Origin of the sequence: Ruminococcus sp. 1001136sp1 (assembly GCF_039841815.1) — a bacterium.
GTDB lineage: Bacteria > Bacillota > Clostridia > Lachnospirales > Lachnospiraceae > Blautia_A > Blautia_A faecis.
This window is the reverse complement of record NZ_JBDPGY010000003.1, coordinates 173,015-221,324: the sequence shown is the minus strand read 5'-3', so window position 1 is coordinate 221,324 and position 48,310 is coordinate 173,015. Positions and strand designations below refer to the sequence as shown.

The following is a 48,310-nucleotide window of genomic DNA, read 5'->3' as shown; positions in this document are numbered from 1 at the left end:
ACCGTCTGTCAGTTCCAGATTTTCCAGTTTCATACCATCGCCTGCACGTGTCAGTTCATAGGTTCCGGTGGTGGTAACATTACCTTTTTCGTAATCACGGCTGTTGGCTTTACAGCTTACGCGAACACCAATCTGCGTTCTTACTGGAAGGTCAAATTCTACAGGAAGATAAATGTTGGCTTCAGAAGGTGTAAATACAACTGTATAGTTTGCCTTTTCAGTTCCGTTATCTTCTCCGACTGGTTTTGCTTCTGGAGTTTTCCAGCTGAACGTACCTTCTATTATTTCTCCCTTCCAGATTGCCTTTCCGCCTGTAATTGTACAGTCACTTAAAGTCTTGCCATAACCCAGCAGTGCTGTCGTCGGAACTTCCTCGATTTTTGGAGTGACCATTCCAATAGAGGCTGTTGTCTCAGCTGTTTCATCCAGAAGCACATACAGGTTATCCGTGTTCTGGTCGTCCCGGATTTTATAACCGCTGAAGGTAACTTTAAGGTTTTCACCAGGTGTTTCCTGTTCAAACTTAAATATACCGTCTGTCAGTTCCAGATTTTCCAGTTTCATACCATCGCCTGCACGTGTCAGTTCATAGGTTCCGGTGGTGGTAACATTACCTTTTTCGTAATCACGGCTGTCAGCTTTACAGCTTACGCGGACACCGATCTGTGTTTTCACTGGTAATTCAAATTCTACAGGGGTATAAAGCTTTGCGCTGTCACCATCCGGTATAAATGTCGCTTTGTATTTTGCGGTTCCGTTATCTTCTCCTGTAGGCACAAGCTCCGGTTCATTCCAGCGGAAGCTTCCGGTCACCTTGTTTTCTTTGTAGGTCACTTCGCCTCCCGTAAACGGACTGAGCGCCAGTTTTTCCTGATATTTCAGGTTTCCAGCCAGTGGCAGTACCGAAACCTCAGGCTTCATTTTTTCCAGTACGAAACTGCCCTTGGCAGTACCTTCCCATTCTTTTCCAGCCAGACCTTTATAAAGGATATCTGCCCGGTAAGTATAGATATACTGGTTTTCTGTCTCTTCTACTTTGTCAAAGAGCACCACATGGAAAGAAATCCGGTTCCCATACAGCTGATACACATTTTCTTTTTTCAGGATTTCTGTCAGTTTTCCAGCGATTTCTTCCTGGAGCTTTTTGGGGGTATTTTCCAGTGGAAGATACTTTTCCAGGGAGTCCGTATAATGATTGGATAAAACTCCTGTTATAGATTCCAGTATCTGCTCCGGTGAAACTACAGGTTCCCACTGTGCATAAAGTGTACTGTCTTCTTTTAACTTACGGTCAAATTCATACGGTTCCCCGCTTCCATCTGCTGTCAGATACCAGCCTTTAAATACGTAACCAGGCACAGACGGATCCTCTGGTACTGTTACATCCTGCTTTTCTGTGGAGTAAATGGTCTTATAAACCCCGTAATCGTCTAAATTATAATCAAATGTGATCTTATGGCGTTTATAGGCCCGAAGGACCAGCGTGATATTTCTCTGTGGCATGGTAAAGGTGATTTTATTCTCACCAGTAACGCTGTATTTAAAGTTATCATATGTACTGACGACTTCCAGGTCACTGTAATCCGGGTCCAGCACAGTCCTTATTTCCACTTTCGTTCCGGAACGGATCTCCTCAGAACGGATCAGCACATTTCTAAAAAATGATTTCCGATATGCCTTAAAAGTCCTGATTCCGTCTCCAGCCTGTATGACAAGCTGTACCTGACGGAGATCAAGTTTCAGGTAGACGTCTTTCTGGCTCTCCCTGCCGGTTATGGACAGGCTGGTCTTCTGATCCGGTTCGTTATTTACGGACATCATCACCGCCTGCTGTTCCCCGTTAAAATCCCGTTTGTTTATGGTGAGGTCATAGCTGCCGTTCTTCTGCTTCTTAAATTCCTTCACGGTACCGTCCGCAGCAGTTACCCACAGCTTATAAGTGGTATCTGCTTCTTTCCCGTTCAGGCTTATGTGATAATTTACCTGGCTGCTTTCACCCGGGAATCTGTGCACATAAAGATAATAAGTTGTTTCATAATTTTGGTCATCCGCAAAAACTTTATATCTTAAGGTTCCATTTTGCGCATCCAGTGAACAGTCCTTCACGGAACCAATTCCGGATTGTAGGGAACCGCTTCCATTTATCCACTTACATTCCATACCTGCCAGTTCCGGATAAGCATCTTTTGCTTTCTGGATGATCTGGTTTAAATTCAGGCTGACGGTTTTCCACTCTGCTGTTTTCTGGCCTGTACTTAGATAACTGGTAAAAGTGTTCTGATAAACCAGGACATTGTCCCAGCCGGCAGGATCCAGTCCCCATTCGTCTGCGCACCAGTCCCTGAGCACGACTTTCATCGTGTGGTTTGTGGTTGCAACATAAATTTTTTTACTAAGATGGAACCTGCTGACCTGCTTTTTCACGATAGCAGATTTGCTGTTGTTGGTATAAGTTACAACAAGGTCCAGTTCTGCCTTTTTACAGTTATATTTTGCCGCTAGGCCCTGATCCAGATAAATAAATCCGGGGCTGGTGTTGTTCTTTCCGTTTCCTACATAAAAGAGTTTTGCCAGGGGATCTTTGTCCGATACTGCTTTCCCATCAACTTTCAGATTCTGGATCTGAAGGGAAATACCTGCATCCTTCTGGGTCGCCAGAACGAAGCTTTCTTTGCATGTGCCTTTCGCCATATCCCAGTTTTTCATCGGAATGGAAGAAAAACCGAAGGAATCTTTTTGGTCTGCATTTTTGGACACAACCTTCCACATGTCAGCCAACGTGGTCTGGTTCATATAGGAAAAACCGCTGGAATAGCTTTTCGACCACAACGGCCATCTGCCGCTGTATACGGTCCAGCTCTTTTTCTTGGTCTTAAAGATAAGCTTGACTTTCAGCTGAAGCTTGACAACCACATCAATACCGACCTCAAATTTCAATGCGCCCAGCTCTGTGCTTGCACCGCTTACCAGATTCGCGGTGTTATAATAGAAGCCAGACAATTCTGCGTAAGCGTAGACGCTGCCTTCTATGCTGGTGGAGATGAAGCCGCAGAAGGTAATGGAAATCGTAACACGGATTCCCACCCTTGCCCCTACTTTACCAATCAGGTAAACACTGCTGGTCACACTGCTTTCCAGCTTCTGTGTATAGGAGCTTCCTTCAAACTTCAGGAACTTATACTCAAATCCAATGCGTTCTCCGCTTTTTACCTCAATTTCCACGCCAAAGGTTGCCAGCACACCGACCTGGCCCACAAGGTCAATATCCACACCCAAGGTAATGATTCCGTAGAAAGAGAACCGCAGCTTCAAAAGAACGACGTTGAAAATATCATTGTAGACCAGGGAGGAATTTACAATGGAACCAACTGTCTTCATTAGTTCGGAAACATTTTTGTCATACTGGCTGTAGTCGTTGGAATCCTTTAACCCTTCTGGTTTTACGATCTCGGAAAGTGTTTTCTTCGCATCATTGAACAGCTTTACAGAGCCGCCGGAGGATGCGGTAACCGTAAGGGAAATCTTGGATGTGGAACGCAAAGTTACGGACATATCGATCCAGAATTTTCCACCTTTTACATTAGTCTGTACGGACAGGCTCTGGGTAAAGGACAGCTTAGGTGAAATGGTAAGAATCGTCTTCAAACCGTTCTTAATGGCTGCACTTGCCGAGATGCTGATCGTCGCAGTTACATTGCTGCCGGATGCAGAGATCTTTACGGATGGTTTGCCCGGCTTCAGGGTGGCATTCATTCCTGCCAGGGAATAAACTCCTTCCCCGTATTTTTCATTGATCATCTTCTGGGTTTCCTCAGAAGTCATAACCGCCATCAGCATCTGGGCTTTTAATTCCTCGTTTTCCTCTACCTGGCTGACGATTTTGGATTCCACTACCTGGAGTTCTTCTTCGGACAGCTGGCTCTCCAGATCTACATCATCTGTAGTGTTTACATCAAAATCTGCCAGGTAATCCTGTGGATCGGCATATCCGAACCAGATCCTTGTCTGATCCCCTTCGCTCTGGACATCCACAACCTGAGCAAAAAGCACATATCCGTCAAAAGAGCCTTCGGTATAGGAATCCATGCTCTTTTCATCCCGGCCGATTTCGCCGTCATAAAAGGCTACGATTTCCCCGGGCTCATAGTTAAGCGTCCCATTTACAAGAAGTTCCCCAGGCTCATATGCCGGAGTTTCGGTTTCCGGTACATCCTCTTCTGTTTCAATTTCCGGTTTTTCTTCGGAAGGAAGTTCTTCATTTTCTTCTGTTGTTGTGGAAGGCTCATCCGCTTCCTGCCGGGAAAGAATTTCCTTTTCTTCCTCCTGAAGGAGTTCAGTTGTTTCTTTTTCTGTTTGTCCTGCTGTTTCTTCTGAATTTTCTTTCTCAACAGCAGGGGTGTAGGATATTACCTGGTCCCAGAGAATATAATCGATATCTTCTGAAAAACCAACAATCTCCACCTTCTCTTTATAAACAGAAACTGTAACTGAGCGAACATCTTTGGAATAATCTGCAAAATTAATTTCTTTAGGAAGCCTTACTGTAAATGTGGCTCCCGGTTCAAATCCTTTTTTTCCATCTTTTTCGTAATATTCACCGAAAATGGAGAAACCGTTCGGTGTCTTTTTTACAGACAGGATCGGATCCAGCTCACCGGCTCCCGGCTCTAAGGAGACAGCGGACAGAACCTCGTCTTCTGTCATTTTGGTATCTGTAATCAGCGGGATCTCTCCCTGCCAGTCGAAATCATTTAACTCCGCACAGCTTCCATCCTTTTCCTGGCTTATGGCTTCATTGGAAGTAAAAAGCGCATACAGAGTCATATCTTCCTAAATCGGCTCTGTATATGCAAATAATTCGGTACACGCTTCATCACGGCACCATCCGCCGAAGGTATAGCCCTCCTTATTTGTAGAAATTCTGGATACTGGTTTGGAAAGAAGTGTTTCCCCTTTTGCAAAGGTAAGAGGTGCTGCTGGTGTACCATCAAATGTTTCAAAGGTAACGGTCACAGCTTCAGCAGCATCTGTAAAACCTGCATATAAGGTCAGAGGTCCGTTCACACAGTCAAACTGGGAATACGCTTCTGTACAGGCCGCATCCTGATACCAGGTGGTAAATATGTATCCTTCTTTTTCTGGCGTGATCCCGGTAACATCCACCGGAGTTCCGGGAACTGTCTGACGGACAGCCACTTCACTGCCATCAGCTACAAATGTAACGGAGTAAGTTTCCAGTTTCAGAGAGCTTGCTGCACCACTTGGAAGGGTTTCACTGCTTCCGTCTGGTTTTTCCAGTTCCAGTGCTTTTCCGGACTGGTTTGTTACTTTACAGGTGGCGTAAACCGCCAGGGAACTTACCGGTTCTTTTACTTCCACATCTCCGATGGTTCCGCTTCCTTCCAGTGTTACTGCCTGGCCGCCGTTTAATTCCAGTTTGGAAATATTCGTTTCAGAATCAATCTGCAGGGAAGACTCTTCTGTCTTTTCCCCGGCTATCAACAGCTGGTCTGCTTTCACACCAGTGAAGCTGATCGCAGTACCCTGGCTGATGTCCAGTGCTTTCGCAGTAACATTAGATAGCTGGATCTTTGTTGTATTGCGGATTGTGATGGTTCCTGCTGTGATGCCGGAAAGATAAACCGACCCACATGCAACCAAAATGGATTTAGAATCATCCGACACCCGTAGTTCATCGGCCTGTTCCTGGGATGTGATCACGTAATCGTAACCATCTGTATCAATTCCATCCAGAAACCTGCTATCCACGGTCGTTTCTGCTTGATCCGAAAATCCCTGATTTTCAGTTCCTGCAAGCACAGTACTTCCCATTGTGGTTGTCAGCATAACTACCACCAGAAAGAGTGCAATTGTTTTTCTGAAATGCTTCATACATTTCCTCCTCCCTTTTGGCAATGCTTTTGCCTTTTCTTGTAATTACAATGATATTTCAACTATTGATTATAGTCAATTATATATTATTTGACACCTTTAAGCAACTGTTATTTGACAATTTATGGCAAATTTCCAATAGAAAAAGGAATGCTCACTCTGAACAATCCCTTTTTATAAAACTTTATTCATTTTTCACACGATACAAAAGGATGATTCTTTTTATTATCAGAAACAGCAGCCCTACTGCTATTGCATATGTTTCTCTACCTGTTTTTTCTCCAATCTGTCACTGATTCCTATAGCAAAGTAAAGCGGCTCCCCGATATATTCCAAACAATCCGAAGCTCAATAGAACACCTCCGATGATGTCTGTACATCAGTGTACACCATATAATAATCTTCCACATATCATAAACAAGGAAAAAAGAACAGAAAAAATATTAGTTTCTTTTCGTAACCAATATTTCGAACTCCTATGATTTGCCTGATACATAAGCGAAAGCATGACACTTACCTGATTGATCTTAATCTGCATTTGCCAGTTTACTACTCGGTAAATCTTAAAAAGTTTTATGATGTCATGAAATTCTGTATTCTCTTCCCCTTTGTATTCTTTCGATATTACTCCTGCTCGTCCTCTTGACATTTTTCTGCCTCATCCTTTCGTAATTTCATCTTTTGTTGAAACGCCTTCTCCATTTCGTCGTCCACCACACTAGCTCTGATAAGGCAGCAATACATAAGCGTAATCACCACTGCCATCAGAACGAAGAACACAAGCCAAAATACCCACATTCTTTTATCCCTCCGTTTTCATAATATGGAGTGGTTCTTTACTCTCCTACTTATAAATAATAAAAATTTTCGACGAAAAGTGTAAAAATTTGAAAATAAATTGCGATTTTTTTAAGATTTTCTCGATTTATAAAAGAAATGGAATTGAAATGTGATTACCACTTTAGATTTGCAGGGTTTGATGATATAAAATGATTTCTGTATCGATATAGGGAAATAGTTGAATTTCTATAATAAAATTGCCATCCGATCAGATATTTATCCAACCAGATGGCGACAACTTCTTCATTTATGCTGGCAGCAAGTCCGCATTTTTAATAATTTCTTCAATCTGTTTTTCTTCCATTCCCGCTACATCAGCGATCTGAGCGATTGTATAACCCTTGCTGTGCATTTTTACAATCATTTCTTTTTTACCAATCTCAATTCCTGTCTCAATTCCAGTTTCTTTAATTTTCTGACTTAAATTACACATAACACTCACATCCTCTCTAAAGTCTTATTCCATTGGAATATCATATTCGTTTCCGATGATATTGCATTTTATCTGCCAGCCCTAATATAAAACAATGGAACCCATAATTTTGTTTTTATTTTCTTACCTTCCACACTATAGGCTGTCACATCACAAGTTTCAAATTTTTCTTGATTGCAATGGTGTTGTAGAGCATCTGCCTCTTGTTCCATAAGTGTATATGTGAAACTTTCAGAGGGCATAAGAACCTTGGCATTTTCTACTATGTGACAATCTACAAGCAATTTGTTTTTATAGCACAATTCAAAGCTCTCTAGTATAAATGGATTTTTACCTGTATTATAAATTTCAATTCCATGTTCTGATAAACTTGTTTTAGTACGGTATTCTTTATCTATCAGTTCCGTTTCTGGTGTAGAAACCATTTTAAAAGTAAGCTTTGGTCTTTCACGAAAAAACATCGTAATCTCATTGAAAATCCAGCCAACAATTACGCCTGCCAGAGTCGCTACTAATTCACGCATTTATAATCTCCTTTTGTTCAAGGAAAAGCTGTTCTCCTTTTATCTGGGAATTGATAAAAAGCCATTCAAATGAACATCCATTTGAATGACTTTTCCTTCACACAACATTATGCTGGTAGCAATTCCTCATTTTTAATAATTTCTTCAATCCGTTTTTCTTCCATTCCCGCTACATCGGCGATCTGAGCGATTGTATAACCCTTGCTGTGCATTTTTACAATCATTTCTTTTTTACCAATCTCAATTCCAGTTTCTTTAATTTTCTGACTTAAATTACACATAACACTCACATCCTCTCTGAAGTCTTCTTCCATTGGAATATCATATTCGTTTCCGATGATATTCAATTTTTCATTTACAGACAGATTCTGGGATAACAATGCTCCAAGTAATCTATGTAACTCATATTTTTCTTCATGTTCAGGAAGCTCTTCTGCCAGTCCGATCATGACAATATTAATCAGATCCAACTTTCCCTTCCAGGCATGCGAATTGACAAGACTATCCTTTACCAGGTGAATATGCTCCAAACTATTTTCCGGCATGTTCATACACACCCAGATGGAATAAACACGTTTGATATCATTATAATTTGAATTTGAAAAATCTTTTTCTTTCTGTGAAGAAATCATGCGACTCACATAAAAGATAGCTCGGTTTAAAATCTCATATTTCTCAGGCTCATCCTTTTGTGCTTCCACGTTCACAATAATCTGTGATAATCCATCTCTCATCCGTACATAAAAGATAATATCAAACCTTATAGTTCCTTCATGAATCTCCTGGTTTTCAGAATTAAAACCTACGACTCGCTGACCATCTTTTTCAACAACAGTATTCGTAAGTCCCGTTTCCACTGGAACAGTGTTGATAAAGGGCTCGCCCTCAATGTAAGATATTACATCTTTTGGATTCATTCCCATGAATTCATCTACTGTTTTTACCAGTATATGTGCCAGAATGCTTTTCTGACCAAGCAGTCTTTTCGCTCTCTCATCATACTGTGCATCTTTATCAGTTATGAGAATTGCATTCTTCGTTTCTGTATTCACTGGCATTACTCCTTTTCGGGTATATTCAAAAATCCTTTTCCGAATATAGTTATATTATACTCTAATTCGGCATTTGTAACAACTGCTAATTTATATACGTGATCTTGTATTATCACAGCCCAAATGAAACAGACCGAACCCTGCATAATCAATTATACTTGGTTCGGTCTTACTTTATAATAAAGCATATTGTACTTGAGATATGATCTATTAAAAAATTTTTTTCTGGTTGTTTTACTGCACAGCTTACTGCACGGTTTTTGCAATAATCCCATGCCATGAACCGCCATTCAATGCTACTCATAAAAATCTCCTAGCACCTTCGAAAAGCCTTAAAAGATCGCATTTAACGGACATTTTAATAGCGAAACAAATCACCGTTCCCATATGGGTGACATGTTTTTACTACTCATAAAACTCCTTATTTTATGCGGATTTCAACCGCTTTATCTTAAATTGACCACGTTTTTTTCACAGTAAAAGCATGGTCAGTAAATAGTTAATTTGTATTTTTCGAAACCTTTTCCAGTTTAACACAAATAATTGAAAGGTTCAAGGTTCTCTGATGTGAATTTTTTTACAGAAAACCTTTTAATTTAGCTTAATGCAAAACATTTCCTGCCACAATAAAATGAAAAGCTGCCAATACTATACCAATAACTATCAATGCAATTCCATATAATACTTTTTTCCACTTTATATTTAATTTCATCCAGGCACTCTTCTCCCATCTACCTCACTGATAAATTTTTCTATAAGTTTGTTTACTTCATCCGGTTGGTCAGTGTTGGAATTATGGCCAGCATTCTTTATCCACTTAAGGGGTAAACCTTCTCTCTGATGCCATTTTTATTGTAGTTTTTTGCTGAGCCCGCTTTATCCTTTTCTCCACAGATAAGTAATGCCGGACAACTGATATGATATGGCAAATCTGCTTTGATTGCCTCAGCAAGCATTCTATAACCAAAACCGGCAAGCCTTGCATATTCTTTACAAGGCTGGAGCGATTATACAGTGGACTATACGCAGATTGACAGTATCTCATATGAAGAAAATTCATCTCAGAACTGGAATGATTATAGAACCAACGGTTTAGGAAATCTTAGATATGCTATGGGAAATTTTAGAAATGATGTCTATGGAGATTATATCCGGTATACCCATTCATCCTGTCATTCATATGTAGTCATGAGTATAGATGGAAAAATATTGGTTGTAAATGGTGCAAATGATTCAGCGACAAAGGAAATCTATCATACTATTAGCGAAAAGGTGTCAAATGAATTAGAATAGCATCAGAAACGCTGGGAAGCTGTCGAATCGATTACTTTATTCGATCGGAAGCTCCCAGCCCCAAGTTACTCCATGGAAGAATATTCATTTTTCTTTTCCAACTGTAGTTTCGCCGCTCTTATATCCTTTAATAATCTGGAATGCTCCCCGAACGTCAATATCTCCTTGCCGACTTTTCTTATATATATTTGTAAATGGTCATCTTTACTTTCTCAATGTCGATCGGTTTTGCAATATGCCCATCCATACCTGCATCAAAAGCCTTTTTCCGGTCTTCCTCAAAAGCATTTGCTGTCATGGCAATAATCGGGAGCTCTGCCTTTCTTTTATCCTGTAAATTTCTGATACATTTGGTTGCCTTATAGCCGTCCATATTCGGCATCTGGATATCCATCAAAATCATATCATAAGTTCCGGCCGGCATCTGCTCTATTTGATTTACACACTGTATGCCATCTTCCACCCGGTCAATGACAAGCCCTGTTTCTTCAAGTATTGCAATTGCTATTTCTGCATTCAGGTCATTATCCTCTGCCAGTAAAATATGTTTTCCACGTAAACGGATTTTCATATCCGCGGCATCTGTTTTTTCTGATTTCTGCCCGTAATAGTTTTCGTCAGCCTTTTTTTGTGTCAGGATAAGGGTAAACACTGTTCCTTTTCCCAGTTCACTTTTCACGTCTATGCTGCCGCCCATCAGATCCACATATTTTTTTACAATTGCCATTCCAAGACCTGTACCTGCAACTTTACCAACGGTCGTATTCCGTTCCCTTGAGAAGGAATCAAACAGAGTTGGAAGAAATTCTTTGCTCATTCCGATTCCTGTATCACGAACCTCTATCTGAATTTTCACAGAATTCTCCTGTTCACATGGAAACTCCTGTACAGCGACCGTAACGGTTCCTCCTGCCGGTGTATATTTAACTGCATTACTGATCAGGTTTACCAGAATCTGTTTTGTTTTTGTAATGTCACACAGTACATGCTGATGCTCCACCTGTGTTTCAAATATAAGGTTCAATCCTTTTTGGTCAGCCTGCGGTTCAAATACACTTTTTATCTCATCCACAGTCTGATCAATCCGGGCATAGCTTTCATCCAGTTCCACTCTGCCACTTTCAATACGAGCCATATCAAGTACATTATTGATAATTGCCAGCAAAAGATTTCCAGACTGTTCGACCGCCCTCTGATAATGAAGCAGCTTCGGATCTGTCAGTTCTTTTTTCATCAGCTGGTTATACCCAAGTAATGCATTCATCGGTGTACGGATATCGTGGGACATATTGAAAAGAAACGCAGACTTCGCAGCATTTGCATTTTCTGCCTGTGTCTGGGATTCTCTTGCCTTCATCTCAGCAGCTTTTGCCTTTTTCAGCAAATAAATGAACATTCCCAGTATCAGTATAAATACCAGAGAAAACATAATGATAACCATCAGGAAATTATCCTTCACAAAATCAGTAAACGTAACTCTTTTTAAAGAATCTTCATACATGGCTACTGCTCCTGTCAGCTTTGAAGTCTGGATGGATTTCAAAGTCTTATTCAGGATTGACATAAGGATCGTATTTCCCTTGTCTACTGCAAATGATGTATTTGCTGTTTTGGTCAGAAACACACTGTGCATTTTTTTGTCATTGACATACTTCATTGCCTGTCCGGACCTGGCGATAAAACAGTCTGCTTTCCCCTTACGTACTGCCTGCTCCGCGTCTTTTATCGAATTATATTCTTTAATATTCCAGTCTGGATAATTATAAGTAACATACCATTTATATTTGGAATTTTCTTTTGCGATATCAACCGTATTTTCTGCACTTATCTGAATTTGCCAGATCTGCATACAGATAATATTTTTCTTCTCCCATAGGCAGGTCGGAAAAGAGCATTGTTTTTGCACGTTCATCCGTATAGGACAGAGAACTCATCAGGTCAATCTCACCATTCTGCAGCTTTTTCAACAATTCTTCCCAATTGCCAGTGACATAGTCATAATCCCATCCGGTATAGGCAGAAACCGCCTGCTCATACTCATATCCATAACCACTCCGACTTCCATTTTTGTCTGTGATATGATAAGAATCTTCATACCATGCCGCTTTCACCACCTCGGATTGTGGTTTCGCTGTTACATTTGTCTTAGTTGTCTCTGTCGCATCAATATCTTCATCTAAATCTGCCGCCCTGACCGGGGCTGCCAGAAACACAACACAAAGAATACTGCACAACAAAAGACTTCCATATTGCCGCATCCTGCTCTTATTTTTGTTACTCATCATTTTTCTTCCTTTTCTGGCAATCGAATTTGTCTTACTGTAGTTTCTACTTTAAAACCATTTGCAACGTATCCTCTATTTTTTTACTGTCAATAGGTTTTGCAATATGTGCATTCATTCCGGCATCTATGCAGTTCCTGATATCATCCTGAAATGCATTAGCTGTCATGGCAATGATTGGTATCTCTTTTGTATCCATACGGTTCAATGTCCTTATCTGTCTGGTTGCTTCTAATCCATCCATTACCGGCATCATAATGTCTATAAAAATAAAATCAAATCTGCCTGGAACGGATCGGGAAACAATATCCACAGCCTCCTTGCCATTTTCTGCCGTAGTCACAACCATCTTTTCATCCTCCAGCAGCATTTTTGCAATTTCCAGATTTAGCTCATTATCCTCAACTAATAATACACTCTTACCCGACAGATCAGGCTTTTCCACTTTTTTTTGCTGTTCCTTCTCAGCATTATGATCAATCTCAAGTGGTATCGTGACGGTAAACGTTGTACCTACATTTTCTTTACTTTCCAGTTTGATTGTTCCGTTCATCCTGTCCACAATATCTTTTACAATAGAAAGTCCAAGTCCGGCACCACTATATCCACTCGTTGTTTCTTTTCCTTCCCTGGCATAGGATTCAAATGCATGTTTCTGAAATTCTTCGCTCATACCAAGTCCCGTATCGGAACATACAAATTCAAAAACCGCTGTCTTTTCATCGCTTGAAATCTCATTGCAATACAGGATTACTTTACCACCTCTTCGGTTATATTTAACGGCATTTCCGGCAAGATTCATAAGAAGGCGGTTTAGATATTCCTCACTGCCAATAACATATCTGTGATGAAAAGTACTCATGGAAGCTCCGCCTTCAAAGCTGATACCATACTCCTTTGCATTTGTCTCAACAATCGAAATCTGTTTTACGAGCATCGCAACCAGATCAAATGGCTTGTGTTCCAGCTGCAATGTTCCAGCTTCTACTTTTCCGATGTCCAGAACATTATTCAGAAGGGACTGCAGATAGTCCATGGATTCCATTACCTTTTCTTTACATTCATACAATTTTTCTTTATCGCCACAATAACGCTCTGATATATTGATCATCCCAATAATTCCATTTAAAGGTGTCCGGATATCATGGCTCATATGTCTCAAAAAATCTGTCTTTGCACGATTCGCCTTTTCTGCCTGCTGCTGTGCCTCTTTTGCCTTTTTCTCTGCAACTCTGGCTTTTCGGAGGAATCCAAGTATCAGTACCAGCACGATCAAAAAAACAGATACACCAAGCACCGTAAAGCCCCAGAAATTGTCCCTTATAAACTCCTTTACCGTAACTTTCTTCAGATTACTGTCATACATATACACAGCATTGGAGAATTTTGAAACAGACATTGTTTTTATAGTCTTATTCAGGACAGACAGCAGCATGCTGTTTCCATGTCTGACTGCAAATGACACCATACCGTACTTTTCCAGAAAAACACTATGCAGTTTATTATCATCAGAATATTGTGTCAGCTTGCCTGAGTCCATAATCATGCAGTCTGCTTTTCCATTATATACAGCCTTTTTTGCATCCTTCCAGGTAGCATATTCCTTCACATGCCACTGTGGATAATTGTAGGAAACATAAGACTTCAAATCACTCTCTTCTCTTGGTATCGCAACCGTATTTTCAGCATTTTCATCAAAACTCTTTTTAACCGTTACAGCCGCCATATTATACTTCCAGACAGTATCTGTCAGATCATAGCCCAGGTCTTCGGCAACATTCGTATTTTGCATCACATGAAAAATCATATCAATTTCTCCATCATGCAACGCCTTTTGCATATTCTCTTGTGACTCATACCCCTTCAGATTAAACTTCAAAGTCTGTCCTTCCAGACAGTTTTGTGCAAGTAGAACGTAATCTATGATCAGACCGCTCACTTCTCTGGTTTCTGTATCAAGAGTACTGACCCCGCCATCGTTTATCAAATAACCGATTTTGATCGCTCCATGCTCTGACAGCCATTTTTGTTCTTCTCCCGTCAGGAAACAAACGCTGTCCACTGACAGAAACTGCTTATGCAGTTCATCTGCATAATAAGGATCATCATCCGTGATCCTTCTCATAGCATTATCCAGCTCTGTCTTTAAATCAGAATGACTCTGACCGATTGCAAAATATATTTTTGAACTTCCGATATTCGTTAAGGCCGCCATTCCGTAGTCACCCAGGCGGGAATCCTCTAACGATACGAAACCGTCAATTTCTCCGTCTGCAATTTTCTTCAAAGCATCTTCATTATTTGAAACATTGACATGCTGTGTATGCAGATCATATTTCGTTTCCCACTCGTTCAATACCATTTCCGGCAGGTAACCCATAAGCATCCCAATCTTTTTCCCATTGAAAGATGCAGTGTCAGAGGATGAGATATCTGTATGACCGGTTTTTGCGTAGACACAATATCTTTCGTCTCCCATTGGAATACCAGAAAAAAACATATTTTCTGCCCGTTCCTCCGTGTAAGAGATTCCTTCTATAATATCCAGCTCATCATTTTTTAATTTATCAAAACAGTTTTCCCATGTACAATCTACATATTCATATTTCCACCCTGTATAACCCGCGATTTTCTGCAGATATTCATAGCCGTATCCGCTTCTTTTTCCATTTCCATTTATCTTATCATATGTATCATCCGGTACACCAATCCTGACAATTTTCTCTTTCTGATTTTCTGCTGCAAAAGCATAAACCGGACAGATTGAAAAAAGGATGTAACTGCACAATATAATAATGATACCCCTTTGCAATACTGATTTATTCATTTTTATCCCTTTACATGGCATTGTAATTACACTAAATTTGCATTTTTCTATTTTACAGGATCAAAATACCCGATAATTCCAATATAGCCATCTTTCTTTAATGGAGTCCACAATGTATGCAGTTTCAGATTATACATTTGTCTTTTGTTTTCAATCCTTGCTTTTATCTGTAATGAAATTTCTTTATTCTTTATTGAGGTCTGTTCCAACAAATCTATGATATTTTGAATATCTTCTTCACTCACTTCAAACACTTTGGATACATCAATTCCCGGATCATCTATCTGGTATATTATCGTCTGTTTTTCATTTATTATCGTTAATTGGCCCGAACTTGCATTGTAATCAATCGAATTTATGCCACTGTTCGATTTAAAGAAATCAATTTTCTCCTGCATGACCTTGACAAGACTCTGTGAATAAATCTGGTTCGGTAGGGATTTATCACTGAGTATTTCATTCGAAAGTCTCTGTGCCTCATGATAATGTTTATTGTCATCCATCTCTTTACCAAGTATTTTTGAAAGCTGAGTACTCAGTTCTTTCAAACACTTAAGGAGAAGCGGATTAAACTGACCGCATTGCCCATCCAGGATCATTTGAATCGCTGTATCATGATCAAATGCTTTCTTGTAACACCTTTCACTGGTGAGTGCGTCATAAACATCGACAATTGATACCACCTGTGCAGAGATTGGTATTTCTTCACCTTTCAAGCCATCCGGATAACCCTTTCCGTCCCATCTTTCATGGTGCCATCTGCTGATTTCCCATGCAGTATGCACCAGTGGATGATCTTGCGGAAAGTCCATATCCTTAATTATAGCTGCGCCAAGCTCACTATGGGTTTTCATAATTTGAAATTCTTCATCTGTAAGTCTGCCTGGCTTATTCAATATTTCCTCCGGAATACGGATCTTACCAATATCATGAAGGGAAGAAGCAGTTGTAATCAAAGCAATATCTGCCTCTGTCAAAGGATAAGCATCTGTTACTTTTACCAGTTGTCTCAGCATCATCTCCGTTGCTGTTTTTATATGCAGGATGTGTTCTCTGCTCTCGCTGTTACGGGATCCCAATATATTACTCATAATCCGGATCATGATATTATTATTTTCTTCTTTTTCGTAAACCTGATTATAAACCACATTTATCAGATGCTTTTGGTTCATATAGAGGCCCAAGGTATTCTGAACTCTTTTCTTTACAATCACAGAATCAAACGGTCGTGTGATATAATCTGTGATTCCCAGCTCATATGCCTTACGCATAGTATCAACAGCATCTTCAGAAGATATCATGATTACAGGAGTTTCAGCAATACACTGGCTTCTTTTCATTATTTTCAAGACTTCAAAACCATTCATCTGTGGCATATTGATATCCAAAAGCATCAGATCAATTCCAATATTTTCTCCTATCATCTGGATTGCCTGATTACCATTTTCGGCTTCCAGATAGTTATAAGCATCTCCAAGAATCTCCTTCAATATATCCCTGTTAAATTTTGCATCATCTACAATCAGTATTTTTTGTTTTTTATCCACATTTTTCTTTCCTTTATCCACTCGTTTTTTATGATCTTCCAAGCACTTGATTCAAGGCAGAAAGTCATGTCGCATCACTTAATACTACAGCCCCTTCTTTATTTCTTCAATTGTCATCTCATATACTTCTGTTACTTTTTCCATTGCTTCCGGTATCCCCGGCTGCTCTCCGGTTCTATCTCTCAAAAGTTCTGTCAACTCATGACTAACCTCATACAGACGGTCAAAGGAAAGATTCTGACACACCCCTTTCAGTGTGTGTGCACCGCGGAAAGCATCTTCATAATTTTTATTTTCCAATGCCTGTTTTAACTGTATATAACTCTGATCTTCAAGGAACTTTAATGCAAATCTCCGAATCAGTGCTTCGCTGTGAAGGCGTTCCAAGACAGCTTCATAGTTTCCTCCAATAGCTTCATAACACTCTTGCATTGTCATATTTTAGTCCTCCTGTCTATATTTCACCGCTTATTTGACACTGCTCTATCAATCATTCACCAATTTATGAATTACTTTTATCAGTAATTCCACATCAACTGGCTTAGCAACATGTTCATCCATCCCTGCTGCTTTTGCTCTTATTCTGTCCTCCGTGAACGCATTTGCTGTCATTGCAATGATCGGTACCTCCTTTGCATCCTCTCTGTCTAGAGACCTGATCATCTTTGTAGCTTCATAACCATTCATTACCGGCATCATAATGTCCATAAGAATGACATCAAATTCACCAGGTTCACTATTTCTGAACAGTTCAACAGCTTCCTGACCATCCCAGGCTTTTGTCACGTCAGCACCTTCATTCTGAAGCACAAATTCGGCGATTTCCATATTCAGCTCATTATCTTCCGCCAGAAGAATATGCAGCCCCTTTATAAATTTTTCGGATACATCCTTCTGTTCTTCACGTTTATCCGCATCCGGATCTATTTTAAATGGAACCCGGATCACAAATGTCGTCCCTACGCCTTTTTCACTTTCAAAAGTAATGGTTCCACCCATTTTCTCGACCAGCTTCCTTGCAATGGCCATTCCCAGTCCGGTTCCGACAAACTTTGTGCGGCTTCCCGTATATTCCTGTGCAAATGGTTCAAAAATATGTTTCTGGAACTCCTCAGTCATTCCGATTCCTGTATCCCGGCAGATAAATTCCATTGTCGTCATTCCTGGCTGTTCGGATGGGATTTCCATGCAGCTAAGATAAATATGTCCATTTTCTCTGTTATATTTCACTGCATTGGACAGGATATTCATTATCACACGTTTTACATACCCCGGACTTCCAATAAGATCACGGTGTATGATTTCTTTTTTCTCCCATACAATCCGGATATTCTGTTCTGCAGCAATCTGTTCAATTACAACAAGCACTTCCTCAGAGATTTTGCTCAGATTAAATGGACTCTCTTCCAGAACAACTTCACCCGACTCCAGCTTACTCATGTCCAGAACATCATTTACCAGTTCCAGCAACAGATTGGATGCCGCTTTAACCTTTGTTCTGTATTCCTTCTGCTTCTCCATATCATCTGCATAATGGTCTGCCATATTGATCAAACCGTAGATTCCATTAATCGGAGTCCTGATATCGTGGCTCATACGATGAAGGAATTCTGTTTTTGCCTCATTGGCGGCTTCTGCCTTTTTTGCTGCTATCAGAAGTTCTGCTTTATATTTTTCATCTTTTTCAAATTCTTGTTTCCGGTGCGCCAGATTGGTTCTGTATGTCCAGAACCAGAATATGCCGGACATCAGAAAATAAAGAAAAATAACACCTATAACACTTAATGGAAGATTACAAAACACTTCCGTATCCGGAAGATATGCGTAGATATAATAATCACGCTGTTTCAGCATGATTCCATAACATCCAATTCCTTCCTTCCTAAAATGATAGATATGCTGACTGTCTGTATGCTTTTTCATTGCCTGAACAACTTCGTTGTCGGCTGTATTCTGTCCCAACAGGCTCTCATTATTGCTGGCAACAACGATTCCGTCGTCTGCAACGATAATCGTTCCATCTTTCTGGATACTATAACCATTTAAAAGCCCCTGTATCGTCAGCGTATAGTTTCTGGCAAATTCAGGAGATGTGTAATAATAGATTGCAACGATACCCGGTGCATCTTTTCTGGCGCAGGCTGCAATGTCAATAAAGGATCCATCTTCCCTGGTAAACCGTTCCGAATAGCTTCTTTCTTCATATCCGGCAAAATCCATGATAATTTCTTTTTGCAGATACTCTGTAATCTCATTAGCCAGAGACTCATCCGTGCTGTATTCGCAGTCCGTCTTTCCTTCTGCATCCAGTACAATGATACCATCCACCCATAGAGTCTGCAGGTTTTCCTTCAGGAAATCCCGGCTTAGCTGACTGCCGTTTTCTATTTCCATATCGATATTCGTACTCATCTGTCTGGCACTTTCAATCGCACGGAGAAGACTTTTGGATTCCGAAGATTCATTATAATGGGTGTAGGTGGAGCACTGCACTTTCACATAGTTTACAATCTCTACCATTCTTTTCTCTGCTTCCGCTTTCTCCGCATGAAAGAAATAAAACAGAGAAACTACAGCCACACAGACTCCAATCAGACCGCCGAACAACTGGATTCGTTTTTCTTTTTTCTTTCTCTTAATATCCACGATCATCCACCTCCAGATACTTCTGGGGATCATCCAGATATTTTTCAATGATTTTCAGGGATGTGCCATCCTGACGCATTTCTTCCAGTGTCTGGCTCATCTGCTCACAGATTCCTCTGTCATCCTCTTTTGCAAAAGCGACACCTATTCCGGTGATCATCAGAGGCTCTTCCAGAATACGGAAGCTTGCATCATAATCCTTCATATACTGAACAATAGATTCCTCGTGTGCTGCAACTGCATCTACATATCCTTTTCCCAGAAATGTATAGATCAGCTCCCTGTGTCCCAGGCTGATCAGATTGCCCAGTTTTGGGATTCTTTCATCCGTCCGGTTCAGAAAGATACCTTCCGGTTTGGTTGTTGACTGAACAGCCAGGTTCTTTCCCTCCAGGTCACTCAGTTTATAGATATTACTATTCTCATTTACAGCAACCACCTGACGGCTTGCTATATATGGTCCCGCCCAGCGGTAATCATCAAGACGCCCTTCCATGGAAAAGCAGCCCATGATACAGTCAATCTCTCCGCTCTCCACCAGTTCTTTTTTCTTCTCCCAGTTGATCTGAACAACGTCCACCTGATATCCCATTCTTTTGAAAGCTTCTGTAGCCAGTTCTACATCGATTCCCGTCGGTACACCATCCTCATTCAGATAAATGTATGGTGGATAGTTGTCACTGCCGAGGGTAATAACAGGCCTTTCGGTTTCTTCTTTCGTGTTATCTGTGTTTTTGCACCCTGCCAGGGTGACTGCTAAAATTCCCGCAAGCAGAATGCCTGCAATCACTCTTTTTCCTTTCATTTTCTGTCTATCCCTAACTATCCTTTTTGATTCTTCTATGTCCGGTTACTTTCCATTCGTCACTGTACAGTGACCTGCGGTTCGGTACCCCCCCCCACCAGATTTTATGCTTCTGATCGTCTTTTCCAGCACCTTCATCTCAACCGGTTTTGAAACATGTGCATTCATGCCAGCCGCAAGGGAATGCTGAATGTCTTCTGAAAATGCATTGGCCGTCATGGCAATAATCGGAATCGTCTTTGCCAGTTTATGGGAACCTCTGCGGATTGCCTTCGTTGCCTCATAACCATTCATAACAGGCATCTGCACATCCATTAGAATCATGTCATAGTCACCCGGAGCAGACTGTTCAAATGCTTTCAAAATCTCTTCGCCATTTTCACAGATGGTACATTCCGCACCTTCAATCTTTAACAGTTCCGTCAGGATCTCTGCGTTCAGTTCATTATCCTCTGCACACAGGAATCTCATTCCTTGAAGGATATTACCATCCTGCTCATCTGTTTCTTCTTGTGCCGCCAGAGCAACCGTTCTATCCTCTGCAATTTTCAGATCCAAGATAACCTCAAAACAGCTTCCCTGTCCCAATTCACTCTCCACATCAATGGTGCCTCCCATTGCCTCAACCAGGTTCTTAGTAATCGCCATTCCAAGTCCGGTTCCCTGTATTTTATTTGTAAGGGAACTTTCCGCACGGGTAAACGCATCAAAAATTGTATCCTTGAAATCTGCCGACATTCCCATACCATTATCGCTAACTAAGAAACGGTACTTTGCATAGACAGATGACTTTGTCTCACATTCTTCTACAAAGAACTGAATTTTCCCACCTTCCTGGGTATACTTCACTGCATTGGAAAGCAGGTTGCTGAAAATCTGCATCAGGTGAACCTGATCACCATTCACCCACTCATGCTGAATATTTTCTTTTATGATTGTAAGGGTCTGCTGCTTTTCATATATTTGAGTATGAAATATAGTGTCAAGTTCCTGCATAAAATCCAAAATAGAAAAGTCAGCATACTTGAAGACTGTTTTTCCTGCCTCAATCTTACTCATATCCAGAACATCATTAATAATTCCTAACAGATGCTGTGATGAACTATCTATTTTATCTGCATACTCTATAACTTTCGCTTTATTACCTGCATCATGTCTGATCAAAGATGTGATACCAATGATTGCATTCATAGGAGTACGAATATCATGTGACATATTAGACAGAAAATCCGTTTTCGCCTTATTTGCATTTTCAGCTGTCTGTAAAGCCTCTGTTGCAACGTTCTTTGCCTTTTTCAGTTTTTGATTGACTACTTCCATTTCCTTCATTGTTTGTAAATGAAGTTCATTCTTTCTTTTTTCATATTCTGCTTTTTGATCTGCAAGACTAAGTCTGGAAATACTGTAGAATAATCCGGCAAAAAGTAAAAGTATAAAACCTGCCATGAGTATTGTTGTAAACAACACCGTTTTCTGGTAATCCCTCAGCACATTGTCAACAACTCCCCTTGCCACAATGCATACCAAAATGGTGTTGTTGCTTTCTATCGGGCAATACCCCAGATAATAGGGATTCTGTTTTCCCAAAAGTACAACTCCCGATTCTCTGTTATCAAACTTATTTTTGAACAAATCAGCCTCTTCTTCTGTAATAGCCTGTTCCCCTTTTAAATGTTTTAACAAAGAATAATTACGCAGGTATTTATCTCCACTCTGGTTCGTATACGTAATATTTCCGTCATGATCCAGCATGAACAAATATGCTTTCCCATCATAACCTTTCAGTTTTAACATGGAATCCAGTTTCGAATGATCATACACAGTTCCAATTGCCGTATAAGTTTCCCCATTGATAGTGTATTCCTGACATGGGATCGCAACCAGATAACCGTCTTTTTTCTCCTGATCATAATCAAGACGCACCAGTTTTCCAATATTGTATCCATTCTTTAAGTCCAGCAGAAGTTTACTTGGCATATCAATCCGCATTTTTGTTCCACCTGCTGATACTGCCTGACCATTTTCCTGAATGAATATAAGGGTGCTTTCCGATTCTTTTTCCCATGCTTCAAAGAAATTTTTGTTCGTATCCGTTTCAAGAGACAGCTCCCTCTCATGAAGTAAAAATTCCTCAACCAACTGCAGCTGGCTGTAGTATCCACTCACTTGAAGATCATAGGTCTGCTGTATCTGTTCAACAACAGCTTCCATACTGCTTTTTCCATTTTCGCTGATATACTTGCCAGACTTACTTATCAGATACTTGATACAAGCTAAGCTTAAAAGAATAATAAGTAGTATAAGCAACAGCCTTGTTATTTTTTTCTTTTATTTACCGTTTGTTCTATCTCCACTTTTACTGTTCAACCTCTATATAGTCTTCCGGTGCTGACGGCTGCCGTCCTTTTGACATTGCTTCGATCCATGCACTTGATAATGTTGTATCTTTAAGCTGCTCAATCTCACATTTCGGATTTATTTTTTTCAAAACAGACATTGTGGTGTCTGTAAGAAGAATAAAGTATTCCTTTTCTTTGTCTATTTTCTTATCATTAACTGTCAAGTCCTTTAACGAAAATCCACTTTCCGCTTGATTGACGATCATTTTCATACCGGATGCAATTGGTAATTCGTATTTATTGGTTACATAAAAATTCTCATCAGCTTCGGCGAGATAATTTTCCACGAGTTCAAAAACCTGTTTACCATTAATTTTTGCAAAATATAATGCTGTATCTGAACTCTTCGCTGTCATCATGCCAACCCGGCTATTGGTACATTCTCCTTTGTACATAGAAGAAGTGAAATAATAATATGGTGCCAGAGCCAGCTGTGCATCATTTTCTTCTCTGATCGTAGTTAAAATGGAAGATGCTGCATCACGGCCATTTCTATCGTTCAGTGAAATGGAATATTCATTTTCAAAATTCACCATTGCTTTTTCTTCTGGATCTTTACGATTCATTACACTGCGCAAAGTATCATAAGCCTGTGTTTCATCCATTTCCCCTGACAGTAATCCGTGAACAGCCTCAAGACCTGCATCAAATGATTTTTGGGCGGAATATCGGATATAAACAGCATTATGATTAATTTCCTCTTCCAGTCCAGGTACATCCTGCATCATGGTTGGAACATCTGTATTCAATGAAATAACACCGCTTCCATCCGCAATCAGCTTTTGCCCCTCTTCTGAAATCATACAATCCAGCACATCCAGTGCGGTATCCAGTTTCTCCCGGTCTTTTTCCAGGTTTTTGTTAAATGCAATGTTTAAGGACGGAGTCATGTACACGTAGGATTCATCCGATGTCTGTGAAAAGTAAGGAATACGGATCAGCTCCGCATCCATCTGTTTCTGCAGCTGCTGCATAACCGTCGGATGTCCATGAAACATTGCTGATTTTCCCTCGACAAACATCTGGATTCCTGTATCGACGTCAATATTGATATCTTCTTTACCAAAGTGCGAATCCTTAAGAAACTGACTGGTTTCTGAAAAAATACGTTTCCATAATGCATCATCAAACTTCACTTCATCCGCTGCAGTCTCTGCACTGTTTCGCCATTCAATACCATCCAGGCTTGTAAACTCACCGATTGCCGCCGCCTGGATGATTTCATTATTAGACCAGTCTTCCCCAAGATCCATGGAATACGGTTTTATGCCATTATCATAAAACTGCTGACAGGCCTGTACATATTCCTCATAATTTTCTGGAATCTTTACGCCATACTGATCAAACAGTGTTTTGTTGGCAATGATCGTCTGCGGAATACCACAGATTGGCAGCCACTGGATTTCATCCTCCGCATTCTTATAATATTGCACCGCATAGGAATAATACTTGGAAACAACATCATAAGAAGCAAAATCCATAAGATAAGGCTGTAAGTCCTGTGCATCTGTTCCAGAAAATCGCCGTACTGTTATGATATCCGGTAATTCATCATGTTCTTTAAAATAACTGTATAAATCGGTATCATTGTTACCAATAATAAATTCAATATCCTGATCAGGAAACTGTTCATGGATATAGGGTGCAATATTTTTCATCAAACGATTTTCCCACAGATAAACGGTAAGATGATCATCGTTTTTAGATACTTCTTTCTTTGACTGTCCACATCCAGACAAGACAGCAGTTGCTACAAGCACACCTGACACCACTGCTGTCAGACAACGTTTTGCCTTTTTCATACTTTTATTTTCCTCATTCTTTCCTGATAAAATCATTATTGTTACGTCTGTGAAATAACTCCGTAAAAAAAACACTGTCAAACAGACAGTGCACGTCATTTCATGCAACTGGCTGCCATTTTACAGGCCCTGTAGCTTTGCGTCCCAGACTTTCATCTGGTTTGCCGATTTCCTTATTATAGCTTTTAAATTTATGCAAAAAACTGGTTTTATTATACTATAGTACTCTACTGTACACAAGAAAAACATTACCGTTTTAACGCCGTTTTAACGCCCAAAAACATATTGTCATTATACTGTCATTTTTTTTTTAACTTATTCCGTTTTTCAACTTCTATGATATAATGCTTTATTATAAAAACTCCAATGAATAAAATGAGGTGAACCAAGTGAAGAAAAAAACACTTGTGCCTCTTATTATTTTTTTACTGGGCATATGCCTTTTTGGTTTAATTGTATACAAAACAGACACCCATGAAAAAAATCAGAGACACATATTGGCACAATTAAACGCAACCACCTATGGTGAACGCATAAAGAATGAAATTGCAGATGGAATTGAAATTACAAATGCTTTGGAACAGACCTTAATCAGTGAAAATGGCGAAATCCATCAGTTTGACACGATTGCCGGGAATCTTATGTCTGATTCTATTGAAAGCGTGCAGCTCGCTCCTAATGGTGTTGTAACAGATATTTATCCGGCTGAAGGAAATGAGGCAGGTAAGATTGATCTGCTCCATGATAAAGACCGTAAAGAGATTTCTTGTTATGCAAGAGATAACCATGCAACCATTACGCAGGGGCCCTTCGAATTAAAACAGGGCGGTTATGGAATTGCAGTCCGCAATCCAGTCTACCTGAAGGATAAAAGCGGACAAGAGTATTTCTGGGGATTTACCATTGTTATCCTGCGTGTTCCGGATATTTTTTCAGATGCAGTCATTGCACTTTCAAATTTTGGATATGAATACAAAATTTTAAAAACAGACACTCCCTGGAGTGATACTTATAAAGTGGTTTATCAGTCAGATGGTCAAATAGATCATCCGGTTTCTTACGCTTTTACAGTAGGAGATGGAACCTGGAAGCTTGAGGTAACTCCTAAAACCGGATGGAGAAATAACACACTACTGATAATTATCAGTGGTATGTTTCTTACTATAAGCCTTCTTCTGTCAGTGCTTACCAGGGTATGGCTGGTAGCAAAAGAACACAAGAACAAATATAAAATACTGGCGCGCACAGATTCTCTTACAAATATTTATAATCGCTATGGATTTGATGAATTAGCAGAAAAAATAATTTCTAAAAATCCACAAACACATTTTGTGGCTGCGCTCCTTGATATTGATGACTTTAAGTTTATCAATGATATCTATGGCCATAGTTACGGAGACAAAGCATTAAAGAGTCTGGCAGACAGTATGAAAGCTTTTTTCCCATCCGATGCATTGCTTGGAAGAAATGGTGGTGACGAATTCTGCATTCTTTTACCACATTGTACCTTTAAGGAAGCAGATAAACAGCTGCAGCAATTCACTAAGCTTCCAAAAACGTTTTCATATCACGGTAAAAAAGTTGCATTTTACATATCTCTCGGATATGCAGAATATCCAACATTTGCAGCCAGCCCTTCACAGCTTATGCGCTGTGCAGATGCAGCTCTTTATGAAATAAAACTGCATGGAAAAAACGGATGTATGGCTTACAGAAAGGGGCTCCAGTCAGGAGTCCGCAAACAGCTTGGATTTGCACTGAAGGATATCTCTGAACACCTTCCAGGTGCATTTATCATATACAGGGCAGACAAAGAAGATGATGAGCTCTTTTATGCAAACCACGAATTTCTTCATATGGCTGGTTATAAGAGCATGGATGAACTATTCAGGCTTACTCAAAAAAGGTTCCGCAATCTGATCCGACAAGATGAACAGCAACAGATTGAAACAAGCATCTGGGAACAGATTGACACAGGCAATGACAATGACTATATTCACTTTCATCTTCGAAAAGCTGACGGAACTTATCTTTCCGTGCTTGATCATGGAAGAATCGTAGAAAGCCAGCAATACGGAAAAGTATTTTATGTATTGTTCATGGATTGGGAAGATATGCAGCTTCGTTACAGTGATAAATTTTCCGAATAAATAAAAAAAACTGCTAAAAAGTTGTTAACCGAACTTCTTAGCAGTTTTTTTACTAATCTACCAGATTGTTTTGTAACGTACTGATCAATTCCTCTATAACAATTGGCTTGGATAAGAAGCCATTCATACCACATTCCAGTGCTTTCTTTTTATCTTCGTCAAAAGCATTGGCAGTCATGGCAAGGATGGTGATTCCTGCCAGTGCCGGATCCCTAAGGGCACGGATCTGCTTCGTGGCCTCATATCCGTTCATTACCGGCATCTGCACATCCATCAGCACCAGATCATAACCGCCCGGTTTCGACCTCTTGACCTTCTCTACTGCCTCTGCCCCATTTTCTGCAGTATCCACCAGGAAGCCATATTCATTAAGGATCTCCACCGCAATTTCACTGTTCAGCTCATTGTCTTCCACAAGCAGTATACATCTGCCTCTGAAATCTGAGCATGCCGCCGGAAGAACAGGCTTCTCCTGCTCAGCCTGATTCTGGCCAATGGCAGTCATCAGGGTATCTCTGATATCGGACATAAACAGAGGTTTCGCACAGAATGCAGTTACTCCTGCAGCCCTGGCTTCCACTTCGATGTCTGACCAGTCATAAGCAGTCAGAATAATGATCGGTGTATCGTCACCAAGACTGCGGATCTGTCTGGTGACCTCAATACCATTCATATCCGGCAGTCGCCAGTCGATGATATAAGCATGGAAGGCATCCCCAAGCTCCATAGACTGTCGTGCACGCAGAACAGCCTCCTTACCGGAAAGTGTCCATTCCGAACGCATTCCAACCCTCACAAGCATTTTTGTCACGCTGTCACAGGTATTAAAATCGTCATCTACAACCAGAGCCTTAAGACCTTCCAGCTCTATGATCTTCTCTATACGTTGGTGCTCAGGCTGAGTCCGGAATGGCAGTCGGACGATAAATTCGGTACCTTTCCCCTGCTCTGTCCGGACCTCAATGGTGCCACCCATCATATCCACAATATTCTTGGTGATGGCCATACCAAGTCCTGTACCCTGAGTCCTGCTTACAGTGGAAGTCCGCTCCCTCTCAAAAGGAGAAAAGATCTTCTGTACAAATTCCTGACTCATACCGATTCCGTTATCCTTCACCCGGATCTCGTACAGTTCACTGCCTCTTTTGAGACCCGGATACTGTTTCAGCCGGACAGAAACGGTTCCGCCAGCAGGAGTAAACTTGATCGCATTGGACAAAAGATTCAGCAGCACCTGATTCAGTCGTGTCTTATCACAATAGACATCCTCATTTGTCACATCCATGGCATCCATATAAAGCTCCAGCTGTTTCGCATGGATCTGCCCGCTGATGATGGTCTTCAGATCATGAAGCACATCCGACAGACTGACCTCCGTTTCTTCCAGATGGATCTTTCCACTCTCAATCCGGCTCATATCCAGGATATCATTGATCAGGGAAAGCAGATGGTTACTGGAGGAAAGGATCTTACCCAGATAATCCCGGACCTTTTTCTGATTATCAATATTACTTACAGCCAGTGTGGTAAAGCCGATGATTGCATTCATTGGCGTCCGGATATCGTGAGACATATTGGAGAGGAAGGTACTCTTTGCCCTGTTTGCTGTCTCCGCCGCACGTACTGCCTCAGAAAGTGCCTGATTCATATTCCTGTCAGAGGTACGGTCCGACATAACCAGAATATATTTCTTCTTCCGGTTCACCTCACTGCCCATTGCCACAATATGAAACCAGCGTCGTTCTCCTGTTTTCTGATGAAGATATTCAAAATCCCATTCCTGCTGTTCCGAAGTCTGGATTCCCTCCAGATAATTCTTCTTCGAATTCTCAGAATCCCATGGATGCAGTTTTCCCAGAATATAAATATCCTTCCGAATCTGTTCTACCGTAAATCCCATCAGTTTTTCCACATTCGGGCTGACATAATCTGCCTGATATGTTTTGGCGTCCAGCATCAGGAAAACATCATCCACATTCATTGACAGCTTTTGAAACAGTTCATCCCTGTACAGGATCTCTGTATCTTTTCTCCTGAGACTTGCCCTGCTTTTTTGAATAATAAAGCTGATAAGTAAAGCGGCAATACAGAGCACAACCACACTGACAAGAAGCATTGTACTACGCTGCAGACTGTTCATACTGGCGTTGACGATATCCTCCCTTACAAGTCCCAGAAACATCCAGTCCTGGATATCCGATTTTTCATAGACCAGATAGTAATTCTCTTTATCCAGATTCACCAGCATCGCATCGGTACGTCCTGCTTTAAACTTTTCCGAAAGCTCATTGATTTCTTTTTCGGACATGTCTGAATGTTCTCTCAGAACGCCAAAGAAGTTATACACGTTCCCCCATGACTCAGAAGAATGATCGACCACAACACGGCCATCCGGATGAACAATAAAACTCTGAGCATCTCCATTGAAGACAGAAATATCCAGCACATTTACAATATCAGAATTTTCATACGCAATGGCAATTGCATCATATTCAAATCCCTGATAGATTCCATGGGCCCTGGGAGTGGCAAAAACAAGCAGCTGGGATTTTCCGGGAACTGCTGCATTCGCTATCACATCATTCCCCTGCCGGATATCCTCTTCAATGTTTTCCTGTAATCCAAGGTACCCGGTTTCCCCTGTCGCCATCTTGTAGTCCCCGTCAACTGACAGAAAAAAGAAATCTAAGAATCCGGCATCTTCCTGCGCTTTCTTTATATAATTACGAATTTCGTCTTCGCTGAAGGTATTCTGCAGATTCTCACCCCACATATGAAGATAGGTCAGATTCTTATCTGTCAGTTCTCTCAGCATGTTATCAGACTGATGAAAAACTTCCGTCAGATGAGAAACACTTTCCTCATAAACAGTTTTCGATACAAATCCAAAATATCGGAAAACCATCAGAACAATTCCCAGTAAAACAGCTGTAAAGACAGCTATCTGGAATGGTTTTCCCATGACAGGTTTCTTTCTGCCTTTATTATGATTCTTAATATCCATTCTTCTCACCTCAGAGTCATGTAGTCTTCAGGCTCTGCAAGAATGGCATCACCATCTGAAACATATCCTGTCCAGGTATCTTTTACAGTGGTATCTTCTCCATCAAACACAATATTCTCATCTGCCGGATAAGCTTCCATGTGTTTAGATATCGCAAGGCAGGTTACCGTGAAAGTATCCTCGTCCTGAACTTTTTTTCCATCTTTTGTAACTTTGCTCAATATATAACCATCATCTGTTTCTTTGACTTCCACGGAAATGCCGCTGACCACAGGCAGAGAGCCACGGTTAAAGGGAATGAAACCTCCCTGATAGCCTTCTACAAAGTTTCTGACCAGTTCTGTCAGTTCTGCCCCGCTTATCCTGCAGCTATATGCCGAAAGACTGTTTGGCATGATCATGTCTCTTGCCATTTTTTCTGTATATCCAGCTTTCAGCACGTTTCCCGTAAAGCTGTTTCCGGTTGCGATTAGCACATCCGTCCCATAAATACCACGCAGAGTGTTTGCCATAACCGAATAAGCCGCATTTCCCCCACTGCTATGAAAACGGTTGGAATAGGATTTCTGTGAATCCAGCACGATATTTTCTGAAGCAAATTCTTCCGCAAGAAGCTGGGAATTAAATGACTGATAGGCCTGCTCTGCATCGTATTCTCCTGAAATCATCTTCGAAACCACATCCTTGGAAACGGAGAAAAAGTCATTTGACGCAATACGGATATACATGTGGTTTTCCTCGATCACAGGTTTCACATCCTTCAGATATTCCGTAAGCTTAAGATTCACATCCTGGCTGTAGCTTAACAGATCCTGTCCATCACTAATGATCCGGTTCTGTGCATCCTCTGAAAGCATTGTATTCAGTACCTTCATTGCTTTCTTCCGGCGCGTCTCGTCCTGTGTCAGGTCACGGTTTAATGCCACCTGAAAATATGGGGTCGTCATCAGCCACTTTTCGCCATTCTCCTGAAAGAATGGCAAAAATGTTGTGTTAATGCCCTGATCCTGTAACATTTTTACACCAGCTGAGCTGCCGAAGTACATGGCAAGCTTACCACTTTGGTACATCTCAATTATATCATCATAATTCATATCCAGATCGTCCTGGTTCAGCCCGGTATCCTGGATAAACTGTTCCATGCGTTCAAAAGCCTCCGGCCAGACGGTATCATCCAGACCTTCTCTCTTTGTATTATCCGGGTCACTGTAGGTGGTGCGCCACTTGCGTCCGTCTACAGAAGACAATTCTGATGCAGACAGACCCTGCAGTGTTTCCATACAGGTATAATCGTAATAATAGTCTGCAGTAAAGCCACGGATTCCCACCTCGTCAAATGCCTGGCAGGCAGAGACAAAGCTTTCATAATCGGTTGGCAGCGGAATTTCATACTTTTCAAAAAGGTCCTTGTTCACTACAAAACCGTGGGCATCTGCACACACGGGAAGCCAGTTTACGCTGCCATCCTCGTTCATAAAACTGCTGAGGTAGGTATCATAGACAGCACCTGCCTCATTGGTTGTGGAAAGATCCATCAGACTGTCCTTCAGCGGACTTGCGTCATGCAGGGAAAACCGGCAGCAGGTAATAATATCCGGCAATCCACCGTTTTCATCAAGAAACTTATAAAAATCCAGATCATTATTGCCGACTACAAATTCAACATTGATATCCGGAAGCTGTTCCTGGATGTATGGTGCATATTTATCATACAGGCTGGTGCTCCATAAATACACTGTGATGGTTTCTGCATCTTCTTTTTCTGCAATTTTTCTGCCGCAGCCTGACAAAAGTGATGTGCCTGTCGCTATCACCAGAAGTACAGCAAGTAACTTACTCCGTTTTTTCTTTTTCATTATGACTCCCCCTGAAACTGTGTTTCATTAGTTTATAAATTATATTTATTAATAATTTTCCATCAACAGGCTTTGCTATATGTTCATCCATTCCTGCTTCTTTAGCTCTCAGTCTGTCCTCCGTGAATGCATTTGCTGTCATTGCAATGATCGGAATCATCTTTGCATCCTCTCTGTCCAGAGAACGGATTTTCTTTGTAGCTTCATAACCATTCATAACCGGCATCATAATGTCCATAAGAATGACATCAAATTCACCAGGTTTACTTTTTCTGAATAGCTCAACAGCTTCCTGTCCATTCCATGCTTTCGTCACCTCAGCACCTTCATTCTGGAGCATAAATTCTGCAATTTCCATGTTCAGCTCATTATCTTCTGCCAGAAGAATATGCAACCCCTTTATAGATTTTTCTGATACATCCTTCTGTTTTTCACGTTTATCCGCATTCATATCTATTTTGAACGGAACCCGGATCACAAAAGTAGTTCCTGTGCCTTCTTCACTTTCAAAGGTAATGGCTCCGCCCATTTTCTCGACCAGATTCTTTGCAATCGGCATCCCAAGTCCTGTTCCGGCAAATTTTGTGCGGCTTCCTGTGTGTTCCTGTGCAAATGGTTCAAAAATATGTTTTTGGAACTCCTCAGTCATTCCGATTCCGGTATCCCGGCAGACAAATTCCATTGTGGTCATTCCTGGCTGTCCGGCTGGGATTTCCATGCAGCTGATATAGATATGTCCGTTTTCTCTGTTATATTTCACCGCATTGGACAGGATATTCATCATCACCCGTTTCACATACCCCGGACTTCCAATAAAATCCCGGTGTGTGATTTCTTTTTTCTCCCACACGATCCTGATATTCTGTTCTGCAGCCATCTGCTCGATTACAGCAAGTACTTCCCTTGAAATACTGCTCAGATTAAATGGAATCTCTTCCAGAACGATTTCGCCTGACTCCAGCTTACTCATATCCAGAATTTCATTTACCAGTTCCAGCAGCAGGTTAGATGCTTCTTTCACCTTTGTTCTGTATTCCGTCTGCTTTTCCATATCATCTGCATAATAGTCTGCCATATGTACCATGCCGCAGATTCCATTGATCGGAGTCCGGATATCATGGCTCATTCGCTGTAGAAACTCTGTTTTTGCCTCATTGGCTGCTTCTGCCTTTTTTGCTGCTATCAGAAGTTCTTCTTTATATTTTTCATCTTTTTCCTGTTCCTGTTTTCGGTGTGCCAGATTGGTTCTGTATGTCCAGAACCAGAATATACTAAACATCAGAAAATAAAGAAAAATAACGCTTATCACACTTAGTGGAAGGTTATGGAACACTTCTGTATCCGGAAGATACGCATAGATATAATAATCCCTCTGCTTCAGCATAATTCCGTAACATCCGATTCCTTCATTCTTCAAATGGTAAATGTGCTGACTATCTGTATGTCTCTTCATTGCCTGAATAACTTCGTTGTCAGCCGTATTCTGCCCCAGCAAGCTCTCATCATTGCTGGCAACAACAATCCCCTCGTCTGCGACAATAATCGTTCCATCTTTCTGGATACTATAACCATTTAAAAGTCCCTGTATCGTCAGTGTATAGTTTCTGGCAAATTCAGGAGGTGTGTAATAGTAGATTGCCACAATACCCGGTGCATCTTTTCTGGCACAGGCTGCAATATCAATATAGGATCCGTCTTCCCTGGCAAACCGTTCTGAATAAGATCTTTCTTCATATCCGGTAAAATCCATAATAATGTCTTTTTGCAGATACTCCGTAATCTCATCAGTCAGAGACTCATCCGTACTGTATTCGCAGTCCGTCTTTCCCTCTGTATCCAGTACAATGATACCATCCACCCAGAGAGTCTGCAGGTTTTCTTTCAGGAACTCCCGGCTTAGATGACCGCCGTTTTCTTTTTCCGTTTTAATATTTGTACTCATCTGTCTGGCACTTTCAATAGCACGGAGGAGGCTTTTGGATTCCGAAGATTCATTATAATGGGTGTAGGTGGAACACTGCACTTTGACATAATTTACAATCTCTACCATTCTTTTCTCTGCTTCCGTTTTCTCCGCATGAAAGAAATAAAACAGAGAGACTACTGCCACACAGATTCCAATCATACCACCGAGCAGCTGGATTCGTTTTTCTTTTTTCTTTCTCTTAATATCCAAGATCATCCACCTCCAGATATTTCTGGGGATCATCCAGATATTTTCCAATAATTTTCAGGGATGTGCCATCCTGACGCATTTCTTCCAGAGTCTGGCTCATCTGCTCACAGATTCCTCTGTCATCATCTTTTGCAAAAGCGACACCTATTCCAGTGATCATCAAAGGTTCTTCCAGGATACGGAAGCTTGCATCATAATCCTTCATATACTGAACAATCGATTCCTCATGTGCGGCGACTGCATCTACATAGCCTTTTCCCAGAAATGTATAGATCAGTTCCCTGTGTCCTAGGCTGATTAGATTGCCCAGCTTTGGGATTCTTTCATCTGTCCGGTTCAGAAAGATGCCTTCCGGTTTGGTTGTGGACTGGACAGCAAGGTTCTTTCCCTCCAGGTCATTCAGGCTGTAGATATCGCTGTTCTCATTTACAGCGACCACCTGACGGCTTGCTATGTACGGTCCTGCCCAGCGGTAATCGTCAAGACGTCCTTCCATAGAAAAGCAGCCCATGATACAGTCAATCTCTCCGCTCTCTACCAGTTCTTTTTTCTTCTCCCAGTTGATCTGGACAACCTCCACCTGATATCCCATTCTTTTGAAAGCTTCCGTAGCCAGTTCTACATCTATGCCCGTCGGTACGCCATCCTCGTTCAGATAATTGTATGGCGGATAGCTGTCGCTTCCGAGGGTAATAACAGGCTTTTCAGTTTCTTCTTTCGTGTTATCTGTGTTTTTACACCCTGCCAGGGTGACTGCTAAAATTCCCGCAAGCAGAATGCCTGCAATCACTTTTTTTCCTTTCATTTTCTGTCTATCCTAACTATCCTTCTCGTATTTTTCATATCTGATTCCCTGCCATAAAATTATTATTGTTACGTCTATGAAATAACACCGTAAAAAAACACTGTCTCACAGACAGTGCACCTCAGTTCATGCAACTGGCTACCATTTTACAGGCCCTGTAGCTTTGCGTCACAGACTTTCGTCTGTTTTGCCGATTTTCTTATTATAGCTTTTAAAATTCTGCCAAAAACCTATTTTATTATACTCCATTGCTCCACTTTACACAAGAAAAACCTCACCGCTTTAACACTTAAAAATTTAAAAAAAGAACAGCCGATACATATACTCGAACTGTTCTCCTTCTTCCGAAGTCCACGCAGCATTGACATTACTGTTTCCTACTCATTTGTACTCAGATCGTTCCATATCCTTGGAACTTCTTTTTGCTCTTCTGTCAGCTTCTCCGAATTAATATCATAGGTTATTACGTTTTTACTTTCTTCTACGTTTTTGTGAGGCGGCCAGCCTGTAATAGGGCCAACTTCCGGATCTTTTGCATTATTAAAATGCATTCTAAAATTTTTTCCATACACTTGGTTTAACCCCGCCCGGATACAATTGTATTTTTTAGTTCCCTTGCCGCAGCTCCCATAGGATGCTGGCTGTCATACACCAGGCAGATCTGGCGTTCCGGAATTTCATCTTTTAATGGAATCTGTACGATCTCTTTTTTCAAAAGGGAAGGTGCGGCCATTGGCTGGGGCAAAAAGGCAAGCCCGAGCTCGCATTTTACCAGAGGCAGGATCTGATCCGCAGTGGCAGCTTCCGTATCCGGGGAAAGATCCAGGCCATGGGACAAAAATACGCTGTTGTAAAATTTATAGGTCATAGTTTCCCGCCCAAGAGAAATCATCGGATAGTTCTTTACCTCCCGAAGGGAAAGTTCCTGGCTGCCAAGGGCAGTAAAAGTAGTGCCTCCAACCAGAATCTCCTGAAACGGCATGAGCATGATCTGTTTCAATGGGGAATCCACCTCTGCCGGAGTGGAAACTACTGCAAAATCAATCTTTCCGCTTTTAACAGCTTCAATGGCTTCCGGTGTGGAATGGTTGTAAAGCTTCAGCCGGATTCCCGGATAAGTCATGTGAAAACTTTTTAATTTATCCAGCAGGAAAATATTGAGGGCAGTTTCACTGGCACCGATGGCTACACTTCCGTGAGATAATCCGGAGCTGTCTGCCAGCTCCTCTTCTGCTGCCTGAAACTGCTCCATTGCACTTAGCACATGATTATAAAGCCGTTCTCCTTCCGGAGTGAGCTGTACGCCGCGGTTGGTACGGATAAATAAAGTGGTATTCAGCTGTTGTTCCAGACAATTCATGGCCCGGGTAATATTAGGCTGGCTGTTGTTTAACGCCTGAGCCGCCTTGGTAAAATTGTGGTATTTTGCCACATAATAAAAAATCTTATAATACTCGAAGTTAACATCCATAATATTTTTCCTTTTCTTTTGGCATATCATATGTTTATTTCAGTTATATCAATTATAGTTTTTACTTATTTCTACGTCAAGCGTATTATGTACTCGAAAACCATATGGCGTTGTATTTGCCACATGCTTCCCTCTTAAGGTAGAAACTACCACCACCTCCCCTGTATATCGCTTAAGAGGAAAATACCCTTTAGGATGATTTCTACTCCTAAAGGGTATTTTTATAAATAATTATTTATTTAATTTATGAAATAATATAAAACAATACTTAACCGCTCAGGTATTTTCCGGATAAATCCCAATAAACGTTAGAAGCGGAAGTACACGGAAATCATGTAAAACAATTTTCATTTCCCTGGCTTTTTTCCCCTTAACACGAATGATCTTCTGATAGCCAATTACCGTTCCTGTGTAAATACTGTTCCATATTTCCCCTTCTTTAACAAATACCTCATATTTTTCTACTCTCTGGCTATAGCAGACAGCCTCTTTTAATACCAGATACCCCAAATTGTATGAGTCGTCCAGGCAAATCGTTATCTCTACTGGCAGCTCACTGCTTTCAGGCTGATACCATGCTTCTAAAGTATCCTTTGTCAAATTGGAAGCCGGATGCGCCGGATCTTCATTTTCCGAAAAAACATGTGCTGTACTCATTAAATTATGAGCAAAAGATTTCTTTTTCCAGCTTCCAAATTCTTCCAGACGTTTAACATCATTTTTATGAAGAAGTCCGTTTGGCATAGGTGGAATGTTTAACAAAAAGGTTGCATTTCCTCCAACAGCCCCAATATAGATATGAACCAGCTCTTCCAGACTTTTCACCTGATCATCTTCTTCTGGATGATAAAACCATCCAGGTCTTATAGAAGTATTTACTTCTGCCGGATACCAGATCAGATCCGTTTCACCTTCAAGCGCTTTTCTGCTTCCAAGATCTTCCATATCACTGGTAATCCGGCGCATTCTGAATTCCTCATCATCGGTCTGCTGGCTTCTTTCCTGTACACTCTCTGCAAGTGCTGTACGCGCAGGAACAACACTCCACTCAGATTTTCTTACATCGCCAGCTTCATTTCCACACCATCGGATATCTGGCCCGCACACACAGATACATGCGTCTGGCTGATATTTTCGAACACATTCGTAATAGCGATTCCAGTCGTAGACCTGTTTTTTCCCATTAGGTCCTTCCCCACATGCACCATCCAGCCAGACACTGAAAATATCCCCATAGCCGGTGAGAAGCTCAGTCAGCTGTGCCAGATAGTAATCATCATATTCTTTTCCACTTCCATAGCAAGGCTGGTTTCGATCCCATGGAGAAAGATAAATTCCAAATTTCAGTCCATGGCGGCGGCATGCTTCGGACACTTCCCGGACCACATCTCCCCTGCCATTTTTCCACGGGCTTGCTGCAACGCTGTGACTGGTATATCTGGTAGGCCACAGGCAGAAGCCGTCATGGTGCTTACAGGTAAGAATTACGCCTTTCATGCCGGCATTTTGTGCTGCAGTCACCCACTGGTCTGCGTCAAACTCTGTAGGATTAAAAATTTGCAGATTTTCCGTTCCATCTCCCCATTCCCGATTGGTATACGTATTCATTCCAAAATGAAAAAACGCATAAAACTCTGTTGCCTGATAGGCAATCTGGCGGCAGGAGGGAACTATTTTTATTAATTCCTGATCAGTTGGCATATGATTTCTCCTTTTTTCATCCCTTCAACCCGCCTGCACCGATTCCCTGAAGCAGATATCTCTGTCCAATGAGATAGATAATAATTGTTGGGATCATAACGATTACAAGTCCGGCAAACAGGGCACCCCAGTCTGTAGCATATTTCTGCACCTCAAACAAGTTTGCCATACCGATGGGAAGGGTTTTCTTTGCATCTTCCGTAAGAAGAACAAGTGCCAGTGGATATTCATTCCAGAAGCCCATGGCACTTAACATCGTAATGGTCGCAATCCCGGGTTTTGCAAGAGGCACCATAACTCTTAATAACAGCTGGATATTAGTAGCACCGTCAATTCTTGCAGACTCCTCATAATCCCTTGGTACCGCAGACATAAATCCCTGTAAGGTAAAAATACAGAAAGGAAACTGCATAACTGCATAAACAAGACATAATACCGGCAGGTTATTTAATCCGTTCACAGCCTGTAATTCCAGAAACAAAGGAATCATAATGTAAGTAGCCTGCAGAAAAATACAAGCCATGTAGACCGTAGAAATCAGCCTGCTGCCCACAAAACGGTATCTTGCCAGTACATAAGAGATGGGAATGACCAAAAGCAGAAGCAATACAGTGGAAAGCACTGTTACAAATATGGAATTTCCAAAATAAGCGGCAATATTTGCTTTCTGCCATGCTGCCACAAAATTATCCAGATTCAAAGCTGCGGGCAATGCATAAGGATCTGTCAGATATTCTGCATTTGTCTTAAACGCAGACATCAGGTTCCAGAAAAGCGGATACAAAAAGATAACGGTAAACAGAATCATCAGGATTCTGATACACCAGGTTCTTACAGTTTTCATCAGTCTCCCTCCTATTCTTTTTCAGATGATATTTTTTTAGAAATCATTGCAAGGACGATTGCAAGGCCAAGGGTAAACATGGCGATTGCCATGGCATATCCAAAGTTGGCATTTCTCATACCCTGGGTGTACATATACTGCAACAGGACACTGGATGCGCCGTTTGGTCCACCACCTGTCATAACATTGGACAGGGTAAAACTTAAGTTGATAGTACCAGACAGGGAAAGTATATAGGTCGTTCCAATTGATCTGCGAAGCAACGGAATGGTGATCTTAAAGAACTTCTGCACTCCTGTTGCACCGTCAATGGAAGCAGCTTCATAAACCTCCTGGGAAATCCCATCAATGGAAGCCACATGCATGACCATGTAATAACCAATGGCCTGCCAAACCAAGGCTGCACCGATACACCAGAGAGCCGTTTTTCCCTCTCCAAGCCATGCGTGTTTCCAGGTGGAAAGATGGAACAGATCCAGCATATGATTCAGAATTCCTCTTGTGGGATTAAACACAAAGGACCACACAATACCAACTACAGTCATGGAAACAATACTTGGGAAAAAGAATACGGTCCGGTAAAATGACTTTTCCTTAAGCTGTCCCTGAGTAAGGATAAATGCAAATACAAGACTTAGAAATATGGTCACAGCCGGGATTACCAGCATCAGCTTAAGAGTATTAAACAGTGCCTGAAGAAAATCCTTATCCTGGAACATATACCTGTAATTATCCAAAAATACAAATTTGCTGTTAAAGCCTACGCTAAGTGCAGTGGAACTGGTAAAAGACAGATAAATGGCATTTACCATAGGGACAATCATAAAAACAATGGTTAAGATCAATGCAGGAAGCGTACACAGGGCTATAAATAATCTGGGCTTTTTTACCACGCTTGCTCACCTCTTTAAATTTAAATATTGAAAAATGTGGATGACATCACCGATTGGCAATCTATCTGTTCAGGGTTACAAAAGGCTGCCGCATACACTGTGCAGCAGCCTTTCCATGCTTTACCGTTTTTATCCGGCTGGCATATGAAGTTTAGTTGGCAGCTTCCATATCAGCACGAACCTGTGCGAAAGCAGCTTCCACGTTCTGTGCCCACTCTTCTACTGTCATTTCATCGTTCATAACAGAAGTGATCGGATTGAAGATCTCATCTTTCGGGTTGATCTTGCAGTCAGCCGGAACTGCTGCAAAGCTCATGATCAGGGAAGAAGCATTTGCCTCTTCGTAGATTCCGTACATATTATAGATTGCAGTAGACAGCTTATCTTTTGCTACTTCACGGGCACTCTTGGTAGCATAGAGGGCACCGGAAGCCTCTGCAAATGCAGATACGGATTCATCGCTGTACAGGAAACGAAGGAATTCTTTTGCAAGCTCCGGATTCTTTGCAGCAGCCGGAATGGAGAACTGCTCACAGCTGTCGAATACATAATGCACATCATCTGCGTTCTCAGTTGGGATCGGGGCCATTGCAAACTCAAAGCCTTCTTCTCTTGGAGCATCCTGCATCTCATTTTCCATCCAGGTTCCGTTCGTGATAAATGCAGCTTTTCCAAGCATCATCTCTGTCTGGGACTCTGTATGGTTCATACCTACAGTACCCTCTAACAGATAACCTTTCTCTGCAATTTCTTTGATATGGGTAAGAGCCTTTAACACACCTTCGTTGTTGAAGGAACCTTCCTCATAATTGGCAATCTTGGTAAGAGCTTCCTCACCGCACTCATTTGCAATTGCCGGCCAGAGCATTTCTTCCATGTATCCCGGATAAATTCCCTGATAGGTGAAAAGCGCACGTCCGTCAATATCCTTTAAGGTATCGCCAAGTGTGAAAAACTCGTCCCATGTTTTTGGAACTTCCAGATTGTTCTCATCGAAAAAGGTCTTGTTGTAGATCAAACCCTGCGGACCACTGTTAAATGGTGCCAGATAAATTTCATCGTCTCCGTATGGTGCACACTTTGTACTGGAAAGAATTCCGTCTGTAATGTCATCGCGAAGAGTACCGGTTCCAGCATAGTTTTCTCCGTCAAATACATCGTCCAGATTTAAAAGTGCATGTTCTTTAATCAAAGAAAGAATTACGCCGTCCTCACCACCATCGTTGAGACAGATAAAATCCGGCGCGTTTCCGGCTACGATCTGTGGACGAATAATATCACCAATAGTCGGGCTGATCGTCATATTTACCTTCACGCCCTCATGGCTTGCTTCAAAAAGCTCTACCATCTGATTCCAGTAAGCATCTCCGTATCCACCCTGGAAAATGGCAATGTTCAGTTCCTGTTCTTCTGCTTCCGCAAATGTTGTGAGCGGAGAAAGTACAGTAGCTGCGCTCATGGCAAGAATCATTGCGGATGCTGCAAATCTTTTTTTCATATGGTGTTTCCTCCTTCTGGTTGGCTGTTTTATTACGTTTGCCTGATGATGCTATTATATTGCGAAAATCTTTTGTCGTAAATTAATAAAACGATTCTCGTTATGGAGCATTTTCTTGTAAATAATATCTGATATGGATTTTCTTGCGGCATATATGTATTATTTTTTCATCTTTTGCTTTTACATAGATTATTCTGTTTTTTTCCTGTATAATAAATGAAAATAATAATATTTTGACAGATACCCGTCAGTGGTCAGCAACAGGAGGAACCTCCATGGAAAAAAAACATCATTTTCAGGGATTTCGTAAATTCAGCATCAAAACAAGACTTGTAATTGCCCTTCTGATGATTTCTATTATACCATTGGTAGGAATCAGCGGCTATTCTTTTCATATATTTTCCGCGGCACTTCAGGAGAAGCTTTCTGCATCTATTTCCCAGACCCTGTCCATGATCAATCTGAATATGGTAAGTGAGATTGAGAAATACCAGTATCTGTGTGGTTCCATCTGTATTAGTGAAGAGATTAAAAAAGGTCTTCTAAAAAAAGACATGACAGATATGGAGAAGAATCAGGCGATGCTTGAGATTCAAAACATGATCCGCAATAAAATCATCTATCCTGCCCAGGCAAAAAATATTACTGTCTATGATACCGATGGAAATATTTTTTATGATCTGGGCTATGACGGGTTCTATCAGGAAGATGTGGACCGGATCCTGTCGCAGCTTGAAGAGCAGGACCAGGATGTGTGGGCTTATGCACATACTTACCGTGACAGAAATATTCTGGTTCTTGGAAGAAGGATTTACGAGCAGTATTCCAAAAGCCGGGTAATCGGCTACACTCTGATTTCTATTGAAGAAAAAATCTTTTCCAAGACAGTACTGGAGCCTGTGGGACTGTCAGATTCTTCCAATATTATGTATATGAATCTGGATGGAACGGTGCTCTCTTCCTGGAACCGAAGTATAGCCCTGGGGGAGAAAACGGATGATGAGCTTCTGAAAAAAATCCAGGAAAGGCTTCCAAAGAAAACCGATTCCTTTAGTATCCATGAGAATGGGGAGGAACAGCTGGTGACCTATATTTTTAATAAAAATCTGAATCAGCTGTTTGTATATACCATGCCTTACCACTATATCAATTCAGAGGTTTATGCCATGCTGAAACAGATTCTTGTAGTGGTAATGTTTCTGGTTTTACTGTGCATCGGAATTGTAGCCATGGTATATCAGGGAATTATGTCTCCTATTAAAAGAATGCTGGAATTCTGCCGTGAGGTTTCCGAAGGAAAATTATCTGTGCGTATTCAGGACAAGCATAAGGATGAACTCTCCCGGCTTTCCGGCAGCATGGATCATATGGCAGATACCATCGAACATCTGATGGACCAGCAAAAGTCCCAGGAAAAGAAAAAAAGAGAGCTGGAGCTGCAGATGCTTCAGTATCAGCTGAATCCTCATTTCCTTTTCAATACTCTGAACAGTCTTCGGTTTGTGGCTGCCATGCATAAGGATCAGATTGTAAGCGACGGAATCCAGGCGCTAAGCAGTCTTTTACAGAATACCCTTACCAATAAGAATGAATATATTACTATTCAGGAGGAACTGGAAAATCTGGAAAATTATTTTTCCATTCTTAGGATCCGGTATGCAGGAAGCTTTGAATATTCTTTCCATGTGGAGGAGGATGAGCAGCTCTCCTGCCTGGTTCCAAAGTTGATTCTGCAGCCCCTGGCAGAAAACTCGGTAATGCACGGTTCGTCAGATAATGGCACGGTGATGAAGATTCAGATTACCTGCTGGCGGGAAAATGAGGATGTAATTATCGAACTGTCTGATGACGGCAAAGGCTTTGAGGTGACAGATGACGCCCTGGCGCCTCACCCGGAGCGGAAAAGGATTGGCGTCGCCAATGTAAATGACCGGATCCAGCTGAATTTCGGATGGGAATACGGGCTGAAAATTAACAGTCAGCCAGGAAAAGGAACTACTTGTACCCTGACCCTGCCGGAGCTTTATGCGGATACGCTTTCATAAAATACACAACTGGTCAGAAAGGACGATACATGTACAGTATACTGATTGTGGATGATGAGCCCATTGTAAAAATTGCACTTCGTTCCATCCTGCCCTGGGAGGAGCATGGCTTTTCTATTTGCGGAACGGCATCAAATGGACTTGAGGCACTGCCTTTGATCGAACAGCATCATCCGGATGTGATCATCACAGACCTGAAAATGCCTGGGATGGACGGGCTTGAGCTGATTCGGACTTTAAAGGAAAAGAATTGTCCGGGAGAAATTCTGGTACTTAGCAATTACGAGGATTTTGATTCTGTGCGAAGTGCACTGTTGCTTGGTGCGGCAGATTATCTGCTAAAAATTAAGATCCAGCCAGATACCCTTCTTGCCTGTCTGAATAAAACGGTAGAAAAATTAAAGGACGAAGTGCCCAGAAATTGGGAAACCGAAAAAAAGGATCCGGAAGAGGATATAGCAAAGCTGCTGCTGGAATTTTTTCAGAAGGATGTAAAGCTTTCAGATTATATGGGACAGCATGCTAAAACCCGACTTGCATTTATGGAAGCTTCCTGTGCCGTCTGCTATGTAACCTTTGAGAAGTATTTATCTAATGACGCATTCTCCATCTCCGGGAGTCTTCTGCGGGATATGATCCTGGATGCGGTTCAGGGAGTGCTTCAGCCCTATATTCTGGTGCTGAACGATTATAGCGCACTGGTTGTTTTTTCCCAGACAGAACTGTCCGACAGTGAAATTAAGGTGGAACAGCTGGTAAAAAAGCTATACAATCGTTTTACCATGTATCAGTCCTTTGCACCAGATATGCCCTATCAGGAAATGTTGGAAAATTATGAGGAAGCGCGAAATGTGTTCCGGGAATTTTCCTCTAATGAGGGACACTATAAAACTGATGTAGCGAAAACCCTGGAGTATATGGAGGAAAATTACATGTACAGGCTGACCCTGTCTTCTATTTCTGCAAACGTAAATTTAAGCTCCAGTTATCTGTGCAGGATTTTTAAATCTGAGGTTGGCACAAGCATTACCAATTATCTGAATAATCTGCGGATACGCAAGGCCGCAACCCTGATCAAGGAAAATACCATGTCCATGAAAGAGATTTCTTCCATGGTAGGAATTGATGATCAGCTTTATTTCAGCAGGCTGTTTAAGAAATGCATGGGAATTTCGCCATCGGAATATGGAAAGAAGTATCATCAGTAGACAGATCATAACACCAATATACCATAATGAAAGGAATAAATATATGGAATTGTATTATAAAAATCCGGCAAAATGCTGGCTGGAGGGATTTGCACTGGGAAATGGACGAATGGGAGCGGTTATTCACGGAGCTTTGGATCATGAAGTGTTACAGTTAAATGAGGACACCTTATGGTCAGGATCCCCTTACAGCGGACAGACCGGACTTTCCCCTGAAGTAGTGAATCAGGCCAGGGAGCTTGCAAGGGCAGGGAAATATGAAGAAGCAAAACTGGTTATGGAAAAGAAGCTGGAAGAAGCTGAGGATGTACAGGTTTATCTGCCCTTTGGAGATCTGCTTCTGGATTTTGTGGAGGATAATTATGGTGCTGATGGAGATACAGTTGCAGGTGCTTCGCCAGATTCAGATACAGCTGTGACAGATTATGAGAGACATTTGGATTTAGACAGGGCTGTGGCGTCTGAGTGCTATGTGAGAAATGGAGCTAAGTTTACACGTACCTGCTTTATCAGCGCACCGGCTCAAGGACTTGTGTATCAGATTAATAGCAGCCGGCCATTTTCTATTTTGGTCCACTGTGACGGAGCCTTTATCCGTGAGAAAGATTATAAGGAAAATCATTTCACGCTTACCGGAATCTGTCCGGGAAGAAGCGGACTGAAGGTTATTAAGGAAAATAAACCGGAAGAGTTCCTTTTCCCGGACGAACCAGAGCTTCAGGGTGTACACTTTATAGGAGAAGGGTGCGTAACTGCAGAAGGTGGAAGAGCTACTGGATCTGCTGATGGAATTCTATTGGAGCATGTAACTGGGGTGGAAATCCGTATGGCAATCCGTACCAGCTTCCGGGGATTTGACAAAGCATATACTGAGCAATATTCCGATGCCCAAATTCATCATATGCTGGCTGCCGATTTAGAAAAACTTTCAAAACCATTTGAAGAGCTGCTGAACGAGCACGTAGAGGAATACAGGTCTTTTTATGGGAGAACTTCATTGAGACTGTGGGATGATGTACCGAAGATTTCTGCTGAAACTTCTCAGTATGATCTGCGGGAGCGTCTTGCAACATTTCATGAGGGCGCATCTGACCCGGAGCTTTATGCAATCCTGTTTGCTTTCGGAAAATATTTGCTCATCTCATCTTCCAGACCAGGGACCCAGGCTGCCAATCTGCAGGGAATCTGGAGCAATGATATTATTCCACCATGGTTCAGTGATTTCACCGTAAATATCAATACCGAAATGAATTACTGGATGACAGGGCCTCTGAATCTTGCCAAAATGCAGGAACCACTGGTAAATCTTTGCAAAGCGCTGGTTAAAAATGGACAGAAAACCGCCAGAGAACTGCTTAACTGTGAAGGAACTGCCTGTTTTCACAACACGGATATCTGGGGTAAAACTTCTCCTGCAACAGGAAAAGCGGTGTGGGCGTTCTGGCCTTTTGGAGAGGCATGGCTCTGCCGAAATCTGTTCGACCAGTACTTATTTACAGAAGATAAAGAGTATTTGAAAGAAATCATGCCTATACTTGAGGAAAATGTGCGATTCTGTCTGGCTCAGCTTCAGGAAACAGATCAGGGACTTGCCATCTGTCCCGCCACCTCACCGGAAAATCTATTTTATGAAGATTGTTCCGTAGCAAAATACAGTGAAAACACCCTGGCCATTGCAAGGAACCTGTTTCGGGATTATGTGAAGGGCTGTGAAGTGCTTGGCTTGCAGAATCAGATAATGTGTGATGTACTGGAAGCGCTGGAGCGCATGGTACCTACTGCTATTGGAAGCAAGGGACAGATTCTGGAATGGAACCAGGAATTTCCAGAACAGGATGTGCATCATCGCCATGTTTCTCATCTTTATGAGCTTCATCCTGGCTGCGGCATTACTCCACAAACACCGGAATTATATAAAGCAGTGAGAAAGAGTCTTGAACTTCGGGGGGATGAGGGAACCGGATGGAGTCTGGCTTGGAAGGTTCTGATGTGGGCCCGTATGGAAGATGGCGCTCATGTGGAGAAAATTATGAAAAACCTGTTTTATGTAGTAGATCCAATGGAAGAAATGGGAATACGAAGAGGTGGCATCTATCCCAATTTATTTTGTGCCCACCCACCGTTCCAGATTGATGGAAATTTAGGTTACAGTGCTGCGGTTGCCGAGATCCTGGTTCAAAGCCAGGGAGAAGAGCTTGTCCTTCTCCCTGCGCTCCCACCCTCCTGGAGAAATGGGGAAGCCACGGGGTTCATTGCCCACGGAAACATCCGCGTGGATCTTAAATGGGAGGGGAAGAATGTCACCTACACCTTAACTCCTGCTCATGACACCACTTTACGTCTCCGCGTCGGAAAAGGGGACGTGAGGGGCTATTCACTGCGTGGAGGTGTGGCGTACGAAGGGAATGAGGTGCTAAGCTGAGGAAGAACTTTGTGAGAGCAGACGGTTTTCCGCCCGTCTTATTCGCCTGTTTATTCGTTACTCTGGAAGGCGCCCTTCGTACATAATACTCAGTTCACCATACACCTGTGCCCAGTTCCGGATCGTACTGGTCCATCTCTTGGTAACTTCAAATGTGGCAAGATACAGTGCCTTTAATAGAGCTGTATCGCTTGGAATACGCATCTCTGGCGATTCAGTTTCCGGTAGGTAGAATTCAGGGATTCAATGGTATTTGTAGTATAAATCACCGTCCTGACCGTCGTCGAAAATTTAAAAATTGGAGAAATTCTATGCGTTGTTTTCTCATATTTGCAGATAACGCCAATCATCTAAACTAATTAAATATATTATAAGCAAGTGCATGTACCTGACATAAACCATGGATTGGCATGTAGCTTCTATACGAAAGCTTAATACCTATTTTTTATAGTTTCTTCAATCTAACTCATATATTTTTCCATATCAAGCTTCTTTTCTGATTTTGCAACAATTAGGGATGCTGTCACATCGCCCAGGCTGTTGCTCATTGCACGCATCATTCCAAGCAGGGAGTCCAGTCCCATGACCAGTCCGATTCCTGCAAGCGGAACATTCAACTGTGTCAGAAGTACAGACAGGCATACAAGCCCCGCTCCTGGAACTCCTGGCGCACCTACAGAAAGAACAAACACGGAGAAAAACATAGACAGCATCATTCCACCGTTGATATCAACACCGAAAACTCTTGCCAGTGCCATGCCAAATATCACCAGATATATACAGGTTCCGTCCATATTTACCGTTGCCCCCAGGGGAATAGACAGGGAATAGATTTTCTTTGATATACCAAGTTTATTCTCGCAGGCATCCATGTTCACAATGATCGCCGCATTACTGGAAGCCATGCCGAACACCTGAAGCATTGTGGGATTGTATTTTTTCAAAAAGGGAATCGGATTCAAACGGCCGATTACTCCAAGTAATATACAATATACAGCGATCATCGCCACGATTCCCACTGCAAAAGTTCCAAGCATGGCCAGCATGGACAACAGCACATCCGGTCCTGTCTTTAATACAACCGATACAATGGAGCAAAAGGTTGCAACAGGTATGAAGCGTACCAGCATCACTGTAATCTTCAGGAACAGGTCATTGCATGCTTCGAATATATCCTTTAATAATCTGGAATGCTCCCCGATCTTCTCTAATGCAATTCCAATCAGAACTGCCAAAAAGATGAGCTGCATCATGTTGGAATCTAAAAACGGTTTTACAAAGTTTGCCGGAATGATTCCTACAATTGTATCCTTGATTGAAATACTTACATCCGAAACCGACACCGTAGCTGCATCTCCAGCCAGTTTTGCCGCAAGCTCTGGATTACCTGGCTTCAATAATTCAAACACACCTGTTGCCGTAAGAATTGCCAGAACCGTGGTAAGCAGGTAAAAGCCCATGACTTTTCCACCAATACGTCCGGCTTCTTTCAGATCTCCAAATTGGGAAATGCAGCATGCTATGGAGAAAAATACTACCGGGCCTACAATCATCTTCAAAGCATTCAGGAACATTGTACTGATAGATGTAAAAATAGTATTGTTCAGTGCTTCGTTCACGCCTGAAGGTACAAACACTTTCATCAATACACCTATTACGATTGCAGCTATTAAAGCCAGCATTGTATGTAATACCATGGTATGGGGATTTTTCTGTACTGTAATTTCTACCAGGTTCATGTTGTTCTTGTTTTTATAGCGCAGTCTTTCTTCATTCGCCTTGAGAAGGACATCCCGGATTATTTTTTCTTCTTTTTCCTGTGCGCTCTGAAGATCATCATTTTCCTGGTCCAGTACTTCTTCTATGGTATGACCATAAATAAACTGGAATTTCTC

The 48,310-nt window shown here is 41.6% G+C and carries 31 protein-coding genes, 1 pseudogene and 2 riboswitches (1 of these 34 only partly in view); of the genes and pseudogenes, 5 read left to right on the top strand and 27 right to left on the bottom strand.

Annotation, left to right across the window (positions count from 1 at the left end; genetic code table 11):
• The 6 genes from ABHC48_RS04340 to ABHC48_RS04315 all read right to left on the bottom strand — a co-directional run.
• Window positions 1-4,824 (bottom strand): InlB B-repeat-containing protein (locus ABHC48_RS04340; RefSeq protein WP_195699166.1); only part of this gene is annotated, 4,824 nt, incomplete at its 3' end.
• Window positions 4,825-4,830: 6 nt separating this feature from the next.
• Window positions 4,831-5,892: an InlB B-repeat-containing protein gene (locus ABHC48_RS04335; RefSeq protein ID WP_195699167.1), complete on the bottom strand. Its 1,062-nt coding sequence runs from the start codon at window positions 5,890-5,892 to the stop codon at window positions 4,831-4,833.
• Window positions 5,893-6,516: 624 nt separating this feature from the next.
• A complete protein-coding gene (locus ABHC48_RS04330) occupies window positions 6,517-6,690 on the bottom strand; it encodes a hypothetical protein (protein ID WP_173717811.1) in 174 nt (57 codons plus the stop codon).
• Window positions 6,691-6,979: 289 nt separating this feature from the next.
• Complete coding sequence (locus ABHC48_RS04325; RefSeq protein ID WP_173717810.1) at window positions 6,980-7,165, bottom strand: hypothetical protein; 186 nt, start codon at window positions 7,163-7,165, stop codon at window positions 6,980-6,982.
• Window positions 7,166-7,233: 68 nt separating this feature from the next.
• Window positions 7,234-7,689, bottom strand: a complete 456-nt coding sequence (locus ABHC48_RS04320; RefSeq protein ID WP_118584190.1) for a hypothetical protein — start codon at window positions 7,687-7,689, stop codon at window positions 7,234-7,236.
• Between the two features lie 107 nt (window positions 7,690-7,796).
• Complete coding sequence (locus tag ABHC48_RS04315) at window positions 7,797-8,747, bottom strand: PD-(D/E)XK nuclease family transposase (protein ID WP_207749297.1); 951 nt, start codon at window positions 8,745-8,747, stop codon at window positions 7,797-7,799.
• Window positions 8,748-9,755: 1,008 nt separating this feature from the next.
• Here ABHC48_RS04315 and ABHC48_RS04310 point away from each other — a divergent pair.
• Window positions 9,756-10,034, top strand: coding sequence for a hypothetical protein (locus tag ABHC48_RS04310; RefSeq protein WP_243284471.1), 279 nt, complete (start codon window positions 9,756-9,758; stop codon window positions 10,032-10,034).
• 178 nt (window positions 10,035-10,212) lie between these two features.
• Here the strand turns inward: ABHC48_RS04310 and ABHC48_RS04305 are convergent, their stop codons facing one another.
• From ABHC48_RS04305 to ABHC48_RS04265, 9 genes are all read right to left on the bottom strand, one after another.
• On the bottom strand, window positions 10,213-11,883 hold the full coding sequence (locus ABHC48_RS04305) for an ATP-binding protein (RefSeq protein ID WP_272066922.1): 1,671 nt from the start codon (window positions 11,881-11,883) through the stop codon (window positions 10,213-10,215).
• Window positions 11,840-12,319: a transporter substrate-binding domain-containing protein gene (locus tag ABHC48_RS04300; protein WP_272066921.1), complete on the bottom strand. Its 480-nt coding sequence runs from the start codon at window positions 12,317-12,319 to the stop codon at window positions 11,840-11,842. Before ABHC48_RS04300 ends, ABHC48_RS04305 begins: the two co-directional genes overlap by 44 nt.
• Before the next feature lie 43 nt (window positions 12,320-12,362).
• Entirely contained in the window at window positions 12,363-15,143 is a 2,781-nt protein-coding gene (locus ABHC48_RS04295) for a transporter substrate-binding domain-containing protein (protein ID WP_195699169.1), read from the bottom strand.
• Window positions 15,144-15,190: 47 nt separating this feature from the next.
• Window positions 15,191-16,690, bottom strand: coding sequence for an HD domain-containing phosphohydrolase (locus tag ABHC48_RS04290; RefSeq protein WP_195699170.1), 1,500 nt, complete (start codon window positions 16,688-16,690; stop codon window positions 15,191-15,193).
• 84 nt (window positions 16,691-16,774) lie between these two features.
• On the bottom strand, window positions 16,775-17,128 hold the full coding sequence (locus ABHC48_RS04285; RefSeq protein WP_118253373.1) for an Hpt domain-containing protein: 354 nt from the start codon (window positions 17,126-17,128) through the stop codon (window positions 16,775-16,777).
• Window positions 17,129-17,176: 48 nt separating this feature from the next.
• On the bottom strand, window positions 17,177-19,342 hold the full coding sequence (locus ABHC48_RS04280; RefSeq protein ID WP_195699171.1) for an ATP-binding protein: 2,166 nt from the start codon (window positions 19,340-19,342) through the stop codon (window positions 17,177-17,179).
• Window positions 19,326-20,141, bottom strand: coding sequence for a transporter substrate-binding domain-containing protein (locus ABHC48_RS04275; RefSeq protein ID WP_195699172.1), 816 nt, complete (start codon window positions 20,139-20,141; stop codon window positions 19,326-19,328). The genes ABHC48_RS04280 and ABHC48_RS04275 overlap by 17 nt, the downstream gene beginning before the upstream one ends.
• Window positions 20,142-20,186: 45 nt before the next feature.
• Window positions 20,187-22,352, bottom strand: a complete 2,166-nt coding sequence (locus ABHC48_RS04270) for an ATP-binding protein (RefSeq protein ID WP_347505140.1) — start codon at window positions 22,350-22,352, stop codon at window positions 20,187-20,189.
• 145 nt (window positions 22,353-22,497) lie between these two features.
• Complete coding sequence (locus ABHC48_RS04265) at window positions 22,498-24,342, bottom strand: ABC transporter substrate-binding protein (protein ID WP_195699174.1); 1,845 nt, start codon at window positions 24,340-24,342, stop codon at window positions 22,498-22,500.
• 100 nt (window positions 24,343-24,442) lie between these two features.
• Window positions 24,443-24,518: riboswitch (cyclic di-GMP riboswitch) on the bottom strand.
• 321 nt (window positions 24,519-24,839) lie between these two features.
• Between ABHC48_RS04265 and ABHC48_RS04260 the strand changes: the two genes are divergently transcribed.
• Window positions 24,840-26,492 carry a sensor domain-containing diguanylate cyclase gene (locus ABHC48_RS04260; RefSeq protein WP_243284472.1) on the top strand — a complete coding sequence of 551 codons (1,653 nt, stop codon included), beginning with the start codon at window positions 24,840-24,842 and terminating at the stop codon, window positions 26,490-26,492.
• 52 nt (window positions 26,493-26,544) lie between these two features.
• Here the strand turns inward: ABHC48_RS04260 and ABHC48_RS04255 are convergent, their stop codons facing one another.
• The 10 genes from ABHC48_RS04255 to ABHC48_RS04210 all read right to left on the bottom strand — a co-directional run bounded on the left by ABHC48_RS04255 (window position 26,545) and on the right by ABHC48_RS04210 (window position 40,740).
• The gene (locus tag ABHC48_RS04255) at window positions 26,545-29,496 is read right to left on the bottom strand and encodes a response regulator (RefSeq protein WP_195699176.1); all 2,952 of its coding nucleotides are present in this window, start codon (window positions 29,494-29,496) and stop codon (window positions 26,545-26,547) included.
• Between the two features lie 5 nt (window positions 29,497-29,501).
• Window positions 29,502-31,352, bottom strand: a complete 1,851-nt coding sequence (locus ABHC48_RS04250; protein WP_195699177.1) for an ABC transporter substrate-binding protein — start codon at window positions 31,350-31,352, stop codon at window positions 29,502-29,504.
• Window positions 31,330-33,534: an ATP-binding protein gene (locus tag ABHC48_RS04245; protein WP_195699243.1), complete on the bottom strand. Its 2,205-nt coding sequence runs from the start codon at window positions 33,532-33,534 to the stop codon at window positions 31,330-31,332. Before ABHC48_RS04245 ends, ABHC48_RS04250 begins: the two co-directional genes overlap by 23 nt.
• Entirely contained in the window at window positions 33,518-34,333 is an 816-nt protein-coding gene (locus tag ABHC48_RS04240) for a transporter substrate-binding domain-containing protein (RefSeq protein WP_195699178.1), read from the bottom strand. The genes ABHC48_RS04245 and ABHC48_RS04240 overlap by 17 nt, the downstream gene beginning before the upstream one ends.
• A gap of 126 nt (window positions 34,334-34,459) precedes the next feature.
• A riboswitch (cyclic di-GMP riboswitch) is annotated at window positions 34,460-34,535 on the bottom strand.
• Window positions 34,536-34,710: 175 nt separating this feature from the next.
• Complete coding sequence (locus tag ABHC48_RS04235; RefSeq protein WP_173736503.1) at window positions 34,711-34,884, bottom strand: hypothetical protein; 174 nt, start codon at window positions 34,882-34,884, stop codon at window positions 34,711-34,713.
• A 26-nt stretch (window positions 34,885-34,910) separates the two neighbouring features.
• On the bottom strand, window positions 34,911-35,804 hold the full coding sequence (locus tag ABHC48_RS04230) for a LysR family transcriptional regulator (protein ID WP_195699179.1): 894 nt from the start codon (window positions 35,802-35,804) through the stop codon (window positions 34,911-34,913).
• 276 nt (window positions 35,805-36,080) lie between these two features.
• Window positions 36,081-37,505, bottom strand: a complete 1,425-nt coding sequence (locus tag ABHC48_RS04225) for an alpha-L-fucosidase (protein WP_195699180.1) — start codon at window positions 37,503-37,505, stop codon at window positions 36,081-36,083.
• A gap of 16 nt (window positions 37,506-37,521) precedes the next feature.
• Window positions 37,522-38,349 (bottom strand): carbohydrate ABC transporter permease, encoded by an 828-nt coding sequence (locus ABHC48_RS04220; protein ID WP_118578099.1) that lies wholly within the window; start codon window positions 38,347-38,349, stop codon window positions 37,522-37,524.
• 11 nt (window positions 38,350-38,360) lie between these two features.
• Window positions 38,361-39,242, bottom strand: coding sequence for a sugar ABC transporter permease (locus tag ABHC48_RS04215; protein ID WP_148462043.1), 882 nt, complete (start codon window positions 39,240-39,242; stop codon window positions 38,361-38,363).
• A 151-nt stretch (window positions 39,243-39,393) separates the two neighbouring features.
• On the bottom strand, window positions 39,394-40,740 hold the full coding sequence (locus ABHC48_RS04210; RefSeq protein ID WP_118578097.1) for a carbohydrate ABC transporter substrate-binding protein: 1,347 nt from the start codon (window positions 40,738-40,740) through the stop codon (window positions 39,394-39,396).
• Window positions 40,741-41,015: 275 nt separating this feature from the next.
• On the opposite strand from ABHC48_RS04210, the gene ABHC48_RS04205 reads away from it, so the two are divergent.
• Genes ABHC48_RS04205 through ABHC48_RS04195 form a run of 3 tightly spaced genes read left to right on the top strand, consistent with a single transcriptional unit; the run spans window position 41,016 to window position 46,415 of the window.
• Entirely contained in the window at window positions 41,016-42,785 is a 1,770-nt protein-coding gene (locus ABHC48_RS04205; RefSeq protein WP_195699181.1) for a sensor histidine kinase, read from the top strand.
• Between the two features lie 29 nt (window positions 42,786-42,814).
• Complete coding sequence (locus tag ABHC48_RS04200; RefSeq protein WP_195699182.1) at window positions 42,815-43,993, top strand: response regulator; 1,179 nt, start codon at window positions 42,815-42,817, stop codon at window positions 43,991-43,993.
• Between the two features lie 43 nt (window positions 43,994-44,036).
• The gene (locus tag ABHC48_RS04195) at window positions 44,037-46,415 is read left to right on the top strand and encodes a glycoside hydrolase family 95 protein (RefSeq protein ID WP_195699183.1); all 2,379 of its coding nucleotides are present in this window, start codon (window positions 44,037-44,039) and stop codon (window positions 46,413-46,415) included.
• A 57-nt stretch (window positions 46,416-46,472) separates the two neighbouring features.
• Here the strand turns inward: ABHC48_RS04195 and ABHC48_RS04190 are convergent.
• Both ABHC48_RS04190 and ABHC48_RS04185 read right to left on the bottom strand, forming a co-directional pair.
• Window positions 46,473-46,723: pseudogene (locus tag ABHC48_RS04190) on the bottom strand (transposase); the annotation flags it as partial.
• 153 nt (window positions 46,724-46,876) lie between these two features.
• Window positions 46,877-48,310, bottom strand: the 3' portion of a protein-coding gene (locus ABHC48_RS04185; RefSeq protein ID WP_195699184.1) for a dicarboxylate/amino acid:cation symporter. The gene runs 231 nt beyond the window's last position; the window shows 1,434 of its 1,665 coding nt (coding positions 232-1,665); the start codon falls outside the window, past its right edge — the gene reads right to left on this strand; it ends in the stop codon at window positions 46,877-46,879.

Coding starts and splice junctions, on each gene's coding strand:
- ABHC48_RS04335 (WP_195699167.1), bottom strand. CDS start 5,892: ATGAAGCATTTCAGAAAAACAATTGCACTCTTTCTGGTGGTAGTTATG.
- ABHC48_RS04330 (WP_173717811.1), bottom strand. CDS start 6,690: ATGTGGGTATTTTGGCTTGTGTTCTTCGTTCTGATGGCAGTGGTGATT.
- ABHC48_RS04325 (WP_173717810.1), bottom strand. CDS start 7,165: ATGTGTAATTTAAGTCAGAAAATTAAAGAAACTGGAATTGAGACAGGA.
- ABHC48_RS04320 (WP_118584190.1), bottom strand. CDS start 7,689: ATGCGTGAATTAGTAGCGACTCTGGCAGGCGTAATTGTTGGCTGGATT.
- ABHC48_RS04315 (WP_207749297.1), bottom strand. CDS start 8,747: ATGCCAGTGAATACAGAAACGAAGAATGCAATTCTCATAACTGATAAA.
- ABHC48_RS04305 (WP_272066922.1), bottom strand. CDS start 11,883: ATGCAGATCTGGCAAATTCAGATAAGTGCAGAAAATACGGTTGATATC.
- ABHC48_RS04300 (WP_272066921.1), bottom strand. CDS start 12,319: ATGATGAGTAACAAAAATAAGAGCAGGATGCGGCAATATGGAAGTCTT.
- ABHC48_RS04295 (WP_195699169.1), bottom strand. CDS start 15,143: ATGAATAAATCAGTATTGCAAAGGGGTATCATTATTATATTGTGCAGT.
- ABHC48_RS04285 (WP_118253373.1), bottom strand. CDS start 17,128: ATGACAATGCAAGAGTGTTATGAAGCTATTGGAGGAAACTATGAAGCT.
- ABHC48_RS04280 (WP_195699171.1), bottom strand. CDS start 19,342: ATGATCGTGGATATTAAGAGAAAGAAAAAAGAAAAACGAATCCAGTTG.
- ABHC48_RS04275 (WP_195699172.1), bottom strand. CDS start 20,141: ATGAAAGGAAAAAGAGTGATTGCAGGCATTCTGCTTGCGGGAATTTTA.
- ABHC48_RS04270 (WP_347505140.1), bottom strand. CDS start 22,352: ATGGAAGCTGTTGTTGAACAGATACAGCAGACCTATGATCTTCAAGTG.
- ABHC48_RS04265 (WP_195699174.1), bottom strand. CDS start 24,342: ATGAAAAAGGCAAAACGTTGTCTGACAGCAGTGGTGTCAGGTGTGCTT.
- ABHC48_RS04255 (WP_195699176.1), bottom strand. CDS start 29,496: ATGGATATTAAGAATCATAATAAAGGCAGAAAGAAACCTGTCATGGGA.
- ABHC48_RS04250 (WP_195699177.1), bottom strand. CDS start 31,352: ATGAAAAAGAAAAAACGGAGTAAGTTACTTGCTGTACTTCTGGTGATA.
- ABHC48_RS04245 (WP_195699243.1), bottom strand. CDS start 33,534: ATGATCTTGGATATTAAGAGAAAGAAAAAAGAAAAACGAATCCAGCTG.
- ABHC48_RS04240 (WP_195699178.1), bottom strand. CDS start 34,333: ATGAAAGGAAAAAAAGTGATTGCAGGCATTCTGCTTGCGGGAATTTTA.
- ABHC48_RS04235 (WP_173736503.1), bottom strand. CDS start 34,884: ATGCATTTTAATAATGCAAAAGATCCGGAAGTTGGCCCTATTACAGGC.
- ABHC48_RS04230 (WP_195699179.1), bottom strand. CDS start 35,804: ATGGATGTTAACTTCGAGTATTATAAGATTTTTTATTATGTGGCAAAA.
- ABHC48_RS04225 (WP_195699180.1), bottom strand. CDS start 37,505: ATGCCAACTGATCAGGAATTAATAAAAATAGTTCCCTCCTGCCGCCAG.
- ABHC48_RS04220 (WP_118578099.1), bottom strand. CDS start 38,349: ATGAAAACTGTAAGAACCTGGTGTATCAGAATCCTGATGATTCTGTTT.
- ABHC48_RS04210 (WP_118578097.1), bottom strand. CDS start 40,740: ATGAAAAAAAGATTTGCAGCATCCGCAATGATTCTTGCCATGAGCGCA.
- ABHC48_RS04205 (WP_195699181.1), top strand. CDS start 41,016: ATGGAAAAAAAACATCATTTTCAGGGATTTCGTAAATTCAGCATCAAA.
- ABHC48_RS04200 (WP_195699182.1), top strand. CDS start 42,815: ATGTACAGTATACTGATTGTGGATGATGAGCCCATTGTAAAAATTGCA.
- ABHC48_RS04195 (WP_195699183.1), top strand. CDS start 44,037: ATGGAATTGTATTATAAAAATCCGGCAAAATGCTGGCTGGAGGGATTT.